Origin of the sequence: Rhizobium sp. AP16 (assembly GCF_000281735.1) — a bacterium.
GTDB classification, from domain to species: Bacteria; Pseudomonadota; Alphaproteobacteria; order Rhizobiales; family Rhizobiaceae; genus Rhizobium; species Rhizobium rhizogenes.
In genome coordinates this window covers 1-56013 of the sequence record NZ_AJVM01000013.1, presented here as the reverse complement: position 1 = coordinate 56013, position 56013 = coordinate 1, and the positions used below count along the sequence as shown (strand labels likewise).

The window sequence follows — 56013 nt, the reverse complement described above, 5'->3', positions numbered from 1 at the left end:
GATTTATCTCCTCTTGGCATGGTCTTTCTCCTCTTTGCTGATAAGGAGACCAACCCGTCGCCATGGAAAAAGTTCCGATCTTAGTGGGATGCAGATGATTGCTTCGGCACATCCGGAAGCGGCCGGCGATTGGCTACACGTCTTTCCTTGCCCGATGCGGGGAACATGATACCGACGGACCGGTCGATGATGATGATCACCACAAGTGCGGCCAGAAGATAGAGGGTTGCGAGAACGAGAAGAGATGTCATGGCGTCACATCGGCTCGGCCATGACATGGCAAGCCGCCGCGACAACAGTCGGAACAGCGATGTCCCATGTCATTCACACACCTATCGTTCATGGCGAAGCTCCCTCTTCACCTGATAGCATCGATATGTGACACCTGTTTGTGCCCAGTGGGCAATCGGCGGAAATTGCTGCGAATTTCGATGGTTGGGAGCGTCAAGCAAACGGCCCGGTGCTTGATGCCGGGCCGCTCATTTCATTGATTGATCATCAACAGCAAAACGCGCTTCAAACCTTCGCTTCAACGACTTTTTTCGATACCCGTTTCGGCGCAGCCTTGGCGTCGACGTCGCTGGTCGCTGCTGCCACGGTAGCCTTCACCTTAGGCGTTGCCTTGGGCTTGACGTCGATCTTCGCCTTGGGCTTGGCGGTGCTCTTCTTGTCCTTGCCGGTGCTTTTCTCAAGAGCGATGCGCTCCTGGCTTGCCTGCTCCCAGTGAACCGCATCGCGGCCGGAAGGGTAACCCTCGGCTTCCCATATGGCGTAGGCACGTTTCTCGATCCATTCATCCCGCGATTCCAACATTGCCGATCTCCGTTCGCATCATTGAACATTGGTTGATGAAAAATACCCGTTCTTGAAACGCGGGCTTGCATGCCTCCCCCGAGCACCCGAAACGCTGGCTCCGACAAGCCATGGAGAAATTCCTCGAGTCTCGACTCCCTAACCACGGCGGGCGCTTCGCACGAGAAAAACGACATACCGTATGCACGGTAGCGAAGCGGCCGAACAATCAATATGACGACAGCGCGACCATCGTTCAATTAAAAATATCTAATGCAAAACCTATCCACATCCCCACTGCCGCCGGTCGTGCGGCATAGATGGGGCGTACGGCTGATTGCAGCTTTCGTGCGCAAAGTTATACTCCGCGCATGTTCGATTTGCTGATCGCCCATTGGGGCCAATTCCTTGCCGTCCTGTCCATCGCCATGGGGACGGTGGCCGCCATCCATGCGGCGATGACGAAGGAGGATGTTCGCGCCGCGATTGGCTGGGTCGGCGTCATCATCCTGTCGCCCATCGTCGGGGCAGTGGTCTATGCCGTCGCCGGCATCAACCGCATTCGCCGGGCTTCGCTGAGCTCGCAGCGCAGTGTTCTCTTCCAGAAGGATGCGGCGGGCGAGCTCGCCAGTTTCGACGCGCAGGGCGACATCGTGCGCCGGACCTTTGGCGAGCGTTTTGGATCGATGAAGACGCTTGGTGACCGCGTGTCGCGCTATCCGATGAGCACCGGCAACACCATCGAGATGCTGGAAAGCGGCGATGCCGCCTACGCCGCGATGAAGGCCGCCATCGACGGTGCCGAACGCAGCATCCTGTTGGAGACCTATATCTTCGACCGTGATCCGATCGGCCTGCGCATCGCCGACGCTCTGATTGCAGCCGTCAAGCGCGGTGTCAGTGCGCGCGTACTGATTGACGCCGTCGGTGCCCGCTATTCGGTGCCGAGCATCATGGGCTATCTCAGCAAAGGCGGCGTTGAGGTCTATGTCTTCAACGGCAATGTCATCATCGGCCTGCGACTGCCCTATGCCAACCTGCGCACCCACCGCAAGATCCTGGTCGTCGACGGCCGCATCGCGCTGACCGGCGGCATGAATATCCGCCAGGGTTTTACCCGGGAATTTGCCGCCGATCATTACGCCCATGACACACATTTCTGCATCACCGGCCCGGCCGTGGCCGACCTTTTCAACACCGCGGCCGAAGACTGGCGCTTTGTGACCGGCGAAGTATTGAGCGGCGATCACTGGCGGATTGCGACGCCCGCGAACGAGCCAGGCGCGCCGGTCTTCATGCGCGTCATCGTCTCCGGACCTGACCGAAGCCTTGAGACCAACCACAAGATGCTCATCGGCGCTCTGTCGATCGCCCGCACCTCCATCCGTATCATGTCGCCCTATTTCCTGCCGGACCGCGAGCTGATCAGCGCCCTGGTGACGGCGGCAAGGCGTGGCGTCGAGGTGGATATCGTCGTGCCGGCCGCCAATAATCTTGTGCTGGTCGATCGCGCCATGACGGCGCAGTTCGACCAGATGCTGAAGGACTATTGCCGCATCTGGCGCGCTAGAGGCGCCTTCGACCATTCGAAGCTGATGGCAATCGATGGCACCTGGGCCTATGTCGGCTCCTCCAACCTGGACCCGCGCTCCCTGCGGCTGAACTTCGAGGTCGATCTGGAAGTGATTGACCACGGCTTTGCCCGCGCGATCGAAGCCCGCATCGGCACCGTCCTTGAAACGGCAAAACCGGTCGATCTCGCCAAGCTTCGGGCACGCCCTATCATCGTTCGGCTGATCGAAAAGGTCCTCTGGCTCGGTTCGCCCTATCTCTGACGAAAATGACGTAGCTGTGTTTGCGGCTACAAGCCTTTTCACATGACAAGCCCGGCAATCGGTTCATATACTCACGAAGACGTGGTGTGGGGGATTTTGAGAACGGAAACGGCCAGCGGACAGATGCGAAAAAACAACGAAAATCTTCGGACAAGCATCTTCGAGTCCCTAAAGAACCGAAAGAAGTCGCGGGCAAAGCAGGCTGACGACCGGACGCGTCCGGAAGGCACGTTGATCGCTTCCTACAATGTCCACAAATGTGTCGGTGCCGACCGTCGCTTCGATCCGGAGCGGATCAGCCGGGTCATCCATGAAATCGACGCCGATGTCATCGGCCTGCAGGAGGCCGACACCCGCTTCGGCGAGCGCACGGGCCTGCTCGATCTGCGCCGGCTGGAGCGCGAGACCGGGCTTATTCCCGTGCCGGTGGCGGGCGCCAGCAAGGCGCATGGCTGGCATGGCAATGTGGTGCTGTTCAAGCAGGGCACGGTGCGCGACGTGCATCAGATCAGCCTGCCGGGGCTCGAGCCGCGCGGTGCGCTGCTTGCCGAAATCGAACTGGCGCGCGGCGGGGTGCTCAGGATCATCGCCGCCCATCTCGGGCTGCTGCTTCGATCCCGCGCTCAGCAGGCGCGCCTGATCGTCGAGTTGATGAGCCGGGATAACGACACGCCGACCATCCTGCTCGGCGATCTCAACGAATGGCGGCTCGGCGACCGCTCGTCGCTCAACACCTTCCAGGCTGCCTTCGGTCCGCTGCCGCCAGCAGTTCCGAGTTTTCCCTCCACGCTGCCGTTGTTGGCACTCGACCGCATCATGGCCAACCGAAGCGGGCTGATCTCGACCGTCGAGGTGCATGATTCACCCTTGGCGCGTGTCGCCTCGGACCACCTGCCGATCAAGGCTGTGGTCAGCCTTGAGACGCTGAGGGCCGAAACAGAGGCGCGCGCCGCAACGGCCTGAAATGCGAAGGCTCACGAAATCATCTGGACGCAGGCGGGCTAACCCGTTGCACGCAATGCACTTCCCATCCATGATGGCCTCGAATCCTCATCCGACATTGCGGACTGCTGATGCGTATTTTTCTCGTTCGACACGGCGAATCCCTTGGCAACATCAGCGACCAGGCCTACCGGCAGTTCGGTGATCACAATGTTCCGTTGACGCAGTGGGGCTATCGGCAGGCGCTGGAGGCAGGGCGGGTGATCGCGTCCTACCTCGAGGGACTGCCGGTTACTGAGTTGCGGAAGCAGAGCATCTGGCACTCGCCCTATCTCAGGACGCGACAGAGCAAGGATGCCCTGCTGGAAGCCTTGCCGGACGCATTGGTCGAGGATATCCGCGAGGATTACCTGTTGCGGGAACAGGATTTCGGTCTCTTTACTGAGATCTACGATCATGCCGAACAGAAACGGAAGTTTCCCGAGGAGTTCGAAAAATGGGCGAGACTGCGCAATAATAGCGGGAAGTTCTACGCGCGGCCGCCGGACGGCGAGAGCCGGGCCGATGTGGCGCAGCGGGTCCGTCTGTTCCTTCAGACCGTCATGCACGACGCGAAGAACGGCAGGGACAATGTCATTATCGTCGGTCATGGCGTTACCAACAGGGCGTTCGAAATGAATTTCCTGCACCATTCCGTCGACTGGTTCGAACGCTCGGACAATCCCGGAAATGCCGATGTCACCTTGATCGAGGGAAACCTCAAGGACGGCTATACGTCAATCCTGCTCCATAAGGCGGTTGATCGGATCGCGGGGCAGAGGGAGCTGCGCGAAGCCTATGGGTCTGAGCTGACAGTGGCGCCGACGGCTGGGCAATAGACCTATCCGCCTCAATCTTTCAGTCGGTATTGCTCGAGCGCCTCGCGGCATCCCGCATCCCCAGATTTTCAGGCGCGGACGATACGGATAGTTGATGACGGACGAAAGCCCATCTTATAGGTTCCGCTTCGACGAGACCCATAAGGGAGGAAACCCATGCTGAAGACCCTGTTGATGACCGGAGCCGCTGGTGGCGTCGGTCAGGCGCTGAGACCGCTTCTTTCAGAGATCGCCGAAAACGTCGTGCTCTCCGACATTGTCGCGGTGGACGACCTGCGCCCGAACGAGCGCTTCGTTGGCTGCGATCTTGCCGACCGCAGCGGCGTCGATGCGCTGGTCCAGGGTGTCGACGGCATCATTCACCTCGGCGGTGTTTCCACCGAGAAAGCCTTCGATCTGATCCTGCAGGGCAATATCATCGGGCTCTACAATCTCTACGAGGCGGCCCGCCAAGCCGGCATGCCGCGTATCATCTTTGCCAGCTCCAACCATGCGATCGGCTACTACCGCCGCGACGAGCGCATCGACAGCACCGTGCCGACGCGCCCGGATTCGCTCTACGGCGTCTCGAAAGTCTATGGCGAAGCGGTGGCGAGCCTCTATTTCGATAAATTCGGACAGGAGACGCTATCGGTGCGGATCGGCTCGTGCTTTCCCGAGCCGCGCAATCCGCGCATGCTCGCGACATGGTTCAGCGTTCGCGATTTTCTGTCGCTCTGCGGCCGCGCCTTTGAGACATCCCGCCTCGGGCACACGATCGTCTATGGCGCCTCCAACAATGACGAGCAATGGTGGGACAACCGCAACGCCGCATTCCTCGGCTGGAAGCCGCAGGACAGCGCGGCGGCCTGGCGCGAGCAGATATTGGCAAACACCGCTCCTGAAGACCCGACCGATCCGGCCGTCATCTATCAGGGCGGCGGCTTTGCGGCAGCGGGGCATCCGGAGGATTGAGGGGCTAGAAAACCTCAATCAACGTTGCGGAACAATTTCCAGCGCGTCGGCTTGAAGGCGATGCGGTTGCGGTCAAGCGCGTCGGCCTTGTCCGGCGACAGCTCGATTTCGATGGTTTCGTGCTGCGCGCCGATGTTCATTTCGATATGGCGGGTGCCGGCAACGCGGCGGCTGGAGGTCAGCAGACCGGCGATACAGCCGCCGTCGCCCTCATGCAGCTCGATATCGTGCGGGCGGAAATAGAGATAGGCCTCGCCATCGGGCTCGTGCGGGGTGCTCAAGCCCAGCGGACGCTCCTCGAACCAGATCTCACCATTGGTGACGCGCACCTTCACACGGTTGGACTGGCCGATGAAGCCGTAGACGAAGGGCGAATTGGGCGTGTCATAGATCTCGTCCGGCGTGCCCACCTGCTCGATCGCGCCCTTGTTGAGCACGACGACGCGGTCGGCCAGTTCCAGCGCCTCTTCCTGATCGTGGGTCACGAAAACAGTGGTGTGCCCGGTCCGGTCGTGGATCTCGCGCAGCCATTTGCGCAGATCCTTGCGCACCTGCGCGTCGAGTGCGCCGAAAGGCTCGTCGAGAAGCAGCACGTTCGGTTCGACCGCCATGGCGCGGGCAAGCGCGACGCGCTGCCGCTGGCCGCCGGACAATTGCGCCGGATAGCGCTTCTCGAGGCCGTTGAGCTGCACCAGTTCCAGCAGCTCGACGGCGCGGCGATGGATTTCGGCGCGAGGAGGACGGCGCGATGCCGAACGGACCTTCAGACCGAAGCCGATATTGTCCAGCACCGTCATATGGCGGAACAGCGCATAGTGCTGAAACACGAAGCCGATATTGCGCTGCTGCACCGTCTTCCTCGATGCGTCTTCCTCGCCGAAGAAGATCTGGCCCTCGGTCGGCGATTCCAATCCGGCAATCAGACGCAAAAGCGTCGTCTTGCCCGAGCCGGAAGGGCCGAGCAGCGCGATCAGTTCACTAGAGCGGATATCCAGCGAGACATCATGCAGCGCCGGAAAGCGGCCGAATTCCTTGCGGAGGTTTTGAACGCGAACTTCCATTAACAATTCCCTCAGTGACGCCGGCTGCCTGCGATCTCATCGCTATAGCGCAATTCCAGCAGCGTCTTCAGTATAAGTGTGACAAGGGCGAGCAGGGCGAGAAGCGTGGCTACCGCGAAGGCCCCCGAGAAATTATATTCGTTATAGAGAATTTCGACCTGCAGCGGCATGGTGTTGGTTTCGCCGCGGATATGGCCGGAAACGACCGACACGGCGCCGAACTCACCCATGGCACGGGCATTACAGAGCAATACGCCGTAAAGCAGACCCCATTTGATGTTGGGCAGCGTCACATGCCAGAAGGTCTGCCAGCCATTGGCGCCGAGCGACAGGGCCGCTTCTTCGTCCGCATTTCCCTGTTCCTGCATCAGCGGGATCAATTCACGGGCAACGAAGGGGAAGGTGACGAACATCGTCGCCAGCACCAGACCGGGAACCGCAAACAGGATCTGGATGCCATGGCTCTGGAGCCAGGGGCCGAGCGTGCTGTTCGAGCTGAACAGCAGCACGAAGACCAGGCCCGAGATAACCGGCGACACGGAGAACGGCAGATCGATCAGCGTCGTCAGGAACGCCTTGCCCTTGAATTCGAACTTGGCGATCGCCCAGGCGGCGGCGACACCGCAGACCAGATTGAGCGGCACGCTGATGCCGGCGACGATCAAGGACAGCCGGATAGCGGCGAAGGTCTCTTCGTCCACCAGGGAGCTGAAGAATTGTTCGACCCCCTTGCGGAAGGCCTCGACGAAGACGGCGGCGAGCGGCATCAGCACCATCAGCGTCAGGAAGGCAAGCGTGATAGCAACGAAAATCCAGCGCGCGAACCGGCTCTCGGTGATGACCGAATGAACCGCGTCGGCAGAGGAGGGGGCGTCATGCGCCATAGCCGTATCTCCTTCTGCTCCAGGATTGAATGAGATTGATGATCAGCAACATGATGAAGGAAATGATCAGCATCATCGTCGCGATCGCTGTGGCCGCAGCGTAATTATACTCCTCGAGCTTGATGACGATGAGCAATGGTGCGATTTCCGAGACATAGGGTCTGTTGCCGGCGATGAAGATCACTGAGCCGTATTCGCCGGCCGCACGCGCAAAAGCGAGCGCAAAGCCGGTGAGGGCGGCCGGCGCGAGGCCCGGCAGCAGGACGCGGGTGATCGTCTGGAAGCGGCTGGCGCCGAGCGTTGCCGCGGCCTCTTCGACTTCGCGGTCGATCTCCTCCATAACCGGCTGCGCCGTCCGCACCACGAAGGGCAGGCCGACGAAGATCAGTGCGATGACGATGCCGATGGGTGTGAAGGCGATCTTGATGCCGAGTGGTGCCAAGAACTGCCCGATCCAGCCGTTCGGCGCATAAAGCGTCGTCAGCGCGATACCGGCAACGGCGGTCGGCAGCGCGAAGGGCAGGTCGACCATGGCGTCGATGATGCGCTTGCCGGGAAAGCGGTAGCGCACCAGGACCCATGCCATGATCAGCCCAAAGACGGCATTGACGATCGCCGCGATGAAGGCGCCGCCAAAGCTCATGCGCAAGGCATTGAGAGTGCGCTGATCAAGTGCAATGGCCCAGAATTGGGACCAGCCGAGAGAACTGCTCTTCCACAGCAATCCCGAGAGCGGGATGAGAACGATCAGGATGAGCCAAGTCAAGGTAACGCCGAGCGCCAATCCGAATCCCGGAATGACACTCGGCTGCCGAAACCGCCACCGTTTGCGGGTTATTGCATGCATTCAGAATTATTGTCCCGGCTTGTAAATCTGGTCGAAGACACCGCCATCGGCGAAGAACTTCGGCTGAGCTTGAGACCATCCACCAAAATCGTCAATGGTTGCAAGCTTCAAAGCGGGGAACCGTGCAATATCCTTGGGATCGGCTGCTTCCGGCTTGATCGGCCGGTAGTAATGCTTGGCCGCGATCTTCTGGCCCTCGTCGGAATAGAGGTAGTTGAGGTAAGCCTCGGCTTCCTTGCGGGTGCCCTTGGTATCGACATTGCCGTCAACGACGGCGACCGGCGGATCGGCACGGATCGAAACGGTGGGCGTCACGATCTCGAATTTATCGGGGCCGAGTTCTTCGAGCGACAGATAGGCCTCGTTTTCCCAGGCAAGCAGAACGTCGCCGAGGCCGCGCTGGACGAAGGTCGTGGTCGCGCCACGGGCACCGGTATCAAGCACCGGCACATGCTTCAGAAGCTGGGCGACATAGTCCTGCGCCTTGGCGTCATCGCCACCATTGGCCTGCTTGGCCCAGGCCCAGGCTGCCAGGATGTTCCAGCGGGCGCCGCCGGAGGTCTTCGGGTTCGGCGTGATGACTTCGACGCCGTCCTTGACTAGGTCAGACCAATCCTTGATGCCCTTCGGATTGCCCTTGCGCACCAGGAATACGATCGTCGACGTGTAGGGAACGCTGTTGTTCGGGAACTTGGTCTTCCAGTCGGCCGGGATCTTTTTCGTGGCCTTGGCGATGGCGTCGATGTCGCCCTCGAGCGCCAGCGTTACGACATCGGCATCAAGGCCGTCGATGACCGAGCGAGCCTGCGCGCCCGAGCCGCCATGCGACGCCTTGATATTGATGGTTTCACCCGTATCTTTCTTCCACTTGGCGGCGAAGGCTGCGTTGAAGTCCTTGTACAGTTCGCGCGTCGGATCGTACGAAACATTGAGAAGCGTCTTGTCCGCGGCCCATGTCGGCGCTACGGCGCCAGCCAGCGAGAAACTGCCAATGAGAACTGCGGTGGCGAGAAGCCGGGAAAGCTTTATCGTCTGCATGGGTGACCTCCTTCGTTGTTACTTAAACCCTATCAACTTGGTCGTATAAAGTAACGAAGATTGTTCCCGCTTAGCGCGCATACATAGAACGGAATCCCATATAATCAAGGAATGTGAAATCACATTCCTGCGCTTTGACTGCGGCTGACAGCTAGCAAGCTATCAAATCGAGTCAGGCATGAAAACCGAGTAGAGTTCGTCAGCGGTTTTTGCCTGTCGCATGGCCGGCAGCACACCTTCCGCTCTGAGCCGCCTGGCGATGGCAGCGAGCACGTTCAGATACTCGCTGCGGCCGTTTTCGCCAAAGAGCAGCACGAAGGCCAGATCCGTCGGCACATCATCGATCGCCTGGAAGTCGACCGGTTGACCGAAACGAACCATCAATCCGCGCGGGCGCGTCATTCCGGCAATCGCCGCATGCGGAACGGCGATGCCGTTGCCGATCCCGGTCGTTCCCAGATTTTCTCGTCCCTCCAATGCCTGCAGGACCGCGCCTTCGTCCAGGCCGAGGCAACGGGCCGCCTTCGACGACAGAAGCTGCAGCGCCCGCCATTTTGTCGGCGCGGAAAGACCGACAAAAACATGTTCGGGCAGGATGATGGTGGAAAGGTCCATGGTCACTCTCGGGCTCGGACATCGATAATTCGAACATGACTTGGCCTCGTCGGTCTCTACGACGAGGCGCTGCCTGGTGCGCAGCCACGGGATCATGGCGTCATTCCGGCTCACGCAGGCGGTAGCCGACGCCGGTCTCCGTGGTGATGTATTGCGGTTGATCCGGAATCTGTTCGATCTTCTGTCTGAGCTGGCGGACGTAGACGCGCAGATACTGCACATCCGCCGCCGGTCCCCAGACCTGTTTCAACAGGAACTGATGCGTCAGCACCTTGCCCGCATGCTGCGCCAGCACCCGCAGGATGTCGTATTCCTTCGGTGAGAGCTTTACCTCCTTGCCGTCGACCTTGACGATGCGCTTGACGAGATCAAGCGACAGGCCGCCGGTCTGGAAGATCGCCTTTTCGCCCTGCTGCTGCAGGCGGTGGCGGAGTGCAACGCGGATGCGCGCGGCGAGTTCATTCACGCCGAAAGGCTTGGTGACATAATCGTCGGCGCCGGTTTCAAGCGCCTTGACGATGCCGGCCTCGTCGGTTCTGCTTGAGAGAATAACGACCGGTATCTCCAGTCCATCCTCGCGCCATTCCTGCAACAGGTCGTGGCCGGGCTTGTCGGGCAGGCCGAGGTCGAGAATGATCAGGTCGGGCCGATCTTCTTCCACCGACAGTTTTGCTGCTGCGGCATTCGGGGCCTCATTGACCAGATAGCCCTGGGCGCTCAGGCCGACACGCAGCAATTTGCGGATCGGCGGCTCGTCATCGACAACGAGTATCTTGACGGCTGTCGTGTTCATTTCAATTCATCCAGCTTGGGGAGATCTGTTGGTTTCGGCAGGCGAATGGTGAAGACCGCGCCCTGGCGGTCCGTGCGGTTGCCCGCGGTAATCGTACCGGCCATGGCCTCGATGAAGCCGCGGCAGATGGAAAGGCCGAGGCCCGTGCCGGCCCGCACCTGATCGCCCTTGCGGACGCGATAGAAGGTGTCGAAGACGCGCTCGAGATCGGCGGGCGGAATACCGGGGCCTTCGTCCATGATCCGAAAGACGACATTGTCGACATCGGCCCAGGCCTCCAGGCGGATGGTGGACTCTTCGGGCGCGTATTTGGCGGCATTGTCGAGCAGGTTGAACAGCACCTGCTCAAAGAGCACGGGATCGACCTTCACCATCGGCAGATCGGCCGGCATCTGTGTCTCGACGCGATGTCGGGCAAGGATTTTCGCGCCACGCCGAAGCGCACTGCCGACGATATCGCCACCGTAGTGGAGAGCATAATTCGGCTCCATTGCGCCGGACTCAATCTTGGTCATGTCGAGCAGATTGGCGATGAAGCGGTTCAGCCGCTCGGACTCGTCGACCACCGTCGATAGCAGATCGACGCGGTCTTCATGCGACATGGTTTCTAGATAGTCGCGCAAGGTGCCGGCAGCCCCGAGAATGGCAGCAAGCGGCGTTTTCAGGTCATGCGAGATCGAGGTCAGCAAGGCCGAACGCAGCCGGTCGGCCTCGACGGCCAGCTTGGCGCGGTCGACATCGGCGACGAGCTGCACGCGCTCGATGGCAAGGGCGGCCTGATCGGCGAGGGCATCGAGAAGCCGCTGCTGCTCCGGCGTCAAAAGCGGCCCGTCACGGCGGTCGCTATCAAGGCCGATGACGCCGACGGCGGTGCGGCCGGTGCGCAACGGCACATAGAGGCGCTTGGCGCCCGGCAGCGTATCGGCTCCACGGCCGGCGGCATGATTATGCTCCCAGGCCCAGCGCGCGGCGGCGATATCGGCGTCATCGAGCGTATCATCGGGTGGATAGCCGGCCTTGACAGCAATCGTGCCGTCCTCCGGCAGCAACAGCACCACGCGCACCTTCAGCATCGAGGCGAGCTGGAAGGCTGTAGCCCAAAGCACGTCATCAAGCGTGCCGGTGCCGGCAAGCTTCTTCGAGAAAAGATAGAGATCTTCGGTCGTTCGCGCCCGCTGGCGCGCCGATGCCGCCTGACGTTGCACGGTTGCGGTCAGGTTGCTGGCGATGATGGCGACGCCGAGGAAGAAGAAGAAGGCTAGCACGCTTTCGGGATCGCTGATCGTCAGCGTGTAGCGCGGCGGCAGAAAGAAGAAGTTGAAGGCGAGCGCGCCTAGCAGGCAGGAATAGAGCGCCGGCCGCAAGCCTTGGGTGACGGCGGTCGCCAGCACCGCCATCAGGAATACCAGCGCCAGGTTTCGGACGTCGAGCACTTGATCGAGAATGACGCAGACACCGAGCGCGACGGCGACATAGAGTGTCGCAAGGATATAGCCACGCAACTGGAATGGGGTCGGCGCGGGCGCCGATTTGACGCCGCGGCTCGCCGGCGACGCCTCAGCATCGCTACCGGAGATGACATGAACGCTGATGTCGCCGGCCTTGCGGATCAATTCGTAGGAGACCGAAGCCCTGGACCAGTCCCGCCAGGTGCCGACCTTCGGCGAGCCGATGACGATATGGGTGACATTGTTGCTGGCGGAATGACGGAGCAGCTCCTCGGCGACTTCGCGGCCGGGAATGGTGATGGCCTCGCCACCAAGCTGCTCGGCAAGCCTGAGTGTCGCGGCAATGGTGTCGCGTTGCGCCTCGGTCAGGCTGATCGCCCGGTTGGTTTCGACATAGACGGCTGCCCAGGGCGCCCGCAGGCGCGAGGCCATGCGGGCGGCATAGCGCACCAGTGAAGCCGAGCGCGGATGATGATCGATGGAGACCAGTACGCGTTCGCCCGCAGCCCATGGGCCGGGGATCGCGTGTGCTTGCATGTGTGTCAGAAGCTGGTCGTCGACCCGCTGCGCCGTACGCCGCAGCGCCAGTTCGCGCAGCGCCGTCAGATTGCCGGGGGTGAAGTAGTTGGTCAGCGCCCGCTCGGCCGTCCGCGACACATAGACCTTGCCGTCGTGCAGGCGCTTGATCAGGTCGTCGGGGGTCAGGTCGATGATCTCGACATCGTCGGCTAGGTCGATGATCGAATCCGGCACGGTTTCACGGACGCGGACACGCGTGATCTGCGACACGACATCGTTCAGGCTTTCGACGTGCTGGATGTTCAGCGTCGTATAGACGTCGATGCCGCGATCGAGCAGCTCCTTGACGTCGAGATAGCGCTTCGGATGCCGACTGCCATGGGCGTTGGAGTGGGCGAGTTCATCGACGAGCACGAGGCCAGGCCGGCGTTTGAGAATGGCATCGAGGTCCATCTCGTCGAGTGCGCGGCCCTTGTAGTCGACATTGACGCGGGGAATGATCTCGTAGCCTTCGAGCAAGGCCTGCGTCTCGCGCCGGCCGTGGGTCTCGACTACGCCAACGACGACATCGACACCGTCGGCAATCTTGGCCTTGCCGGAAAGCAGCATTTCGTAGGTCTTGCCGACGCCGGGCGCTGCACCCAGAAAGATCTTTAGACGGCCGCGCGTTTCCTGCCGTGCCTTCTCCAGAAGCGCGTCGGGAGAGGGCCTGTTCAGCGTGTCGCGGCTATCATCTGGCATCGATCGGTCTTTCTCGACGGGCGATGGTTGAGGCAGTGATGGCCGCCTCAACCTCTTGGTCTTATTGAGTCATAGAAGCATCCAACGCCTGGTTCAATGCCAGGACGTTGACGACGGGCTCGCCGAAAACACCGAGTTCGCGAGGCTCGACGGCAGCGTCGACGATCGAACGGAGCTTGGCCTCATCCAGGCCGCGCGCCTTGGCGACGCGCGGGATCTGGAAATAGGCATCCTCCGGCGAGATATGCGGATCGAGGCCGCTGCCGGACGTCGTGACCAGATCGATCGGAACAGGGGCATTCGGGTTCTGCGCCTGCAACGTTGCGACATCGCCCTTGATACGGGTCATCAGGCTCGAACTGGTCGGACCGAGATTGGAGCCCATGGAATTGGAGGCGTTGTAGGGTGCGGCAACTGTTTTGGTTGCGTCGTTCGGGTCTGCACCTGTCGTCGCCGACGGACGGCCGTGGAAGTAGCGGTCGGCGGTGAAGCTCTGGCCGATGAGGCTGGAGCCGATCACCTTGCCGTCCTTCTCCACGAGGCTGCCGTTTGCCTGATGCGGGAAGAGCGCCTGGGCGATCCCTGTCATGGCAAGCGGATAGGCAAGGCCGGTGACGGCTGTGGTGACCACGATCATGACGATGGCCGGTCGGATTAGTTTCAGCATGGGAAAGACTCCTTAGACCAGGCCGATGGCGGTGATCGCCATATCGATGGCCTTGATGCCGATGAAGGGCACGATAATGCCGCCTAGGCCGTAGATCAGAAGATTGCGGCTGAGCAGGGCACCGGCGCCGATCGGACGATAGCGAACGCCCTTCAGCGACAGCGGGATCAGGGCAATGATGATCAGCGCGTTGAAGATGATGGCGGAAAGGATGGCGCTCTGCGGCGTCGCCAGCCCCATGACGTTCAGCATCTTCAACTGCGGATAGAACGCGATGAACATCGCCGGGATGATGGCGAAATACTTGGCGATGTCGTTGGCGATCGAGAAGGTGGTGAGCGCGCCGCGGGTCATCAGCAATTGCTTGCCGATCTCGACGATCTCAATGAGCTTGGTCGGGTCGCTGTCGAGGTCGACCATGTTGCCGGCCTCGCGGGCAGCGACCGTACCGGTATTCATGGCGACGCCAACGTCGGCCTGGGCAAGCGCCGGGGCGTCGTTGGTGCCGTCACCGCACATGGCGACGAGCTTGCCCTTGGCCTGCTCCTCGCGCATCAGCGCCAGCTTCATTTCCGGCGTTGCCTGGGCGAGGAAATCATCCACGCCGGCTTCCGCGGCGATGGCTGCGGCTGTCAGCGGGTTGTCGCCAGTGATCATCACCGTGCGGATGCCCATGCGGCGCAGTTCGGCGAAACGCTCGCGGATCCCGCCCTTGACGATGTCCTTGAGCTGGATGACGCCAAGCAGGCGACCGTCGCGGGCAACGGCAAGCGGCGTGCCGCCGGCCTTGGAGATTTCGTCCGAAATCGCTTGCAGTTCGCGGACGGTCTCGCTGCTGGTGCGTGAAATCACCGTCGCGCCGGTGCTGGAGGCAGTAGCGGCGCTGCCGTTGACATAGGCCAACACCGCGTCCACCGCGCCCTTGCGGATAGACGAGCCTTCGACATCGACGCCACTCATGCGGGTCTGGGCAGTGAAGGGCACGAAAGTGGCCTTCAGGCTGGTCATGTCGCGGCCACGGATCGCATATTTTTCCTTGGCGAGCACGACAATGGAGCGTCCCTCGGGCGTTTCGTCGGCGAGCGAGGCGAGCTGTGCCGCATCGGCCAGATCCTGCTCCGTCACGCCCTTGACCGGGCGGAAGGAGGTGGCCTGGCGGTTGCCGAGGGTAATCGTGCCGGTCTTGTCGAGCAGCAGCGTGTCGACGTCGCCGGCAGCTTCGACGGCACGGCCAGACATGGCGAGCACGTTGAAGCGCACCAGGCGGTCCATGCCGGCGATACCGATGGCCGACAGCAACGCGCCGATGGTGGTCGGGATCAGCGTTACGAATAGAGCGACGAGGACGACGGTCGGGATCGAGCCGCCGGCGTAAGCTGCAAAGCTCGGGATCGTCACCGTGGCGAGCACGAAGATCAGCGTCATGCCGGCGAGCAGGATGTTGAGCGCGATCTCGTTCGGGGTCTTCTGACGCTCCGCGCCTTCGACGAGCGCGATCATGCGGTCGATGAAGGTCGAGCCGGCAGCGGCCGTGATGCGAACGCGGATCTCATCGGAGAGCACCTGCGTGCCGCCGGTGACAGCCGAGCGGTCGCCGCCGGATTCGCGGATGACCGGGGCAGATTCACCGGTGATCGCCGCTTCGTTGACCGAGGCCACGCCTTCGATGACTTCGCCATCGGAGGGGATGATGTCGCCGGCCTCGACCAGCACGACATCGCCGACTTTCAGGCTGGTACCGGGCACCATCTTATAATCGGTGCGGCTATTGCCGGAGAGAAGCTTTGCCTGGGTCTCGGTGCGCGACTTGCGCAGCGACTCGGCTTGCGCCTTGCCGCGGCCCTCAGCAACGGCTTCGGCGAAGTTGGCAAACAGCACGGTGAACCAGAGCCAGATATTGATCTGGAGGGAGAAGCCGAGATTGCCGCCGCCGGTCAGGAGATCGCGCAGGAAGAGCACGGTGGTCAGCGCCGAGACGACGGCGACCACGAACATGACGGGGTTCTTGGCAAGCGTCCGCGGGTTCAGCTTTTGGAAAGCGGCGCCCACGGCCGGAACGAGGATGCGAGAATCCAAAATACTCGCGGATTTTAACTGGCTCATAAGAGACTCCAGCGTGAAGAGGGAAACGGCAGACCGGGATTGCCCGGTCAGCCAAGTAAGAAACCGAAGACCACAAGGCCGAGGAGCAGCGTGACCATCGCCACCAAAATGGCATCGGAAGCGCAGGCCGTTCGGGCCGGGCCACGCCCCCTGTCTGAGGGGCGTGGATCGATGAGCTTTCGAAGCCTGGGCATGAGTGGCTGCGTCATTGCTATGTTCCTCAGAAGGCCTGGCCGGCGATCATCGACAGATGCTCGACGATGGGGCCGAGCGCGAGCGCCGGGAAGAAGGTCAGGCCGCCGACGATCAGGATCGTGCCCACCAGCAGGCCGACGAACAGCGGACCATCCGTTGGGAAGGTGCCGGCCGAAGCGGGAACCGTCTTCTTGGCGATCAGCGAACCGGCAATGGCGAGCGCCGGAACGATGACCAGGAAGCGGCCGATCAGCATGACGACACCAAGCGTGATGTTGTACCAGGTCGTGTTGGCGGAGAGACCGGCGAAGGCCGAGCCGTTATTCGCCGCCGCTGAGCTGTAGGCGTAGAGGATTTCCGAGAAGCCATGCGGGCCTGGATTGCCAATCGAGGCAACTGCGCTGGGCAGAACAACGGAGATCGCCGTAAAGATCAACATGCCGGCCGGCAGGCAAAGTACGGCGAGCATCGCCATCTTCACTTCCTTGGCCTCGATCTTCTTGCCGAGATATTCCGGTGTACGTCCGACCATCAGGCCGGCGACGAAGATGGCAATGATAACGAACATCAGGATGCCGTAGAAACCGGCGCCGACACCGCCGACGATGACTTCGCCGAGCTGCAGGTTGATCAACGGGATCATGCCGCCAATCGCCGTGAAGCTGCCGAGCATGCCGTTGACCGCGCCGCAGGAGGCCGCCGTGGTGATGACCGCGAAGAGCGACGACATGGTGATGCCGAAGCGGACTTCCTTGCCTTCCATATTGCCGCCCTGGACGCCGAGCGCATGCACCAGCGGATTGCCGGCAGCTTCAGCCCAATAGGTGACGATGACACCGGCGATGAACAGCGTGCCCATCGCCGCGAGGATGGCCCAGCCCTGACGCTGGTTGCCGACCATGCGTCCGAAGACGTTGGTGAGCGCTGCGCCGATGGCAAAGATCGCCAGCATCTGGATCAGATTGGAGATCGCGTCCGGATTTTCGAAGGGGTGAGCGGAGTTAGCGTTGAAGAAGCCGCCGCCATTGGTGCCGAGCATTTTGATCGCAAGCTGCGAGGCAACCGGGCCGACGGCAATCGTCTGCTGCGCGCCTTCGAGCGTCGTGGCGTTGACATAGGGTCCGAGCGTCTGCGGTACGCCGAGATAGACGAAGACCAATGTCATGACGATGCAGGCAGGTAGCAGGACATAAAGTGTTGCCCGGGTCAGATCGACCCAGAAGTTGCCGATCGCCTTGCCGGAGGCACGCGAAAAGGCGCGGATCAGCGCAATGGCAAGCGCGATGCCTGTCGCGGCAGAGACGAAATTCTGGACGGTGAAACCGGCCATCTGCACGAGATAGGACATCGTGCTTTCGCCGCCGTAGCTCTGCCAGTTGGTGTTGGTCACGAAGCTGGCGGCGTTGTTGAACGAAAGCTCAGGGCCGATCGAGGACATGCCCGCGGGATTGTAGGGCAGGCTCGCCTGGAACCGCTGAAGGAAATAGAGCATTAGGAAGCCGGCGAGGCTGAACAGCAGCATGGAGATCGAATAGGTCGTCCAGTGCTGCTCCTCGCGCTCATCCGTTCCCGCAATGCGATAAATCCCCCGTTCGAGCGGACCGAGGACGTAGGAGAGAAGTGTGCGCTCGCCCGTGAAGACACGCGTCATGTAACCGCCGAGCGGTTTGACGAGCAAAAGAAGGATCCCGATATAGATCAGGATCTGAAGCCATCCATTGAAGGTCATGGGGGTAACTTTCCCTATCTGGCGCTAAAAATTAAAAGCGCTCAGGGCGAATGAGGGCGTAGATCAGGTAGGCGGTGAGGAAGATAGTCACGCCGCCGCCGAGAATATAATCCAGGAGCATTGGTGTCTCTCCGACTAGAGGCTGTCGCAGGCTTTGGTATAAGCGATGCACAGAATGAAAAATAAAACGCCGATCCCGATAAGAAGAATGTCCATCATCGATCGTTGATCCTTGATTGTTCTTGTGGAACACCGAAATGGACCGAAGGCACCTTCAAAGAAGGCGCCTTTCGTTTCTTCCCGGCATGGAGATCATCCTTTAGATATCTCTAATGTCAATATGCGCCCAAACCGCATTAAGGTTCGAGACGGCGGGAAGAGGAAAGATATAAAAATCTTATAAATGCCGGCCGTGCGGAGAGAGCTATCGCCGATAGCCGGCTTGGTTCTATCCATGGCCGCTCTCCTGCAAGCGACACCGTCATCCAGATTTCGCCATTCGAATCAGATCAATGCGCCGGATCGACAATAACGAGACGGAAAATTGATGACGTCGAACGAAAGCGACCGGAGCCTTATCGAAACGATGAGACGGTACTTTGTGGTGAAAGCCGATGTGAGCGAATTGAAAGCGCGCCTGGAAACGGCAAGGCGCGAGGCCGGTGAGGATATTGAGACCTTTTACAATCCACGCACCAACCCCAATCATGCGATTGATATCCTGCGATCGCATGTATTGAAAAAGGAAATGGTCTCCCTGATGAGCCAGGCGGAAGCCTGGGCGGGGGGAGCGGACGTGGCCCAGGACTTTGGCCAGAATTCTGACGCGATCCAGGACGCCGACATTGTGAACGCCGAGTAACTCGCAGTCAGCCGGGCCGCAGCAGCCACACGCAGGAGATTAGGCCGCCAGACGCGAAATCAATCTGTATCCATCGATGGTCTTGTTAAATCAAAAATGCTGATATAAATGAAGGTAATTGATGGGGCACGCAGGAAACGATGAAACGCGGCTTTCTAACGATCTATGCCGGTGAGAATGCTGCGGCGTTGCGAGCGCTCTCCGTGCCTGCGCGCGTGGATATGCTCAGGTTGCTATGCTCCAAAGGCCCGCTGAATGTGAATGAAATCGCGCGGGCCTTGGACTTGCCACAGTCGACGGTTGCGACCGGAATCATGATCCTGGAAGAGGCCGGCCTGGTCGAAACCAAGGCTGCAAAAGCCCGCAAGGGATACCAGAAGATCTGTTCCGCGCTTTATGACGAGATCCTTGTCAGTTTCGAGGATCCCGCCTTGAAGCACGACGAAGACGTGATCGAAGTGGCGATGCCGATCGGTCTCTATACGAGCTGCGAGACCCATGCGCCGTGTGGGCTTTGCTCCACCGAGGGTGTGATCGGTCTGCTCGATGTTCCCGACTATTTCCTTGATCCCCAGCGCATGCAGGCCGGTTTGCTGTGGTTCGGACGTGGGCATGTGGAATATAAATTCCCCAACAACGCCAAGATCTTGAACAAAAACGTCAACGCCATTGAGTTCTCGATGGAGCTGTCTTCCGAAGTTCCCGGAACCAATCCCGACTGGCCCTCCGACATCACCATCTGGGTCAACGGCGTTGCCGTCGGCATGTGGACGTCGCCGGGTGATTACGGCGACAAGCGTGGCGCCTTCACGCCGGGCTGGTGGAAGCTCGAAGGCTCCCAATACGGCAAGCTCAAGACCTGGCGGATCTCGAAAAAGGGCACATTCATCGACGGCATCGCCGCTTCGGATGTCACCATCGATGACCTTGCCATCAGCCAACATTCCTCGATCCGGCTTCGGATCGGCATTGCCGATGATGCCCGCCATACCGGCGGGGTGAACATATTCGGCCGCGGTTTTGGCAATTACGGCCGCGATATCCTGATGCGGATTGATCTCTCGTAAATTCAAATCATAAATTGTGATATATAGTCGGCATTCCTATGGAATGACGGTCTCGGGCAATTTTCGCATAATCAATTGAATTTGCTGAATTTTGTCTATATTTTTTGCAGTGCGGGACGATTTTTTAGCTTGGATGGCGTATAAATTGGCGTTGACGGCTTGCCAAAAGTGTATCAGCATCTAGGTATAAGAACGAAATATCTGATACATATACGGGAGGATAGCAGTGAAGGCGCAAGTGGTCATCCATCGCGATTTCCGGATTGCCGATATCGACGATCGGCTCTACAGCTCGTTTCTGGAGCATCTGGGCAGGGCGATCTACGGGGGCATCTATGAGCCCGGCCATCCGACTGCGGATGCGGACGGGTTTCGTCAGGACGTTATCGAACTGGTCCGCGAACTGAATTCACCTTACTGCCGCTATCCTGGCGGTAATTTCGTCTCCGCCTATAATTGGGAAGACGGGGTGGGGCCTCGTTCCGAGCGTCCCGTGCGCCTCGATCTTGCCTGGCGTACCCGCGAGAGCAACCAGATCGGCGTCAACGAGTTCGTCGATTGGTGCAAGAAGGCCAACACCAAGCCGATGCTTGCCGTCAATCTGGGTTCGCGCGGCCTTGATGACGCACGCAACTTCCTTGAATATTGCAATCATCCAAGCGGCACCTATTGGTCGGACCTGCGCCGCAAGCATGGCTGGGCCGATCCCCATGGCGTGAAGCTGTGGTGCCTCGGTAACGAGATGGACGGTCCGTGGCAGGTTGGTCACAAATCGGCTTACGAATATGGTCGGCTGGCCGACGAGACGGCCAAGGCCATGCGCGGCTTCGACAAGTCGCTGGAGCTGGTCGTCTGCGGTTCGTCCAATTCGGAAATGAAGACCTATCCGGATTGGGAAGCGCAGGTTCTGGAACAGTGCTACGACAGCGCCGACCATATCTCGCTGCACATGTACTTCGCCAATCGTGAGAAGAACACGCTCAACTATCTCGCCAAGGCGGAGAAGCTCGATCGCTATATCGGCACGATCGGTGGTGTGATCGACTATATCAAGGCGAAGAAACGCTCGAAGAAGACCATCGGCATTTCCTTCGACGAATGGAACGTCTGGTATCACTCGAACCAGCAGGACAAGGACATCCTTGCGCGCGACGAGTGGCCGGATGCGCCGCACCTCCTCGAAGACGTCTATAATTTCGAGGATGTTCTTCAGGTCGGCGGCATTCTGAACACGTTCATCCGCCGGTCCGATCGGGTCCGCATCGCCTGCATCGCCCAGCTCGTGAATGTGATCGCGCCGATTATGACGGAGGATGGCGGTCCCGCCTGGCGGCAGACCATCTATTATCCGCTCTATTTCGCCTCGAAATACGGCCGCGGCTTTGCGCTTCGGCCGGTCACCGACGGTCCGACCTACGACAGCGACGAGGCCGACGACGTGCCCTATCTCGATGTCTCCGCCGTTCACGACGCCTCGGGGAATACGGTCACCCTGTTTGCCGTGAACCGCCATCTGGACTCGGCACTCGATCTTGACACCCGGCTGGAAGGTTTCCCCGGCGCGCGCGTCATCGAGCAGTACGAGATGGTTCACGAGAAGCTTGAGGCGGTCAACACGGCGTCCCGGCCCAATGCGGTCGTTCCCGCCAAGACGGGTGACGCCAAGATCGAGGATGGCCGGCTTCGCGCTACGCTGAAGCCGCTGTCCTATAACGTGATCCGGCTGTCGGTGTGATAGCTGGTTGCCGGGACGCGGTTGAACGCGCCCCGGCCTGCAATGACGTCCGGCATGTCGCGAGGAGGCGATACATGTCGGTACGGTGGTCTGTTGCGAGCCGGTTTGGACATGAATTGCTCAAGGTCCGGCTAACGCAGGGAGTTTGAAAGTCACGGCTTGCCTCACCTTGTTTGGCTCGCCGTCCGATGGATAACTAGGGAGGAGATCATGCAGAAGTGGAAGAAGCTTGCTTTCGGTGTCGCGCTGGCCACGTTCGGTCTGGTCGCGGCGGCCAAGGCACAGGAATATACGACCTTGCCGCGCAAGGAGACCCTGATTGTCGAGAACCCGGAAGGGACGATCAAGAATCCCAGCTGGTTCAATGTCTGGGTCAATGGCGGCGGTGGTGTCTCGACTGGCCTGCAGCAATTGACGATGGATACGCTCTGGTACATCGACCCTGAACAGGGGCTCGGTGGTTCGGCCTGGGACAATTCTCTCGCCGCCGACAAGCCGCAATATAATGACGACTTTACCCAGATGACGGTGAAGCTGCGCAAGGGGCTCTACTGGAGCGACGGCGTCGAGTTCACCGCCGATGACGTGGTCTATACGGTCAAGACCCAGATGGACCATCCTGGCATGAACTGGAGCGCTGCCTTTTCGGTGCAGGTCGCCAGTGTCGAGGCTCCGGACCCCTATACCGTCGTCTTCAAGCTGAAGAAGCCGAATTCGCGGTTCCACGCCATCTTCACCGTACGGTGGAACGGCGCCTGGATCATGCCGAAACATGTCTTTGAAAAAGTCGCCGATCCGGTGCGCTACGATTTCGCCAATCCGGTCTCGCTCGGCGCCTACAAGCTGAAAAGTTTTGATCCACAGGGCAAATGGTACACCTGGGAAAAACGCGATGATTGGCAGCGCACCTCGCTTGCCCGCCTTGGCGAGCCGGGGCCGAAATATGTCACTTACGTGGATCCAGGCCCGCCGGATAAACGCACGATCGCCCAGCTGGAGCACAATCTCGATATTATTCACGATAACACGCCGGAAGGCATGTTCACGCTGAAGGAGAAATCCAAGACGAGTGAGAGCTGGTTCCCGGGCTTCCCCTTCGCCCATCCCGATCCGACGCTGCCGGCGGTGATCTTCAACACGCAGGATCCACTGTTTAAGAACCCCGATGTTCGCTGGGCACTTGCGCTGCTCATCGATATCAAGGCGGTCGACATGGCGAGCTATCGCGGTGCCGCCACGCTCTCAGCGCTTGGCGTTCCGCCGACAGCCATTGCCATGAAGGATTATCAGGCGCCGTTGCAGGATTGGCTTAAAGATTTTGAAGTTGATACCGGCAAGCGCAAGATCAAGCCCTATGACCCGACGATCGGCCAGCAGGTCGCCGATATGCTGCGCAAGCAGCCCAAGTACAAGGATCAGATTCCGACCGATCCGGCGGCCATCAGCACAGCCTTCGGCTATGGCTGGTGGAAGCCCGATCCGCAGGCAGCGGCCGAGCTTCTGGAAAAGGCCGGCTTCAAGAAGGTCGGCGGTAAATGGATGACGCCGGACGGCCAGCCTTTCAAGATCCGCCTGACGGTGGAAGGCGATACGCGCTCGGTCTTCACCCGCGCTGGCACTCTGATCGCCCAGCAATGGGCTGCCTTCGGCATCGACTCCAAGGCTGCTCCGTCCTCCGCCGTCTGGCAGGGGCTGGCAACAGGCGATTTCCAATGCGCGATCGCCTGGAGCGTTGAGACATGGGGCGGCGATCCGGACTTGTCGTTCTTCCTCGAGAGCTGGCATTCGGATTTCGTTGCCAAGAAAGGCGAGAACCAGTCGGCCCGCAACTGGCAGCGCTGGTCCAATCCGGAGCTCGACAAGATCATCGAGAGCATCCGTCGGGTGAGTGCTGACGATCCGAAGGGTATCGAGCTTGGCAAGGACTATCTGAAGCTTGTCGCTCGCGAAATGCCGACCATTCCGCTGATGTCCTACAACGTCTTCACGTCGATGGATACGACCTACTGGAAAGGCTACCCGACGATCGCCGACCCTTATACCGATCCGGTTCCCAATTGGGCGAATTCCCGGCTGATGATGGTCAAGCTGAAGCCGGCGCAGCCATAAATCCTCCCAACCCTGACGCGGCTCTGTCGCGTCAGGCACCTGTCGCCGGACATTAAGCGAGTCCGGCGACCCTTTTTTGAAGAGTGATGAAGCGCAAGCAGCAAGGAAAACGACGGCATGGCGTCCTATCCCATTTTCGTATTGAAGCGATTTGGCCAGTTCCTGCTCGTTGTCTTTCTCGGTATTTCCGCGACCTTCTTCATCACCCATATGACCCCGATCGATCCCGTCGAGCAGAGTATCGGCGCTATCCAGCAGATGGGGCAGTCCGATCCTCGCGCCGTCGACCTCATGCGCCAGTCGCTTCGCGAGCTCTACGGCATGGAGGGTTCGCTCTGGCAGCAATATGTGCATTTCTGGACGCGTCTCGCGACTGGCGATCTCGGACCTTCGCTCTCCGCCTTTCCGACGCCCGTCTCGACCATCATCCTGCGGTCCTTGCCGTGGACGATCGGCCTGATGACGGTTGCGACGCTGTTTACCTTCATCCTCGGCAACACAATCGGCGCGCTCGCGGGCTACTACCGCAAGAGCATGGTGCTGAAAGCTGTCAGCCTCGTCTTCATCGCGATGCAGCCGATCCCCTATTACATTCTCGCCTTCGTGCTGATCATCCTCTTCGGCTATCTCTGGCCGATCCTGCCGATCAACGGCGGCTATGAGATGAACACCAATCTGCAACTGTCCTTTGCGCTGGTTCTCGACATTCTGAAGCACTCCATCCTGCCGGCGCTCTCGCTGATCCTTGTCGGCACAGGTGGCTGGCTGATCGGCATGCGGGCGCTGGTCTCCAACATCATCACCGAGGACTATGTGACCTTCGCCGAACTTGGTGGCGTACCGAAGAACCGTATCCTGCGCTCGTACATCGCGCGCAATGCCATGGTGCCGCAGTTCACCGGGCTCGCCATGTCGCTGGGGGCGGTCTTCAACGGGACGATCATCACGGAGATCGTCTTTGGCTATCCCGGCATCGGAAATCTGCTGATTTCGGCGGTGCATGCCGGCGACTACAGCCTTGTGCTGGGGCTGAGCGCACTGTCCATCACCGGCGTCGCTGCCGCCGTGTTCATCATCGATATTCTGGGTCCGCTGATCGACCCGCGCATCAGGGTGGAATAAAGCATGTTCACGATCGTTCGCGACCTCGCCCGCCAGAATGCGGAATTCCTTTGCGGCCTGCTGCTTTTCGCAGTGATCGTCGGGCTTATAGTCCTGTCCTATTTTTCGCCCTACGGTCCCTCGGACATCTATGTCCTGCCGCCCGATATGCCGCCCGACGGCGATTACTGGCTCGGCACGACCTCGCGCGGGCAGGATGTCTTCTGGCAGCTTACGACAGCTCTCAGGAACACGCTCTATTTCGGCATCGGCGTGGCCTTTCTGTCGCGTATCATTTCGCTGGTGGTCGGTCTTGTGGCGGGTTACCTCGGTGGTGTGGTCGATCGGGTGCTGATGGCGATCAACGACAGCATCATGGTCATTCCGCAGTTTCCGCTGCTGATTCTGTTCTATTTCGTGCTCAAGGACGGAATGACCTGGACCGTCCTGATCGTGGTGATGGCCTCGCTTGGCTGGTCCTACGACGCGCGCCTGATCCGCTCGGTGGCGATCAGCCTCAAGAGCCGGCCATTTACGACCCAGAGCGTCTATTCCGGCATGAGTATGTACAAGATCCTCGTCCAGGAGCATCTGCCCTATGTCCTGCCGATCGTCTTTGCCACGACGATGAACAACATGATCTGGTCGATCGGCATGGAAATCACGCTGTCGGTGCTCGGTTTCACGGATATCGAAACCCCGACCATGGGCATGATGATCTACTGGGCGAACGCGCATTCGGCGCTGATCGCCGGGGTATGGTGGTGGGTCGCGGCACCGGTCGCAGCCATCGTCGTCCTGTTCACGGCGCTCTTCCTGCTGTCGATGTCGATGAACGAATACAATGATCCGCGCAGCCGGCTGAACCGGATGGGGGGCTAAGTCATGGACGCTGTGGTCGAAGTCAAGAACCTCAAAGCCTATTACAAAGCCTTCCTCTATGGCGTCGATCGCGAGGTGCGCGCCGTCGACGATATCAGCCTGACGATCGGTCGTGGGGAGATCTATGGCGTTGCCGGGGAATCGAGTAGTGGCAAGACGACGCTCATCAAGACCATCGCCGGCGCCATCCGTCCGCCGTTGAGGGTTGTCGAGGGCAGTGTCACCTTTCACTTCAACGGCGGCACGCAGGACATTTATGGCATGACGCCGGAGGCGAGGGCGGCGCTTCGGTGGCGGCATCTGTCCTACATCATGCAGGGCTCGATGAACGTGCTCAATCCGGTTCGGCGCATTCGCCACTCGTTCACGGATTTCGCCTTTCGCCACATGAAGGTCGACAGGGCTACTTTTCTCGACCGGGTCGGGAGCCACCTGCAGCGGCTGAAGCTCGACCCGCAGCTTCTCGATGCCTATCCCCACGAATTGTCCGGCGGCATGCGCCAGCGCATGACCATTGCACTTGCCACCATCCTGACGCCGGAATTCATCATCGCCGACGAGCCGACGACGGCCCTCGATGTTATCGTGCAGCGCGACGTCCTGACGATGATCCGCGAGATCCAGCGCGATATGGGCTCCTCCTTCCTGTTCGTCACTCATGACATGGGCGTTCATGCCGCCGTCTCCGACCGGATTGGCATCGTCTATGCCGGCCGCCTGGTCGAGGAGGCGCCGACCCGCAAGCTCTTCCATCTGCCGCTGCACCCCTACACGCAGCATCTGGTCGCGAGCCTTCCGCGCATCGGCGATGCAAGCTCCCGGCCCTCGCTGGAAGGGCGCCCGCCCAATCTCGCCATGCCGCCGGAGGGCTGTCGTTTTCATCCGAGATGTCCGAAGCGCATGGATATTTGCAGCCGCGAGGTGCCGCCGATGGTTACAGTCGAGCCGGACCGGCGCGTGGCCTGCTTTGCGGTGACGGGAGAACGGATTTGACGGATCTGCTTTCGCTTTCGCATGTCACCAAGATCTACCGGCAGGGCGGTCTGCTCGGCGGACGCCATATCACCGCCGTCAAGGACGTCAGCCTGACGCTAGGGGAGGAACCGGAGATCCTGTCGATTGTCGGCGAATCCGGTTCGGGGAAGTCGACCATTGCGGCGATGATCCTCGGCCAGACAGCGCCGAGTGAAGGACGCTTGGATTTCCGGGGCAGCCCCGTCGCTGTTCACGGCAGGGTCGAGCGGCGCGCCTTCATGCGGCAGGTCCAGCCGGTGCTGCAAAACCCGTTCGAGGCTTTCAACCCGTTGAAACGGGTGGACCGCTATCTCTTCGAGACGGCAAGGAGCTTCGCGCCGGATGGCAAGCGGCCGAGCCGCGAGGAAATCGAGCGCATGGCGGATACAGCGCTCTCGCATATCGGCCTGACCTTGGCCGAAGTGAAGGGCCGGTTCCCGCATGAATTGTCCGGCGGTCAACTGCAACGCACGGCGATCGCCCGCGCACTCATACCGCAACCGCGGCTTCTGGTCGCCGACGAGCCGGTCTCTATGGTCGACGCGTCGCTCCGTATGGCGATCGTCAATCTCTTCAGCCAGCTGAAGCGGGATCTGGGTCTATCGATCATCTACATCACGCATGATCTTGCGACCGCCTATTATATCAGCGACCGCATCGTCATCATGAAGAAGGGCGAGATTGTCGAGCAAGGGCAGGCGCGGGCTGTTCTGGACAATCCGCAGCATCCTTATTCCCAGGCGCTCAAGGAAGCAGTGTTGTCGACGACGCCGGAGATTTGATGTTTGATCTCAGACTTTAATGGTGCATTTCCGATGCGCCCTGTTTCAGGCGCATCGGAACGCGTCATGTGGGTCGGTGTTAGCTATGGGTTTCCGGCATCGCCGACGAGTGATGCGACGTGATCAGCCATTTTCCATGTTCGAACTTGTAGGTGAAGGTGTAGCGGGCCGGAACCTTCGTGCCGTCGGCAAGCGTGAAGGTATAGGTGCCGGTGTCGATCACCTTGTCGCAACCGATCTTGATCGTACGGCTGTCGATCTTGCCCTGCGGCTTCTTCTTCAGGAAGTCCGTGAAATAGGTCTTGCGCTCTTCCTGGGTCAGGCGTGGCTTGTTGGAGAGCGTCGGCAGGAGAACCGCGTCCGGGGCGTAGTTCTCGACGACCTTTTCCGGGCTTAGCGTTGCGAGCGACGTGTTCCAGCGGTCGAAGAGGCCTTCCACCTGCTTTTCGGTGATCGGCGTGCAGTCGGCGGCCATTGCCTGGCCAGCCAGGACAGTAGCGACAGCGGCGACCATGACAAGTTTATACATAAGGGGGTATCTCCAATTTTGACTGTTTTCTCCGGCCTCATCGCCGGTAGCCTGAAGATAAGTCCGCTCAAATGCTGAAACGATCTGCTGGTTGGCGGTGAAATGATATGCCGGTTGGCGTATGTTCATCGGCTTACGGAGTGTCTATCTAAGACGACACCGGGCATCAGGCGCCGGCTCATGCCAGAGACCAGAGACAGTGGAAAACCTAGAATCTCCCGTGAGAGAACTGCGCCGGCTCTACAGGGAGTCCGAAGCAAAAGCCGCACGCCTGAGGCTGATCGTCGAGGCACGAACCATTCTCGACACGATGGACTTCGAGATCGCCGCCCGGCAGGTGCTTGCCCTTGTTTGTTCCTTCTGCGGCGCATCCGCCGCGCGGATCGAGTTTCCCGGCGACCCGGCGGCTGAGGCCATTCGTTACGAACGCGCTGCGTCGAAACCGTCCTTGGGAATCGTTTTTACCGTCCACCTCGAGGGAGACGATCCCGAGATTTCTGTGTCCCTTACGCCTGAGATGCAGGCCCTGACGACTGATGACGACCAGCAAACGCTGAAAATCGTTGCCGACCTGCTTCTGGCGGCTCTCAACGACAAGAGGCGCCGGCAGGAGCGTGAAACCTTCACAGAGGCGCTGCGGAGCCGCGAGGCCATGCTTGCCCATCTGGTCGGCGAGATGATCGGCGCCCAGGAAAAAGAACGCGCCCGCGTTGCCTATGATCTTCATGACGGTGTCGCCCAGAGCCTTGTCAGCTTGCTGCTTCATCTGGAAGCAGCAACGGTCGGCCAGGATATTGACGTGCAGACCGCCCAGAAGCTGACCAACTGTATCGATCTTGCCCGTCGCTGTGTCGGCGATATCAGGCTTGCCATCGCCGATCTGCGGCCGGCCGAACTCGATGATCTCGGTCTTGCCGCGGCGATCCGGGCGAAACTGGATTCGATGCGGATCGAACATGTCTCCTTCTCGGATCAGCTTGGCGACACACGGCTCCCGCGCGCCGTCGAGATCGTCCTTTATCGCGTTGCCCAGGAGGCGCTCGCAAATGCTGAAAAACATGCGGCCTGCAAGCATGTTCGCATTGAGCTTGCCGAAAACGCGGAAGGGATCGTCACGCTGACGGTGTCCGACGATGGGCGTGGCTTTGCCGCTAGTGATCATCGGCCGGAGAGGGGACATGGGGTCGGCCTGCCGGCGATGCGCGAGCGCCTGGCGCTGGTCGGCGGAACCCTGTCGATCGATAGCGCGCCAGGCACTGGGACCCGCCTGCTGGCGGAAGTGCCAACTGACTTGAACCGGGAATCGTCTCCATGAAGACTGCATCGATCGTCATCGCCGACGACCATGATCTCGCGCGCTCGGGGATCGCCGCTGTCCTTACGACATCGGAGAGCCTGGACATCGTCGGACAGGCAAAGAATGGGCTGGAGGCGGTCGAGCTGTGCGATCGCTTACGCCCCGATCTCATTCTTCTCGATATTCGCATGACGCCGCTCGATGGTCTCGGGGCTGCCGCGGAGATCCGGAAAATCGCCCCGGACACCAAGATCGTGATGCTCACCATGCATGAGAGCATCGACTACCTCAGTGCGGCGATCAAGGTTGGGGCGAGCGGTTATCTCCTCAAGGATGTCAGCCGCGACGGCCTGCTGCGCACCATTGATATCGTGTTGGATGGACAGGCGTTTTTTGACGCGGATCTGATGCGCAAGATGCTGGCAAGGATAGACCGAGAATCACCGGCAGAGATGGTCATTGAGAGACTGACGAACCGGGAGCGCGAAATTCTCTGTAGCCTGACTACTGGCGAAACCAACAAGGGCATCGCGCGAGCGCTGTCGATTTCACCGGGAACGGTGAAAGTGCATGTCGAGCGCATCCTGAGCAAGCTCGGCGTCAATGATCGCACGCAGGCGGCGGTTCTGGCGATCCAGGCGGGTCTGCTGCGAAAGGACGAGCTTTGACGAGTGGCGACATGACCGACAAGACGGGCCTGTCCCTTCGCTTCCTCGATCAGCCCCTTGCCCGCAAGGGAGTGATCGTGATCGCTCTTCCATTGATCTGCCTGCTGATCGCTCTCGGATCCGTGTTCCTGGCCGATCGGGAAAGCCGCCGCGCCGAAGATTATGTGCGCGTGACCTTCGCCATCCAGTCCGACATTCTGGAGCTGCATGCACTTTTGGCCGAGGGCGCCTCGGGTGTTCGCGGCTACCTGCTGACCGGAGACGCCGCGTTTCTTCAGCCCTTCGAAAAGGCCAATGCCGAACTCCCCAGCGTCTTTGCCGCAATGCGGCCATTGATAACCGATGCCGAGCAGCGCGCCCGCCTCGACGGCATGGAGCCGCTTGTCTTCCAGAAACTCGCGGGTCTCAACGATCTGTTGGAAAAGGGCCGCGGGAGCAATCAGTCGATCAATGACGACATGCGCCGCACGTTGGTGGAAAACAAGGTGGTGCTGGATGAGCTGCGCGCCCGCATTCAGCAGATGCGCGAGCGCGAGGATGCTCTTCTTCAGGAGCGGACGAAGCAAGCCGATGCCATCCGAGACAGAGCCCAGTGGATCACGATCATCGGCGCGATCGTCGGTCTGGTCGGCTGTGTCGTGGCGATCATTCTGATGTCGAACGGCATCGTCCGGCGGGTTGCCTCGCTGCAAAAGACGGCTCGTCTTCTGGCGATGGGGCAGCCGGTGACATCGGGAGAACATGCGCGCGACGAACTCGGTGCGCTCTCGCGAGCGCTTCAGGAGGCAAGCCTTCTCCTCAAGCAACGCGAAAACGCGCTTCGCGAAAGCGAGGAACGCTTCCGTCTCCTCGTCGATGGCGTCCACGACTATGGAATTTTCGGGCTCGACCAGCAGGGGCGGGTGGTGAGCTGGAATGCGGGCGCCGAGCGGATCAAGGGATATACGGCCGACGAGATTATCGGCGAGCATTTCTCGCGATTTTATCCGCAAGAGGTTCGCGATACGCTGCCAAGCCAAGAGCTTGAGCGGGCGCAGGCCGATGGCCGCGTCGAAGACGAGGGGTGGCGAGTGCGCAAGGACGGCTCGCGTTTCTGGGCCAATGTCGTGGTCACCGCGCTGCACGACGAGAACGGCAATCCCCGGGGCTTTTCGAAGATCACCCGCGATATCACCGATCGCAAGCGCAATGAGGAAGAGCTGCTTGCGGCGCGGTATAAGGCCGAGCAGGCAAGCGAAGCCAGAAGCGCCTTTCACTCGCGCTTGAGTCACGAGTTCAGGACACCCCTCAATTCCATTCTCGGCTTTGCCCAGATTTTGGAAATGGATCTGGACGAACCTGATGCGCAAGCAAGCCTAGCCCAGATTCTGAGGGCCGGCCGGCATCTCCTCAGCCTACTTGACGATTTGCTCGACCTGGCCCGTATCGATGCCGGGCGGATGGAGCTCTATATCGAAACGCTGGATGCCGGCGAGATCGTCGGGGAGGCGGTCGACCTTGCCCGCCCGCTTGCCGCGCCTCGCAAGGTCGGCATTGTCGTCGAGGTCGATCATGCCGCCGGCGCCGCCGTCACCGTCGACCGTCGACGTTTCCTACAGGTGCTTCTGAACCTTCTGTCCAACGCGATAAAATTCAATCGCGAAGGAGGGGTGCTTCGTATCTCTACCCGGCTTGTGGACGGCGATATGCTTGCCATCGACATCAGCGATACCGGTTTCGGTATTGCTCCGAACAAGAAGGAGCGGCTATTCCAACCCTTCGAGCGTCTCGGCGCCGACAGCAACGCTACGTCGGGGACTGGGCTGGGGCTCGCACTGTCGCAGCATTTGATGCAGGCGATGGGCGGTAGACTGGAGCTTGGCTCTACCGGCACCGAGGGCACGACGTTCACCGTCTTTGCACCGTCAGCACCGTCGTCGCTGGTCGTACCGCGTCCCGCCGCCGAGTCTTCGGTTCCTCTTGCGGGCAAGCGTGAACTGGATGTCGTCCTCTGTGTCGAGGACAATCCCGCCAGCCTGAACCTGATCGAAAACGTGCTGTCGCGGTATTGCAGCGCCAAGGTCATTCCGGCCACGCTGGGCGGTGTCGGATTGACGCTTGCGCGCGAGCATCAACCGAATCTCATCCTGCTCGACATCAATCTGCCGGATATCAGTGGCCTGGAGGTATTGAAAAGTCTAAGGGCTGACGGCGATACGCACGCCGTACCGGTGATCGTCATCAGTGCCGATGCGACGGAAGCGACGCGGCAGCGCGCGCTGCAGGAGGGGGCGACGCGCTTTCTTGCGAAGCCGCTCGACATAAGACAGTTCCTTCAGACCCTCGACGAGGTTATGGCGCAATGAACCCGCAAATCGATATCGCCGCCGAAGCGAGCGTACTGGTCATCGACGACGAGGCCGCCAATGTCGCTCTTCTGGAGCGCCTGTTGCGCCGTGAAGGCTTCAATAGGGTGACGACGACGACCGATCCCAGGGATGCCGTCCGGCTTTTCAACGAGGTCAGCCCGGATATCATCCTGCTTGACCTGATGATGCCCCATATCGATGGTTTTGCGCTTCTGGACGCCTTTTCCCGCCTGACGGGACCGACATCCTTTATTCCTATCGTCGTGCTAACGGCCGATACTTCGATCGAAACCCGGCGCAGGGCTCTGTCGCTCGGCGCCAAGGACTTCCTGGTGAAACCGATCGACGCGGTGGAAACGCTTTTGAGAATATTCAATCTGCTCGAAACACGCTTCCTGTTTCGGGCTCTGACCGAGTTGACGGGGCAATCCCCGTTCGTCCGGCGCGGTGGCGATCCCACGAGCCGCTGAGGGGCGAGCGGCTGCAAGCGACAAAGGCGCCGATGGTGTCGGCGCCTCATGTTTAGACGTTAAGATTCGCGGTCTTTAATCGCAGACGCGCATCCGCTCGTAATGCCAGCCGTCGTCATATTCGTTTTGAACCGGACGGCTTTCACTCCAGCATCTCGGCGGAGGGGGAGGAGGAGCTGCATAACCATAGCCACCGCCGCCACCATTGACGATCGCGCCGCCGATCAAGCCGCCGATAAGCCCGGCTGCTACGCCGCCAGCGATGGCACCGCCATTATGGTGATGATGTCGGCGCGGGCCATCGTTCCAATCGCGGTACCGACCATACTCTTGGGCCTGGGCAAAGCCGGCTGGGGCCAACACGCTGCCGGCGACCGTAGCTGCGAGCAAAACCGTGAGAATTGTCTTCTTCATCATGATCACCTCCGACGCGATGCGTCTTGAAATGCAAATCTTCGACTCGGTTAATCGAGTGTTTCCACAATGACTCTTTGCAGGTGAACATGGCGTGAATAGGCCGTTCACCGAAATTCGGCTGGGAGGTTCTTTGTTCTCGGGGGCTGAAATCAGCTTGGAAAGGCCGCGTTGAGTTCGGCAATCTCTTCGAGAGAAAGGGGGGACGTCTTGCGGTCTCCCAATAGGAAGAAGAGCTTGGATGTCTCTTCCAGCTCCTCATAGGCGTAGATTGCTTCTTCCAATGTCTTGCCCGAAACGATCGGTCCGTGATTGGCAAGCAGCATGGCGCGATGGTCACGGGCGGCAAGACGCACCGCCTCCGCCAGGGCTCTGTCACCCGGCCGGAAATATTTCAGCAGCGGGAGCTTGCCGACCCGCATGACGTGATAAGCGGTCAGCGGCGGCAGCACATTGTCGGTATTGTCATGGCACAGGCAGGAGACGGCAACCGAATAGGTCGAATGGAGGTGTACCACGGCACGCGCGGCGGGCCGCTCTTCATAGACCGCTAGGTGGAAGAACGCTTCCTTCGAGGGTGGATCGCCCGCCAGAAGCTCGCCTGTGGGAGAAACCTTGGATATCCTGGCAGCGTCCAGAAATCCAAGGCTTGAATTGGTGGGCGTCACCAGGATCGAACCGTCGTCGAGGCGGACGGAGAGATTGCCGGCGCTGCCATGGGCCAGCTGACGATTGTAGAGCAGCGCGCCCATGCGGGCGATCTTGTCGCGCAGTTCCGCTTCTTCGGTCATGGTGTCCGTACCTCGATTGCCTAATGCATCATGGAAAGCGCGGCGGTGAAGAAGTCGTCGCCGCCGAAGTTTCCGGATTTCAGGGCGAGCAGCATGTTCCCCTTGATATGTCCGACCGTTTGGAGAACGGGCACGCCGGGTGCGATTTCCGGGCCGATCAGGAAAGCGGGAATGCCGAGCTTGTCGACGGCAGCGCCAGATGTCTCGCCACCGGCGACGATCAGGCGCCGCACGCCGCGAGACACCAGTTCGGCGGCGATCACCGATGTGGCATGTTCGATGGCATGGCCGGAGGCCTCGCGACCATAGCGCGCCTGCACGCGGCCAACGGCTTGCGGATCGGCGCTTGCGGCGATGACCACCGGCCCGGCCAATATCCTGTCGCCCGCCCAGGAGATGGCGGATGAAAGCTCGTCAGGTCCGGAGAGCAATTTTTCGGGGTCAAGCCGCAGAACGGGCATCGAACGCTCGGCTTCGGCAAGCTGGCGCAGAGTTGCCGTCGAACAGCTGCCGGCGACAATGGCGGCGAGACCGCCGACAGGGCCGATTGCATCCTCGGTTGCCTGCGCCGGATGCGGGATCCTGCCGGAGCGCACGAGCGCTCGCGCAAGGCCAAGGCCGAGCCCGGAAGCGCCTGTGGAGAGCGGCGTTTCCAGCGCAACGGTGCCCAGGGTCTCCAGATCGCTTTCAAATACTGCATCGGCGATGACGGCTGTCACGCCGGTGTCTCGAAGAGCGGCAAGCCTTGCGCTAACAGCGTCCGGACCACCGGCAACGGTTGCGAGATCGACGAGCCCGACGCTACCGGAGGATTGCCGGGCAAGAACCCGCACGAGATTGGCGTCGTGCATCGGATTGAGCGGATGATCCTTCAACGGGCTCTCGTTGAGCGGCACGCCGTTGACGAACAGATGACCGGCATAGACGGTGCGGCCGGTTTCCGGGAAGGCGGGGGTGACGATGACGAGGTCGCCGCCCGCCGACTTGTGCAGAGCGTCCGTCACCGGGCCGATATTGCCGGCGTCGGTGGAATCGAAGGTCGAGCAGATCTTGTAGAGGACATGGATCGCGCCGCGGGCGCGCAGCCAGGCTTCGGCCTTGCTCGCGGCGGAAACGGCATCCTGTGCTGCGACCGAGCGGATCTTGAGGGAGACGACGACTGCATCCACATCCGGTAGAGGCAGGTCGGGATCGGGGATGCCGATCGTCTGCACCGTGCGCAGGCCGTTCTTCGTGAACGTGTTGGCGAGATCCGACGCACCGGTGTAATCGTCGGCAATCGCTCCGAGCAAGAGTGTCATCCCTTTATCCTTTTGAACGGTGCAAACCAACCGAGACCGTCGAGCGTATGGTTTCGCGGAATATATTCGCAGCCGATGAAGCCCTCATAGCCGAGCCGGTCGATCTCGGCGAACAGAAAGGCGTCGTTGAGCTCCTCGCTACATGGTTCCTGCCTGGAGGGTACGCTCGCGGTTTGGATATGGCCGATGATCGGCATCATCACGCGCAAGGCGATCGCGACATCGCCATGCATGATCTGCCGATGGTAGATGTCGAACTGAAGCTTGAGATTGGGTCGGCCCAACTCCCCGATCAGCGCTCGTGCACGATTGAAATCATTGAGGAAGTAGCCCGGCATGTTGCGTCCGTTGATTGGCTCCAGCACCAGATCCAGCTCTTTTTCGGCAAGTCGTGCGGCACAATATTCGACGGAGCGGCGATAGGCGCGGATAGCTGTCTCGTCGTCGGGCTTGGCCAGACCTGCCATCAGATGCAGGCGCTTGACGCCGGTTGCCTCGGCATAGTCGAGCGCATTTTCCACATTCGACTTCATCTCCTCTAAGCGATCGGGAAGGGCCGCAAGTCCGCGCTCGCCGCCGTTCCAATCGCCGGGCGGCATGTTGAAGAGCGCCTGGGTCAATCCGTTGCGTTCTAGCCGTTCCGCGATTGCTTCCGGCGCGAATTCATAGGGAAAGAGGTATTCGACGGCGGTGAAGCCGGCTTCCGCCGCCGCGTCGAAACGGTCGAGAAACTGCCACTCGTTGAACATCATTGTCAGATTGGCCGCAAAGACGGGCATGCTGATTGTCTCCGTTTACTGCTTGCGCGTTTCGTCGCTCAGGTGTTCGGCAGAACCGTGCCCGAAAGCTGTGCATAGAGCCGGGCAAGCGAGGCGTCGTCGTCGCGTCCCATGCCAGCACCTGACGCGGCAAGATACATCTGCAGCGCGGCGGCGGCGAGCGGGGTTGGATAGCGTTCGGTGCGGGCCATGTCCTGCACGATACCGAGGTCCTTGACGAAAATCTCGATGGCGCTGCGCGGCGAGTAGTCTCCCTCAAGAACGTGCGGCACCCGGTTTTCGAACATCCAGGAATTCCCGGCCGAGGCGGTGATCACCTCATAGACCTTGTCGAGGTCGAGACCCTGTTTGGCCGCGAAGGTGATCGCCTCACAGGCGGCGGCGATATGCACGCCGGCCAGAAGCTGATTGATCATCTTGAAGGCCGCGCCGGTGCCGGCATCGTCGCCTAATTCGTAGACCTTGCCGGCCATAGCGTCGAGCGCGGGGCGGGCCGCATCGAAGGCTGTCTTGGTGCCTGATGCCATGATGGTCAGCTCGCCGCTGGCGGCCTTGACGGCGCCGCCGGAAATGGGTGCATCGAGATAATGCAGGCCAAGTGCCGTGCAACGCTCCGCCAGATCGCGGGCAACCGCGGGATCCATGGTCGCCGACGAGATGAACACCGCGCCGCGCTTCATGGTGCCTGCAACATTGCTTGCGCCGAAGAGGACATCCCTGGTCTGCGCGCCGTTGACGACGACGGAGACCACGATATCGGCATCCTTTGCCGCCGCTGCCGGGCTCGCGGCACCCCGCCCGCCCTCGCTGACGAAACGATCGATCGCGGCGGCCGATATGTCGTAGCCGACGACGTCGAGGCCGGCGCGCTTCATGGACTGCGCCATGCCGAGGCCCATGGATCCCAAACCAATCACGGCGGCGACAAGCGGGCGATGCAAGTTTTCAGCTAGGGATGACATGTCGATATCCTTGTGATGTCCTGTGGGTGTTCGGTCCCCCGGCGGCTGGCGCCGGAGGACCTTTCATTCTAGCGGTTGACGCTTTTTGCCGGAACGGTCAGCACGGCGATGGATCCGATGACGAGCGCCGCCGCCAGGAGATACATGCCTGCCGAGGTGCTGCCGGTGAAGTCCTTGAGATAGCCAACCAGAAACGGGCCGAGGAAGCCAGCGAGATTGCCGACCGAGTTGATCCAGGCAATGCCTGCCGCTGCCCCGGTACCGGCGAGAAAGGCCGTCGGGAGCGACCAGAACAGGGGTGCGCAGCTGATGGCGCCCGCCGCGGCAAGCGAAAGCGCGATGATCGAAAATGTCGTGCTGGTGCTGACGGTGGCGGCGATAAAGCCGACTGCGGCGATCAGGGCGGGGATGATCAGGTGCCAGCGGCGTTCGCGATGCCGGTCGGCGGAGCGGCCGAGCGCGATCATGACGACGAAGGTGCAGATATAGGGGATGGCCGAGACCAGGCCGATATTGAGGTTCCCGACAACGCCGCTCGCCTTGACGATGGTCGGCATCCAGAAGTTCAGGCCGTATTGCCCAAGGACGAAGCAGAAATAGATCAGGCACATCAACCAGACGCGGCCGTCGCGCAGGGTGCTTGCGACATCGCGCGGGCTGGACGATTTGGCGCGGTCTTCAGCCTCGATATTGGCCGTCAGGATGGCCTTCTCGTCCGCGGCCAGCCATTTGGCATCGCTGATCTTGTCATCGAGATAGAAGAAGACCAGCACGCCGAGCAATACGGCTGGAACGGCCTCGATCAGGAACATCCACTGCCAGCCGGAAAGACCATGCGTTCCGTGGAAGCTATCCATGAGGAAACCGGACAGCGGATTGCCGAAGATGGCGGATACGGGGATCGCCGACATGAAGGTCGTGATGATCTTGGCGCGGTGACGAGCCGGATACCAAGAGGTGAGATAGAAAATCAGGCCCGGGAAGAAGCCGGCTTCGGCAATGCCGAGCAGGAAGCGCAGAATATAGAAGACGGTTTCCGACGTGGTGAACATGAAGGCGGCGGAAACGATGCCCCAGGTCACCATGATGCGGGCGATCCATACCCGCGCCCCGACCTTGTTCATAATGACGTTGCTCGGGACTTCAAATAGGAAATAGCCGATGAAGAAGATGCCGGCACCGATCCCGTATGCAGCTTCCGACAGGCCGAGTTCGCTCGACATCTGCAGCTTGGCAAAGCCGACATTCACGCGGTCGAGATAGGCGACGATGTAGCAAAGCACCAGAAAGGGCACGATTCTCCAAAAGACTTTGCGGTATGCACGGTCTTCGACCAGGTTGGCGGCACGCTCGCCCTGGGCTGCGGCCTGCGCTTGAAATGTCATGATGTCCTCCTCCGAATGGAAAAGCCGGGGTCCCTCCAGAACCGTCTTCCGGCCGCGTGCCTTAAAATTGGCAGCGCTGCCATTTCTCGTTACTGTATTTTGGCAGCGCTGCCAATAGGAATTTGGCGGCGCTGCCAAAAATCTTGTGTTAAAGGAAGGGGACGTGGAAAGTAGCCACGGGAACACGAGCTTCCGCGCGACTATAATGCGGAACCGCATATGGATTTTTCAAGGAACATGAACGTCAAACCTCAGCCCACGGTCACGCTTGCAGAGGTTGCCGAAGCGGCCGGGGTGGGCGAAAGCACGGTCTCGCGCGTGCTTCGCAATCATGGCTCGTTTTCCCAGAAGACGCACGACCGTGTCATGGCGGCGGTCGAACGCCTCGGCTATGTGCCGAACCGTATTGCCGGAGCGCTCGCTTCGGCAGGATCGCGCCTCGTCGCTTTCGTCATCCCGTCGCTCTCCAATATCGTGTTTCCGGATGTGCTGCGGGGCGCGGGCGGCGTGCTTGAGGCAAGCCATTATCAATCGGTCTTCGCGGTGACCGACTATGATCCTGGCAGGGAAGAGGCGATGGTCGCGGCCATGCTCGCCTGGCGGCCGTCGGCCGTCATGCTGGCTGGCCTGGAGCATAGCGAGGGGACGGCGAAAATGCTGCGCGCGAGCGGTTGCCGCGTCGTGGAACTGCTCGACCTAGATGGTACGGCGCTCGATCTCGCGGTCGGATTCTCAAACGCCGCAGCGGCGCGCGCAAGCGCGGAATTCATGCTGCGACGCGGCTATCGTCGCATCGGTTATGTCGGCCATGATCTGGTGCGCGACACGCGTGCGGGCAAGCGTTTTGCGGCCTTCTGCGTTGCCCTTGAAGCCGAAGGCAAGCCGCTTGCGGGCCGCGAAATTCATGCGGGCGCTTCCTCGGTCGAAGCCGGCCGGCTCGGGCTCGAAAGGCTGCTCGCGCGTGTCCCGAATCTCGACGCTATCTATTTCTCCAACGACGACATGGCGTTGGGAGGTTATTTCCACTGTATGGCGCGGGGCATTTCCATTCCATCGCAACTGGCCATTTTCGGTTACAACGGCCTGGATATGGCCAGGGTGACGCCGCAGCCATTGTCGACCATCCGCACCCCGCGCGTGGCGGTAGGGCAGGCCGCCGCTCAGCTCGTGCTTGACGACGCGCCATCGCAAACCATCGACCTTGGTTTTGAGCTGATCGAAGGCGAGACCGCCTGACGGCAAGCGGATGCAATCCGCGTCGCCCGCAAACCACCTCTGACTATCGATTGAAGCCGGCGCGCTCCGTGCGTGTCTCGTGCTGTCGCCGACGGCGCTCATGGATGGGCGCCGGCGCGGTTGCATCAACGCGCGCAGATTCTGCTCCTCCCCACACTTGACAATTCTCAAATCGCGTTGCTCAATACATAAATCCAGTAAACTGGACATCTGTCCATAATATTGGACACCAGAAACAACCATCCGACAGGGGAACGTCATGACCATCTCACTCCGCGCCAGCCTGGTTTCGCTGGCCACAGCCTTCCTTATTTCCGCAATGCCCGCCGCCGCCCAGCAGGCCAAAAGCAAGCTCGACGAAGTGCTTGCTCGCGGCCATCTTGTCATGGGCACCGGCAGCACCAATGCGCCGTGGCACTTCAAGAGCGCCGATGACAAACTTCAGGGATTTGATATCGACATGGGCCGCATCGTCGCCAAGGCGCTGTTCGGCGATCCAGACAAGATCGAATTCGTCAACCAGTCTTCCGATGCACGCATCCCGAACATCACCACCGACAAGGTCGACCTGACCTGCCAGTTCATGACGGTCACCGGCGAACGCGCGCAGCAGATTGCCTTCACCATCCCTTATTATCGCGAGGGCGTCGGGCTGATGCTGAAGGCCGATGGCAAATATGCGGATTATGCCGCGCTCAAGGCCGCTGGGTCCTCCGTCACGATCTCCGTACTCCAGAACGTCTATGCCGAGGCGATGGTGCATGCCGCTCTGCCGGACGCAACCGTCGACCAGTATGAATCGGTGGATCTGATCTATCAGGCGCTAGAATCCGGTCGCGCCGACGCGGTTGCCACCGACCAGTCATCGCTTGCCTGGTACATGACGCAGAATCCCGGCCGCTACAAGGATGCCGGCTACGGCTGGAACCCGCAGACCTATGCCTGCGGCGTCAAGCGTGGTGACCAGGACTGGCTTAACTTCGTCAACACCGCCCTGCATGAGGCGATGACCGGCGTCGAGTTCGACTTCTATGCCGCCTCCTACAAGAAGTGGTTCGGCAAGGATCTGACGCCGCCGCAGATCGGCTTCCCGGTCGAATTCAAGTGATATCGTCGAGGACGGAAGGTTGTCTTCCGTCCTTTCCTCACCCTTGATTGCAGGATTGCGCCATGGGTTATACGCTCAATTTCGCCGCCGTCTGGCGCAGCTTCGACCAGCTTCTCGAAGGTCTGCTGCTCAGCCTCGGTCTGGCTTTCATTTCCATCCTGATCGGTGCCTTGATCGGTCTGCTCGTCGCCTTCGCCCTGACGGCGAAAAGCGGCTGGGTCCGGCGTCCCGCAGCACTTTACGTGACGATCATCCGCAATCTGCCGATCCTCGTGCTGGTGCTCTTTGCCTATTTCGCCTTGCCGCAGATGGGCTTCCGCATCGGTAAGGTCCAGAGTTTCATCGCGGTGCTGTCTATCTATTCGGGCGCCTATCTGGCGGAGGTCTTTCGTGCCGGCCTGCTGTCCATCCCGAAGGGATTGTCGGAGGCGGGGCTTGCCATCGGCCTGACGCCGATGCAGATCCGCGTCTCGATCATTGCACCGCTGATGTTCCGCAACGTACTGCCCTCGCTTTCATCGACGGTGATCTCGCTCTTCAAGGATACGTCTCTCGCAGCGGCGATTGCCGTGCCGGAGCTGACTTTCGAGGCGCGCAAGATCAATGTCGAAAGCTTTCGCGTCATCGAGACATGGCTCGTCACCTCCGGCCTCTACGTCTTCACCTGTGTCGTGCTGGCCGTGCTGATGCGCGTCGTCGAGCGCCGTCTTGCCGTTCCGAGGTAATGTCATGACCGATTTTACCGCTTTTCTCGATCAGCTCTGGATCGCGCGTCTCGCCATTCTCAAGGGGCTTGGCTTAACGGTGTCCATCTCGCTGCTGGCGATCGTTGTCGGCTCGCTGCTCGGTGTTCTCGTCGGGCTTTGCCTCGTCTATGGCAATCCGGTGCTGCGCTTTTTCGTGCGGGCCTATACGGACTTCATCCGGGGAACGCCGGTCCTGGTTCTGGTTCTGGCCAGCTACTATGTCCTGTCGACCATCGGAATCGACCTCGGCCCATTCCAGGCCGGTGTCTTTGCGCTCGCAGTCTTCTGCTCCTCGCATGTCGGCGAGATCGTGCGTGGCGGGTTGCAGGCGATCCCGAAGGGGCAGACCGAAGCGGCAAAGGCGGTCGGGCTCACCTTCCGCCAGACCTTTGCCTATGTGCTTTGGCCGCAGGCGCTGCGCCAGTTTCTGCCGGCCTGGGTGAACACCGCGGCCGAGATGGTCAAGGCCTCGACGCTGCTCTCCGTCATCGGCGTCGCCGAGCTGCTGCTGCGCATGCAGGAGATCATTTCTCGTAATTTCATGAGCCTCCAGTTCTATTTCTTCGCGGGGCTTTTGTACTTCGTCATCAATTACGGCATCGAGCGTCTTGGCAAATATGTCGAGCGCAAGACCGCCGTTCCGTCGTGAGGGCTCGATCATCATGAGCAAGATACTTCTCGAAATTCAGGGGCTGCGTAAGCAATACGGCCCGCTCGAGGTGCTGAAGGGCGTCGACTGCACCATGCAGGAGGGCGAGGTCATCTCGATCATCGGCTCCTCCGGCTCGGGCAAGACGACGATGCTCCGCTGCATCAACATGCTCGAGGAATTCCAGGGAGGGCGGATCCTGCTCGAGGGCGAGCCGATCGGCTACGACGATGCGGGCGGCGCGCGCCGACGCAAGAGCGAAAAGGACATCGCCCGCCAACGGGCTCTAACCGGCATGGCCTTCCAGCAGTTCAATCTCTTCCCGCATATGACGGCTGCCCGCAACGTCATGCTGGGGCTTATCAAGGTCAAGAAGATGCACCGCGACGAGGCGCGCGCGGTTGCCGAGAAATGGCTCGACCGCGTGGGTCTGGCATCCCGCGCCGATCACTATCCGGGCCAGCTTTCCGGTGGCCAGCAGCAGCGTGTGGCAATCGCCCGCGCCATCGCCATGACCCCGCGGCTGATGCTCTTCGACGAGGTGACCTCTGCGCTCGACCCCGAATTGGTCGGCGAGGTGCTGCAGGTGATCAAGGGACTTGCCGCCGATGGCATGAGCATGCTGCTCGTCACCCACGAGATGCGCTTTGCCTACGAAGTCTCATCGCGGGTCATCTTCATGAACCAGGGCCTTATCGGCGAGGAGGGTGATCCCAAGGAGATGTTCGTCAGGCCGAAGACCGAGCGGCTGGCCGAATTCCTGAAGACGTCCAGCTTCAACTGAACGACAGACGGCCTTGCGCCGCCTGCCGACACATAGAATCCAGAAGAAAAGAGAGAGGTCATATGACTATCAAGCGTTACGGTGCCGGCGAAACCGGAGCCGGCGGGCAAGCCCTGCCTTTTGCCCGCGCGGTCGAAGCCAATGGCTGGCTGCACGTTTCCGGCCAGGTTGCGATGGAAAAAGGCGAGATCGTCGGTGGCGGTATTATCGCGGAAACCCGCAAGGCCATTGAAAACCTGATCGCCATCCTGCATGAGGCCGGCTATGGCATCGAGGATGTGGTTCGCGTCGGCGTATGGCTTGACGATCCCCGCGACTTCTGGAGCTTCAACGGCGTCTATGCGGAGTATTTCGGTAAGAACCCGCCGGCACGCGCTTGTGTTCAGTCCCGGATGATGGTCGATTGCAAGGTGGAAGTCGATTGCGTCGCCTATCGCGCCGATAGAGGTTGAGTTGTTGGGGCGCGACTGTCACGGTCGCGCCTATTCCCCGAAAATGGAGCATGTTTGATGGCTGAAGGCCCAGACGATATCGTATCGCGACGGACGCGCGGCCTTGATCGTGCCTTTGAGATTCTTGAGTTTCTGCGCACCAGGCGCCAGCCGATGCGGCCGAACGAAATCGCAGTCGAGATCGGCGCACCGCGCTCGTCAATCTATGAACTCGTCAACCTTCTCCTGCGCCACGGCATGCTCGACTACCAGGGCGGTGACGGCCGGGTCTTTCTTGGCCGCAAGCTCTATTTTCTCGGGACCGCCTATGCGGATCAGTTCGACCTGATGCGCGAGTCCGATACCCTGTTGACCCGGCTTGCCGAGGAGACGCGCGAAACGGCGCAGATGTGCATGCTGGAAGGCAACAAATACACCGTCGCGATGATGCGCGAGGGCATCCGTCCGTTCCGCATTTCCTCGAATGTCGGTGAGCTCGTTTCAATTCCGTGGACGGCATCCGGCCGTCTGCTGGTTTCCCATCTCAGCGATGCCGAAATACTCGATTTCATCCCGCCGGAGGATTTCGTTCTGCCCAATGGCAAGCAGCTCGACCCGAGCCGTTTCATCGACGAAGTTCGCCAAGCCTCGATCGACGGCTATTTCACCTTCAATAGCGAAGTGGAAAACTTTACCCATTGCTTCGCCGCGCCGATCAAGCAGGAAGACGGGCGATGCATTGCCACGCTTTGTCTGGTGGCGCCGAAAGAGGACGGCTTGCGAAACCGGGAAAGCTATCTCGACAGCCTTCTTCGCGCCGTGGACGAGATTTCGGAGCGGCTGGGCTTCAGTGTTTCCGACCGCGCCAATATGAGGCAGGGCCGCTCGTCCTAAGCAAATGCGCCAGACCTAGGCGCGCCTACAACATTTCTTTGCAATTCGCCTGCTCTCGGCCACTTTTCGGCAAAAGGGGTGCCGCAATTGTGGTGTGAACTCTCACTTCAGACAAATGTCGAATGGAGAGAGCAATGAGCATGCAGCAAACCAAAGTGCCTGGTGCCGCAGGCGAGCTGGCCCGGAAAGTTGGCGTCGGCCTCTTCGTCTGCGGAGTGACGGTCGCAGGGCTTTATGCGGTTGCCCGCACAGAGGCGGAAGCGCCGCTGATGTCGTCGGTCGATGTCACCGGACGCGGCGCTATTGAAGTTGCCGACGCCAGGAACTTTGCAACAGCGAATGATCTTCAATCGGCCGTCGATGCGAGCCCGGCTGTGTTGCCAACGCCGATCTTCAGACCGGCTACCGCGAACAAGTCGGCGGCTGCGAAAGCCAGCACGCCGGTAAAGCGCGTTGCAGCCCATGCTAAAGTTACGAGTGTCAAAACTGTAGCCTCCTCGGATGTCACGCAGTTCGACCGTTGCATGCCGCAATGCGATACGCGCGATCCTATGATCGTCGGACTTTCCGAGGCGGATCAGCCCCCGCAGGATTTGCAGGAGCAGGCGCTTTATGTGCCTGAGCCGCCGAAAGATCACTCACCGGTACATGGCGTGCGTTATATCCTGAGCCGCGCCGCGGAAGCGCCGGCCTTTGCGATCCGGAAAGGGCGCGATGCGATTGACGGCGTGCGTCAATTGGAGTGGTAAGGCCGCCTGTAAGACGGCCTGATAATCTGGTTCGCTGAAAAGATCGGGACAGAGGCGGTCAGGCTTGCTTTGGCCGCGCGATGTCATTGACGCCGTCGAGATCCGGCGCCTGGCCATAACTCATATTCTTCATTTGCTGCAGCACGCGCGCCATCTCCTCGTCCGGCAGGACCGGCGGTTCGCCGAGCATCAGGGCCTGCACGTAGAGCCGCGAAAGCGTCTCGACCTCGATGGCGAGCGCCAATGCAGATGGCAGGGTCCTGCCCAGCGAGATCTGGCCGTGCTGGCCGAGCAGGCAGGCGAGGCGATCCTGAAGTGCTTCCAGCGCATTGTCGGACAGAGCCTGCGTGCCGAATGTCGCGTACTTCGCGCAGCGGATCGTGGTGCCACCCGCAACGCCCGTCATGTAGTGGAAGCTCGGGATCGTCTTGTGATGGCAGGCGAGCGTCGTCGCGTAGACGGAATGGCAATGCAGCACGACATCGATGTCATCGCGCGCGGCCAGGATATCGCGATGAAAGCGCCATTCGGACGACGGGCGACGGCGGCCTTCATAGGTGCCGTCAAAATTCATCTGCACGAGATCGTCGGGTTTCATCTCGTCATAGGGTAGTGAGGTCGGGGTGATCAGGAAGCCGGTGGGGTTGCGGATCGAGACATTTCCGGCAGTTCCCTGATTGATGCCGCTTGCGTTCATCTTGCGGCAGGTTTCAACCATGGCCTCCCTTTGGCGGCGATCATCATAGTCCATCATCTTGTCCTCCAGTTTGGGCCGCGCGCCGCCAGTGCTCGCGGTATTCATCAAGGGCGGGGTGAGAAAAGGGTATTGTAGCCTTCAGGGCCAAAGGGGCGGGCGCCTGCCGGGTCTCATGCGATGCCAGCAGGGCGGCACCCGTCGCCGTTCCATATTGATCGACGTTGACGAAGACGCGGCGGTCCGGATTGAGGGCAGTGATAAGCGCGCCGTAAAGCGGGTCGCGAACAAACGAACCGTCCAGAACCACTGTTGATGTGTGGGCGAGCTGAAGGCATCTATCCGTCAGAAGCGCGGCGTAGAGTAGGGCGAGCGCATGACGCAGGTCATGATGATCGGCAAGCGGGCCTGTGAGACGCCCCTTTCGCGACGTTCCCGGAAACAGGCCGTCATCGCTACCGAAGGAGGGGAGCACCATCGTGCGCGTCTCGATCAGGCGCGCGAGGTTTTCCTCAGTTGTTGGACGATCGTCTTCCCCCGCAACCATCGCGAATTCCCGGCCGCCCATGGTCAGCATGCCGGGAAGGGGTCGCGCCTCTACATCGGCATTGCAGCAAAGACCGGCGCGTTCGACATCGAAATCAGGCCCGGAGCAGTCGCTGATCGCCACGATCCAGGTGCCGGTTGAGACGACGGTGACATCGTGCAAGCCGGCTGCCTGGTACTGATAGAAATTCGCGGAGGAATCATGGATCCCGCACAGGATCACCGTTGTCGGCTTCAATCCCGTTCGTCTGGAAATCTCCGGCTTGATATCGGCAAGCCTTGACCATGCCGGTCGTAGCGGCGGTATCAGCCGCCTCCAGTTCCTCGCGTCGACCAGCCTCGCTGGTCTGCCATCCGCCGAGCACCACAGATGCGATTGTGCCGCCAGGCTGGTCACTTCAGAGGCCGCGACGCCCGACAGCCGCCACGCCCAGTATTGCGGAGTGGCCAGAAAATGCCGCGCTTGCGCAAAAACATCCGGCCAGCCACGCTCCAGCCAAAGCATCTGCCGCGCCAGATGGGCGGCGCCCAGCATGACCGCGCTGCCTCGCTCGCGAAACGATCCCGCGATCTCTCGATATTCCCGATCGATCTCCGCTGGGACCGCCTGCTCATAGTCGATCATCGGCATGGCCGGCCCTTCGTCATCGACCAGTACCCCACCGGAGCCGTGCGCGGTACAGACGATGGCGGCGATGTCGTGGCGGTCTGCCAATGTGGCGAGACCATCGAGCAGCCAGGCTTCGATGGCTGCAAGGTCATGATGGCGGTAGGGCTGGCCGTCATGGACGGCATTGGGTGTCGACAATGTCTCGATCAGACCGCCGGCCTCGTCGGTGACCGAGAGCTTGATGTTTGTCTTGCCGGTGTCGAAAACAGCAATTGTTTTCATGGGCGGTTCGCATGCCGGTTGCGTGGCCTGAAAAAGAAGGTGAGGTAGGGATAGGCGGTCTGCACTGCCATCACGAGAATGAGGATGAGGCCCCAGATGGCCGTCGTCAGATAAGGGCTGATACCGAGCTGGTTGAAGCCCGAGGAGATGATTTGCAGGATGGCGAGGGCAATCATCAGGCCGGAGACCTTGCCGAAGCCCCCGAAGGGATCGACGCCGCCAAGTACGGCCGCAAGGATAGTGACGAGCAGATAGGACTGCGAATAGTCGGCGCTTGCCGAGTTGAAGACGGCAAGCGTGACGGCTGCCGCGACGAAGCAGAGGACACTCGACATGGTATAGACGCCGACCAGAACCCGCCTTGTATCGATCGCCGAAAAACGGGCGGCTTCCATATTGGAGCCGATCATGGCGCAACTGATACCGAACGGCGTCTTGCGAAGAATGATGCCGACAATCACGGCGACGATGACCAAGAGGATGAATGTCACCGGTATCCCTGCGATCGCCGAATTGCCGACGATCGAATAGGACTGCGGAAAGCCGGAGAGAGCTTCGCCGCGTGTCATATAGATGCTGATCCCGTCGATCAGGGATTTCGTGCCGAGTGTAACGAGAATGGGATGGACGCCGGTATAGGCGACGATCGTGCCGGTCACGACGCCGATCACAAGCGCGAGAAGCAGGCCGGCCAGAAGAGCCAGAAGGATGACGCCGAGGACTTGCGCCGATGAGGAATCCACCGTCGTCATGCTGCGCATGATCCAGGCCATCAGCAGCGCGCATTGATTGGTCGTCGCGATGATCGCCAGATTGAGGCCGCCGGTGATGAGCGGCACGACCATGGCAAGAGAAAGAAGCCCGAGGATGGGTAGTTGCACCGCGAAGGAGTTCAGTGTTCCCCAACTGGCAAAGCCGGGGATCGTCAGCGAGAAGGCGATCACCAGAGCCAGCAGTAATCCGAGTAGGCCGGGCTTGCCGTCCTTTATCCTCCCGACGAGAGCGGACAGGTTATCGGTTGCGGAATGGGTCGAATCAGCCATGGGCCGTGTCTCCTATCGGATTGAGGCGGCGGCGCTTGCGCGCGCTGATCACCGTAATCGAGGTGGAGATCAGGATCGTCAGGCCGATGACGATCTGGAAGAAATAGGAGGAGATGCCGAGAAGGTTCAGGCCGTTCTGCAGGATGGCGAGCAGCACGATGCCCAGCAGCACGCCCGGCACAGTACCGATGCCGCCGGTCAGGCTGGCGCCGCCGAGCACGGCCGCCGACAGAACCGAAAGCTCGGTATTGTACATGGCATTGGGCACGCTTTCGCCGACGCGATGCGCCTGCAACAATCCGCCGACCGCGGCCATGAAGCCGAGGAACCCATAGGCGATGAATTGCAGCTTGGCGATATTGACGCCGATGCGCCGGGCGGCCTCCGGATTGCCTCCCATCGTATAGAGCTGCCGCCCGGTCTTCGTCCGGGTCATGAAGAACCAGGTAAACAGGGTTGCCGCCAGCATCACCACGATCGGCAGGGTAATGCGCGTCAGGTCACCATTCGGAGCCTCATGCTCCCAGAAGACGATGCGCTCGGTCCACCAATCGGGCAGGGTGTAGATGGATTTCCCTTGCGAGAAATACATCAGCAGCGAGAACGACACGCTCATCATGGCGATGGTCGCGATGATCGACGTGATGCGGATGAAGTGGATCAGCAGCGCGTTGATGCAGCCGAGCAGAATGCCGACCGATAGGCCGAGGCCGATGCAGATGAAGGGCGGAAGTCCCGACTGCGTCGCCAGAAGCGCGGTCACATATTGGGCAACGGACGCGGTTGCCGCAAAGGAGATGTCGATGCCGCCGGAGACCAGCACGACGAAAAGCCCCATCGCCATGATCGACTGGACGCTATAGGTCTCCAGCAGGTCGACGACGTTGGCCAGAGTGAGGAAACCCGGCGCCGTCGCGCTGAGCGCGATGATGGCGAGGATGATCACCAAAGCGAGCCAGACCTCGGGACGGCGCTGCAGCTTTCTGATGTCCGGCATCTCAGGCATAGATTTTCTCCTCGAACTCATGTTCGCTGGTCTGGCCGGGCACGACCTCGCCGACGATGCGGCCGGCGCGCATGTGCAGGACGCGATCGCAGGTCGCATAGACCTCCGCGACTTCGTCGGAAATGATCAGGATGCCGACGCCCTGCCGGGCGAGGTCGGCTACCACTTTGTAGATGCCTTGCTTGTTCTTGATGTCGACACCCACCGTCGGACTGTCGAGGATCAGGATCTTGGGCTTTGCCGCCAGCCATTTTGCCAGGACCACACGCTGCTGGTTGCCGCCGGACAAAGTTCCGACCGGCCTGTCGAGACCGGGTATCTTGATCGCCAGACGGCTCACCCAGTCGGCGGCGAGCGTTCGACGGCTGCGGTCCGGGATCAGGCCCAGCCGACCGCGCAGGCTCTTCAGCACCGCCAGTATGAGATTGTCGCCGATCGATTGGCGGAGAATGACGCCGAGGCTCAGCCGATCCTCAGAGACATAGGCAATGCCGGCGTTCACAGCGTCCCGGTTCGAGCGGAGCGACAGCTTGCGGCCTTCAAGCTTCATCGTGCCGCTGTCCGGCCGGGTCATGCCGAAGAGGCTGAGCGCAAGTTCGGTGCGACCGGCACCCAGCAGGCCGGTGATGCCGAGCACTTCTCCCTGGCGAATGGTGAAACTGATGTCCTTGTATTCGCCACCGCGGCTGAGCGAGGAGACCTCGAGCAGCGGCTTCTCGGCGGACATGTCGCGGGCGACGACGGATTGGAAAATATCGATCCCGGTCATTAGATGCCCGATACGGCGCTGATCGACCTCCGCGGCTGGATAAGTCCCCACCTTGCGTCCGTCGCGCATGACCGTAACGCGCTCGGCGATTTCGACGATCTCATCCAGCCGATGCGAGACGAAGACCACGGCGATGCCATCGGCCTTCAATCGGGCGACGATGGCGAGCAGCCGCTTGACCTCGCTGCGTGTCAGCGATGCCGTCGGTTCGTCCATGAAGATCAATCGTGCTTCAGCGGCAATGCCACGGCAGATAGCGACGATCTGCCTTTCGGCGACTGAGAGGTCAGCGACCGCGGCGTCGGGATCAAGATGAAAATCCAGCCGTTTCAATGCCGAAAGCGCGAGCTTTCTCATCTTGGTGTAAGAGACTGGCCGAAGATCGCTTTTCAGATGGCTTTCGATGGCGATGTTTTCAGCGACGGTAAGATTCGGAAAAAGCGAAAGGTCCTGGAATATGACCTGAATGCCGAGCGCACGCGCCGAAGACGGGGTGAGCGGCAGAACGGACTTGCCGGCAATCTCGATTTCGCCCGATGTCGGCGGATGCACGCCGGCCACCGTCTTGATCAGGGTGGACTTGCCGCAGCCGTTTTCGCCGACCAGGCAATGGATTTCGCCTGCCCGGACCTCCCAATCGATATCGTCGAGCGCCAACACGCCACCGAAGCGCTTGGTGATCTTGCTAAGACGCAAAAAAGGGTCCTGTGCACTCATCGGAATATCCCATGTTCGGCTTGGTCATCGCGAGAAGGACACCGGCCGGAAGGGCGTTGAAACCCCTCCGGCGGCGTCGCCTTCTTGGCAAGGCGGGGGCTTAAAGCCCCAGATCTGCCAATCGCTGGATGTTTTCCTTGTCCAGGGACTCGAGCTTTTGTGCCTGGATCAGGCGCTTATCGGGGAAGACCTTCACCGGTCCGACCTCGACGAGCTCCATGCCGTCGGTGATCTCCTTGCCGGCCGCGAGTAAGGTCGCGAGCTGCACGAAGACTTGGCCCGCGATCAGCGGATTCCAGATATAGCCACCGCGGATCACGCCGCTTTTGACATATTTGATCCCCTGGCCGGGCGAGAAGCCGCCGACGAGCACGATGGACTTCGCCTTGCCGCGATCGTCCAGCACCTTCGCGGCGCCGATCGGCCCTTGCGATCCGAAAGTCAGGATGCCCTTCAGATCGGGATGGGCACGTAGCTGATCCTGTGTCGTCTTGATCGAGTCATCGAGGCTTTCGGCAACGCCGAAGCGGTCGCCGAGCATCTCCATCTTCGGATATTTCTTCTTCTGGTAGGCAATTGCCGCATCGGCCCAGGCATTGTGCAGCGGCACGGTCAGGGAGCCGACATAGACGATGTACTTGCCTTCCTCCTTCATCTCCTTGGCGATCAGATCCATGTGCTGTTCGCCATAGGCTTCGACGGTGGTCAGCTCGAAGTCCCAATCATTGTTCTTCTGGTTGGGGCTTTCATGCGAGATCACCTTGATGCCGGCGGCCTTGGCCTTCCCGAGCACCGGCTCCAGGGCGGCTGCGTCGTTCGGTACCACGCCGATGACGTCCACCTTGCGGGCGATCAGATCCTCGATGGCGCGCACCTGCTGGGCGGCGTCGGCCTGTGTCGGGCCGATCATCCATGCATTCGCCTTGAGGGCCTGGGATTCCTTCTTGATGCCCATCTCCATGGCGTTGAACCAGGGGATGCCGCCGATCTTCACCACAATTCCGGCCTGAACCTGCTTCGCCTGCGCCAGCGTCAGGTTCGGCAAGCCGAAGACCCCTGCCACGGCTCCGCCGGTCAGCGTGCCGAGTAGACTGCGTCTTGTAATTTTCATGATGTTCTCCTCCTCCGTTTTATTTCAAGCAGCCGTGCTCGACCGCCCTCCTTCTCGCAGCGTCGAGCCGCGAACCTCCACCGAGCACGCCAGACGCAAAGTCTTGACGGGATCGGCATTCCCTCCCATTCGGCGGGAGAGCTGCTGCCAGGCGGCCGTTGCCATTTCCTCAATTGGCTGACGGACGGTGGTAATTGCGGGTCGAACGAGGCGCATCCATTCGGCCTCGTCGAAACAGGCGAATGCGAGATCGCTGGGCGCGGAAAGACCGAGATCGGTCATCGTCTGATAGGCGATCAGCGCGGTGATATGGTCGAGCGCGAAAAGCGCTTCCGGCCGCCGCTGCGTCAGCGTCTCGTGCAGCCGCTGGCGAATGCCTTTCGTCTCCAGTCCGACTTCAAGCATGGAGAGAGCCATGCCCCCGGCGGCTGAGGCAGCACCTTCCCAGCGTTCGCGAATGTTGCTGATCGACAGCATGCTGCCGGCAACCGTGCAGGATCGATAGCCTTGCTCCGAGAGATGGGCGCTGATCGCGGCGGCCGATTGCGCATTGTTGACGGCGATGAGGTCGAAATCCGGCTCGTCGGGCAGGCGGTCCACGACCACGATCGGCATATGCATGGACGAAGGTGTGCGCTGGCTGAGCGTGCCGTCGCAGGGAATGACGATCAGGCCGGCGGGCCGCCAGGAACGGATGGCGTGCAGGCGTTCCTTCTCCTGTTCCACGTCGTTTGCAGCGCTGACGACCAGAAGATCGAAGCCATCCTCTCTGGCGAGCGTTTCGAGGGTGGAAACGAACGTACCGAACATCGGGTTGGAAAGATCCGGCACTACGACGCCAGCGAGCGAGTGCTTGCCGGAGCGCAGGCGGGAGGCGTTGCTGTCGGTTACATAACCCAGCTCGGCCACCACGCTGCGCACACGTTCGATCAGTTCAGGCGCCACGCTCGGCTTTGCGTTCAAGACGTTCGAAACCGTGGCAGGGGAGACCCCCGCGCGCTCGGCAACTGTCTTGATCGAAACTGGCTGTCTGCGCTTCAACGTGCTTTCCCGGCGATGCCGAGCCTCCCGTAAAACGTTTTATGAAAAGCTAGACTTTCCGTTCGGGCGTGTCAATATTGCTCCGGTTAGCACTTTTTGGGGTGGCTGATCGTGCGGCGCGGAACCGGAGACGCCGTTGGAGATGGAGGAGGAGATATTCAATGAACAAGCTCGGTGTGCATGCATTCGTCTGGGAAAAAGGCTGGAACAGGGAGGAGAGCACGCGCGCGATCGCCCGATCGGCCGCGACCGGATACGACCTGATCGAAGTCTCGGCGATGGATATGAACGAGATTGATCCGGCCCATACGCGGGCGGAGCTCGACAAGTATGGATTGGGATGCACGTTCTCGTTCGGGATGGGCGCGGAGGAAGATATTTCGAGCAACGATCCCGATAAGATGAAGCGGGGCGAAGCCAAGCTGGAGCGCGCGGTGGCGCTCGCCCGGGATCTCGGCGCGACCCACATAGCCGGCATTCTCTATTCCGCTTTCCAGAAATATGCCGTGCCGCCGACCGCCGACGGCGTCAGCCATTCCGTTGATATCCTTCGCCGCGTCGCGGAGAAGGCGGCAGCCAGTAACGTCATTATGGGGCTGGAAGTGGTCAATCGCTACGAGACCAATGTCCTCAACACGGCGGCTCAAGGCGTTGAAATGTGCAAGCGCATCGGTGCGCCGAACGTGAAAGTCCATCTCGATGTCTACCACATGAACATCGAGGAATCGGATATCTCGCAGGCGATCATCGAGACGGGCGATTACCTCGGCTATTTCCACACCGGCGATTCCCATCGCGGCTATATGGGTTCGGGCTCGATCGATCTGGCGGGCGTATTTCGGGCGCTGGTGAAGGCGAACTACAAGGGGCCGATCACCTTTGAATCCTTCTCGTCACGGGTCGTCGGCCAGCCGCTCGAGGGGATACTCGGCATCTGGCGCAACCTTTGGGATGACAGTGAGGATCTGGCGGCCCATGCCCTCATGTATACCAAGGCGCAGCTGAAGTCGGCGCAGGAGGCGCAAAACCAGAAGGCACGAAGCCGCTTGCCGGCATAGGCCGGCGCAAGAGGCTTTTTCGTTTATCCCGAGGCCGCGTGTGGATCGCGCGGCCCCTAATGCTTAGCCATGGCGATAGGCCCATTCGGATAGCGCGCTCATGCCCAATCGTTGCATGAGTTCGTAGGCAACCCGGCGGTTGATGGGATTGTGCAGCCGGATGACCTTGGAGCCCAGAAAATCCATCTCGGCCTGCTCGAACGGCTTGAGATGCGGGGCCTCCCTGACTGCCGTCTGATAGAGATCGTGAAACTCCCGGCGGCAGACATAGGTCTTGTATTTCGTCATGCAGAAGGCCGCGAACGTATCGCTGTTCCTGCGCAGGAAATCCGATACGCCGATGGTGACTTCCGGCCAGGCGGGATTGAAGGTGTCATCGAAAGCGATGATGCCGTGATCGGCGAGAACGTTTTTCGCCAGGCGGCTGTCGGCGACTACATGATGGAGCAGATGCCCTCCGTCGATGCTGAAGAAGCGAACCGGGCCGATCTTGCCGGTGATCGCCTGCGGATCGAGCCTGGTACTGTCACCGGATATGACCAGCTCCTCGTCGACGGGGATTCCCAACGATTTGCCATTGTCGAGGAAGCGCTGGTACTGCGCGTCATCCTCCTCGATATCGAAAAGGTCGATGGCCAGAACGTTGTTGTCCGGCGCGCTGAGCTTGCGCAGCAGAAAATAGGAGCGGCCATAATAGACGCCGATCTCGGCAAGACCGCCGGACAGGTTCTCTTCCCTTTGTTTCTCTATCAGCGACAAAAAGACCAGAGCGTCTGGCGGATCAATGTAGCCATCGATTTTCTGCAGATCGTGAAACACAAATTTCCGAACGTTCGACTTCAAAATCCAAAACCTCACTGATTTTCATCATGCATCGCGCAGATCGTTGCCTGCCTTTCGGCCCGCACGCGGATCGGATGTGAAATGCAGATCTTCTCCGAAACATTTCTGAAGTGTTGCTGGATATCTCCTGTTTGTTGCAAACCTCGCGAAATTGGGGCGTGCATGCGCCAATGCGAGCGCGGTCAGGTTAGAATCCGGTTTTTCTGGCGCGTTGCGTATCGCAGTTGCGCAGGTTGGATATTGTCGTCGGAGGGTTGCGCCGGGCGCTGACGGCAATTCGAATATGAACGTTGGCGCGATTATCTGGTTGGTTCCAGACATTATTAGCGCATCCCCGGAATGGAGGGATGCGCCATGGGCAACGTTTTACGTGGGCGTACTGCGATGCAGACTAGCTGGATGCGAAGGTGCTTTCAGGATGTATTATGCTGTCAGCCCTCACATCTGCCCGATGCCGCTCAGGCCTATGAGCGCACCGGCGGCCAGTACGATCAGCGGATGAATGCGGGTCATCGTTGTTGCCAAGGCAGCGATGACGACGATGAGCGCCAAGATCCATTCCTGGGCCGATGCCTCGGTGATGACGGATGCGCTGGCGGTAACGAGGCCTGCCGTCATGGGAACAAGCCCGGCCTGCGCGATGCGCCGCCAGGGGCGGTCCTTGAAGCGTTCCCAGACATGTAGGGCGATCCCGGTCAGAATCGAGGACGGCCCGAATTTCGCCAGCGACGTCACCAGTACGCCGGCGCCGCCTGCCACATGCCAGCCGACGAGCGGCACGATCATCATGTTCGGACCAGGGGCTGCCTGGGCGAGGGCGAACATTGCGCCGAATTGTTGGGCCGACATCCAGTGATGGATATCGACGACCTGCCGCTGCATTTCGGGAAGGATGGTGTTGCCGCCGCCAAAAGCCAGCAGTGAGAGCTGCGTGAAGATCACGGTCAGGGCAAGAAGCGTCGCCATCACGATTGCAGCCTCCAGGTGAGCAGGATGCTGAGCGGCGCAAGCACCAGCATGGTCGGCAACAGGGGCAGCCGCAGCACCGCGATGGCTAGGAAACAGAGGGCGGCAATGGCGATGGCAACGGGCTTGCGGTGCAAGGGCAGCACGATCTTGATCGCCATGGACACCAGGAGACCGGCGGCAGCGGCAGCCA

At 60.5% G+C, this 56013-nt stretch carries 56 protein-coding genes and 1 pseudogene (1 of these 57 only partly in view); 25 read left to right on the top strand and 32 right to left on the bottom strand.

Annotation, left to right across the window (positions count from 1 at the left end):
• The 3 genes from PMI03_RS08040 to PMI03_RS08035 all read right to left on the bottom strand — a co-directional run.
• Positions 1-20, bottom strand: the start of a protein-coding gene (locus tag PMI03_RS08040; RefSeq protein WP_007691797.1) for a hypothetical protein. 295 nt of this gene lie to the left of the window's left edge; only the first 20 of its 315 coding nucleotides appear in the window; it begins with the start codon at positions 18-20; its stop codon lies off the left edge, out of view.
• A gap of 60 nt (positions 21-80) precedes the next feature.
• Positions 81-251 (bottom strand): hypothetical protein, encoded by a 171-nt coding sequence (locus PMI03_RS31570; RefSeq protein WP_158008725.1) that lies wholly within the window; start codon positions 249-251, stop codon positions 81-83.
• A gap of 265 nt (positions 252-516) precedes the next feature.
• Positions 517-813, bottom strand: coding sequence for a DUF2934 domain-containing protein (locus PMI03_RS08035; RefSeq protein ID WP_007691795.1), 297 nt, complete (start codon positions 811-813; stop codon positions 517-519).
• A 350-nt stretch (positions 814-1163) separates the two neighbouring features.
• Between PMI03_RS08035 and PMI03_RS08030 the strand changes: the two genes are divergently transcribed.
• The 4 genes from PMI03_RS08030 to PMI03_RS08015 all read left to right on the top strand — a co-directional run bounded on the left by PMI03_RS08030 (position 1164) and on the right by PMI03_RS08015 (position 5401).
• Positions 1164-2627 carry a phosphatidylserine/phosphatidylglycerophosphate/cardiolipin synthase family protein gene (locus PMI03_RS08030; protein ID WP_007691794.1) on the top strand — a complete coding sequence of 488 codons (1464 nt, stop codon included), beginning with the start codon at positions 1164-1166 and terminating at the stop codon, positions 2625-2627.
• Positions 2628-2750: 123 nt separating this feature from the next.
• Positions 2751-3590 carry an endonuclease/exonuclease/phosphatase family protein gene (locus PMI03_RS08025; RefSeq protein ID WP_039973695.1) on the top strand — a complete coding sequence of 280 codons (840 nt, stop codon included), beginning with the start codon at positions 2751-2753 and terminating at the stop codon, positions 3588-3590.
• Positions 3591-3700: 110 nt separating this feature from the next.
• The gene (locus PMI03_RS08020; RefSeq protein ID WP_007691792.1) at positions 3701-4447 is read left to right on the top strand and encodes a histidine phosphatase family protein; all 747 of its coding nucleotides are present in this window, start codon (positions 3701-3703) and stop codon (positions 4445-4447) included.
• A gap of 156 nt (positions 4448-4603) precedes the next feature.
• Positions 4604-5401: an NAD(P)-dependent oxidoreductase gene (locus PMI03_RS08015; RefSeq protein WP_007691791.1), complete on the top strand. Its 798-nt coding sequence runs from the start codon at positions 4604-4606 to the stop codon at positions 5399-5401.
• A gap of 14 nt (positions 5402-5415) precedes the next feature.
• Here PMI03_RS08015 and PMI03_RS08010 read toward each other — a convergent pair whose 3' ends face one another.
• The 12 genes from PMI03_RS08010 to kdpF form a co-directional block, all read right to left on the bottom strand.
• Positions 5416-6462, bottom strand: coding sequence for a sulfate/molybdate ABC transporter ATP-binding protein (locus PMI03_RS08010; RefSeq protein ID WP_007691790.1), 1047 nt, complete (start codon positions 6460-6462; stop codon positions 5416-5418).
• A gap of 11 nt (positions 6463-6473) precedes the next feature.
• Positions 6474-7346 (bottom strand): sulfate ABC transporter permease subunit CysW, encoded by an 873-nt coding sequence (gene cysW, locus PMI03_RS08005; protein ID WP_007691789.1) that lies wholly within the window; start codon positions 7344-7346, stop codon positions 6474-6476.
• Positions 7336-8193, bottom strand: coding sequence for a sulfate ABC transporter permease subunit CysT (gene cysT / locus PMI03_RS08000; RefSeq protein ID WP_007691788.1), 858 nt, complete (start codon positions 8191-8193; stop codon positions 7336-7338). The genes cysW and cysT overlap by 11 nt, the downstream gene beginning before the upstream one ends.
• Positions 8194-8199: 6 nt before the next feature.
• Positions 8200-9231, bottom strand: coding sequence for a sulfate ABC transporter substrate-binding protein (locus PMI03_RS07995; protein ID WP_007691787.1), 1032 nt, complete (start codon positions 9229-9231; stop codon positions 8200-8202).
• A 162-nt stretch (positions 9232-9393) separates the two neighbouring features.
• Positions 9394-9846, bottom strand: a complete 453-nt coding sequence (locus PMI03_RS07990) for a PTS sugar transporter subunit IIA (protein ID WP_007691786.1) — start codon at positions 9844-9846, stop codon at positions 9394-9396.
• A gap of 100 nt (positions 9847-9946) precedes the next feature.
• Entirely contained in the window at positions 9947-10639 is a 693-nt protein-coding gene (locus PMI03_RS07985) for a response regulator transcription factor (RefSeq protein WP_007691784.1), read from the bottom strand.
• A complete protein-coding gene (locus PMI03_RS07980) occupies positions 10636-13347 on the bottom strand; it encodes a sensor histidine kinase KdpD (protein WP_007691782.1) in 2712 nt (903 codons plus the stop codon). The genes PMI03_RS07985 and PMI03_RS07980 overlap by 4 nt, the downstream gene beginning before the upstream one ends.
• 61 nt (positions 13348-13408) lie before the next feature.
• Positions 13409-14014, bottom strand: a complete 606-nt coding sequence (locus PMI03_RS07975; RefSeq protein ID WP_007691780.1) for a K(+)-transporting ATPase subunit C — start codon at positions 14012-14014, stop codon at positions 13409-13411.
• A 12-nt stretch (positions 14015-14026) separates the two neighbouring features.
• Positions 14027-16117 carry a potassium-transporting ATPase subunit KdpB gene (kdpB, locus tag PMI03_RS07970; RefSeq protein ID WP_007691778.1) on the bottom strand — a complete coding sequence of 697 codons (2091 nt, stop codon included), beginning with the start codon at positions 16115-16117 and terminating at the stop codon, positions 14027-14029.
• 47 nt (positions 16118-16164) lie between these two features.
• Positions 16165-16326: a hypothetical protein gene (locus tag PMI03_RS31565; RefSeq protein ID WP_007691775.1), complete on the bottom strand. Its 162-nt coding sequence runs from the start codon at positions 16324-16326 to the stop codon at positions 16165-16167.
• 11 nt (positions 16327-16337) lie between these two features.
• The gene (gene kdpA / locus PMI03_RS07965) at positions 16338-18041 is read right to left on the bottom strand and encodes a potassium-transporting ATPase subunit KdpA (protein WP_007691773.1); all 1704 of its coding nucleotides are present in this window, start codon (positions 18039-18041) and stop codon (positions 16338-16340) included.
• A 31-nt stretch (positions 18042-18072) separates the two neighbouring features.
• Positions 18073-18162, bottom strand: coding sequence for a K(+)-transporting ATPase subunit F (kdpF, locus tag PMI03_RS07960; RefSeq protein ID WP_007691771.1), 90 nt, complete (start codon positions 18160-18162; stop codon positions 18073-18075).
• 426 nt (positions 18163-18588) lie between these two features.
• Between kdpF and PMI03_RS07955 the strand changes: the two genes are divergently transcribed.
• The 8 genes from PMI03_RS07955 (at position 18589) to PMI03_RS07920 (ending at position 27593) form a co-directional block, all read left to right on the top strand.
• Positions 18589-18903 (top strand): hypothetical protein, encoded by a 315-nt coding sequence (locus PMI03_RS07955; RefSeq protein ID WP_007691769.1) that lies wholly within the window; start codon positions 18589-18591, stop codon positions 18901-18903.
• A 140-nt stretch (positions 18904-19043) separates the two neighbouring features.
• Positions 19044-19970 (top strand): transcriptional regulator, encoded by a 927-nt coding sequence (locus tag PMI03_RS07950; protein ID WP_007691767.1) that lies wholly within the window; start codon positions 19044-19046, stop codon positions 19968-19970.
• A 226-nt stretch (positions 19971-20196) separates the two neighbouring features.
• Positions 20197-21705: an alpha-N-arabinofuranosidase gene (locus PMI03_RS07945; protein ID WP_007691765.1), complete on the top strand. Its 1509-nt coding sequence runs from the start codon at positions 20197-20199 to the stop codon at positions 21703-21705.
• A 210-nt stretch (positions 21706-21915) separates the two neighbouring features.
• The gene (locus PMI03_RS07940; RefSeq protein ID WP_007691763.1) at positions 21916-23814 is read left to right on the top strand and encodes an ABC transporter substrate-binding protein; all 1899 of its coding nucleotides are present in this window, start codon (positions 21916-21918) and stop codon (positions 23812-23814) included.
• Between the two features lie 117 nt (positions 23815-23931).
• Positions 23932-24936 carry an ABC transporter permease gene (locus PMI03_RS07935; protein WP_007691761.1) on the top strand — a complete coding sequence of 335 codons (1005 nt, stop codon included), beginning with the start codon at positions 23932-23934 and terminating at the stop codon, positions 24934-24936.
• A 3-nt stretch (positions 24937-24939) separates the two neighbouring features.
• Complete coding sequence (locus tag PMI03_RS07930; protein ID WP_007691759.1) at positions 24940-25797, top strand: ABC transporter permease; 858 nt, start codon at positions 24940-24942, stop codon at positions 25795-25797.
• Positions 25798-25800: 3 nt separating this feature from the next.
• Complete coding sequence (locus tag PMI03_RS07925; protein ID WP_007691757.1) at positions 25801-26790, top strand: ABC transporter ATP-binding protein; 990 nt, start codon at positions 25801-25803, stop codon at positions 26788-26790.
• Positions 26787-27593, top strand: a complete 807-nt coding sequence (locus PMI03_RS07920; RefSeq protein ID WP_007691755.1) for an ABC transporter ATP-binding protein — start codon at positions 26787-26789, stop codon at positions 27591-27593. Before PMI03_RS07925 ends, PMI03_RS07920 begins: the two co-directional genes overlap by 4 nt.
• A 79-nt stretch (positions 27594-27672) precedes the next feature.
• Here PMI03_RS07920 and PMI03_RS07915 read toward each other — a convergent pair whose 3' ends face one another.
• Positions 27673-28068: an SgcJ/EcaC family oxidoreductase gene (locus PMI03_RS07915; RefSeq protein WP_309574341.1), complete on the bottom strand. Its 396-nt coding sequence runs from the start codon at positions 28066-28068 to the stop codon at positions 27673-27675.
• A 274-nt stretch (positions 28069-28342) separates the two neighbouring features.
• On the opposite strand from PMI03_RS07915, the gene PMI03_RS07910 reads away from it, so the two are divergent.
• Genes PMI03_RS07910 through PMI03_RS07895 form a run of 4 tightly spaced genes read left to right on the top strand, consistent with a single transcriptional unit; the run spans position 28343 to position 32905 of the window.
• The gene (locus PMI03_RS07910) at positions 28343-29437 is read left to right on the top strand and encodes a sensor histidine kinase (RefSeq protein WP_309574337.1); all 1095 of its coding nucleotides are present in this window, start codon (positions 28343-28345) and stop codon (positions 29435-29437) included.
• Positions 29434-30087 (top strand): response regulator transcription factor, encoded by a 654-nt coding sequence (locus tag PMI03_RS07905; RefSeq protein WP_007691749.1) that lies wholly within the window; start codon positions 29434-29436, stop codon positions 30085-30087. Before PMI03_RS07910 ends, PMI03_RS07905 begins: the two co-directional genes overlap by 4 nt.
• Before the next feature lie 11 nt (positions 30088-30098).
• Positions 30099-32432 carry a PAS domain S-box protein gene (locus PMI03_RS07900; RefSeq protein ID WP_007691746.1) on the top strand — a complete coding sequence of 778 codons (2334 nt, stop codon included), beginning with the start codon at positions 30099-30101 and terminating at the stop codon, positions 32430-32432.
• The gene (locus PMI03_RS07895) at positions 32429-32905 is read left to right on the top strand and encodes a response regulator (protein ID WP_007691744.1); all 477 of its coding nucleotides are present in this window, start codon (positions 32429-32431) and stop codon (positions 32903-32905) included. The genes PMI03_RS07900 and PMI03_RS07895 overlap by 4 nt, the downstream gene beginning before the upstream one ends.
• A gap of 75 nt (positions 32906-32980) precedes the next feature.
• Here PMI03_RS07895 and PMI03_RS07890 read toward each other — a convergent pair whose 3' ends face one another.
• The 6 genes from PMI03_RS07890 to PMI03_RS07865 form a co-directional block, all read right to left on the bottom strand.
• Positions 32981-33319, bottom strand: coding sequence for a hypothetical protein (locus PMI03_RS07890; RefSeq protein ID WP_034516770.1), 339 nt, complete (start codon positions 33317-33319; stop codon positions 32981-32983).
• A gap of 152 nt (positions 33320-33471) precedes the next feature.
• Positions 33472-34110, bottom strand: coding sequence for a 3-oxo-tetronate 4-phosphate decarboxylase (gene otnC / locus PMI03_RS07885; RefSeq protein WP_007691739.1), 639 nt, complete (start codon positions 34108-34110; stop codon positions 33472-33474).
• 20 nt (positions 34111-34130) lie between these two features.
• Positions 34131-35411, bottom strand: a complete 1281-nt coding sequence (gene otnK / locus PMI03_RS07880; RefSeq protein WP_007691737.1) for a 3-oxo-tetronate kinase — start codon at positions 35409-35411, stop codon at positions 34131-34133.
• Positions 35408-36190, bottom strand: coding sequence for a 2-oxo-tetronate isomerase (gene otnI / locus PMI03_RS07875; RefSeq protein ID WP_007691734.1), 783 nt, complete (start codon positions 36188-36190; stop codon positions 35408-35410). Before otnI ends, otnK begins: the two co-directional genes overlap by 4 nt.
• Before the next feature lie 38 nt (positions 36191-36228).
• Positions 36229-37152 carry an L-threonate dehydrogenase gene (gene ltnD / locus PMI03_RS07870; RefSeq protein ID WP_007691732.1) on the bottom strand — a complete coding sequence of 308 codons (924 nt, stop codon included), beginning with the start codon at positions 37150-37152 and terminating at the stop codon, positions 36229-36231.
• Positions 37153-37220: 68 nt separating this feature from the next.
• On the bottom strand, positions 37221-38537 hold the full coding sequence (locus tag PMI03_RS07865; protein WP_007691729.1) for an MFS transporter: 1317 nt from the start codon (positions 38535-38537) through the stop codon (positions 37221-37223).
• A 237-nt stretch (positions 38538-38774) separates the two neighbouring features.
• Between PMI03_RS07865 and PMI03_RS07860 the strand changes: the two genes are divergently transcribed.
• From PMI03_RS07860 to PMI03_RS07825, 8 genes are all read left to right on the top strand, one after another.
• Positions 38775-39773, top strand: a complete 999-nt coding sequence (locus PMI03_RS07860; protein ID WP_039973699.1) for a LacI family DNA-binding transcriptional regulator — start codon at positions 38775-38777, stop codon at positions 39771-39773.
• A 259-nt stretch (positions 39774-40032) separates the two neighbouring features.
• Positions 40033-40881 carry a transporter substrate-binding domain-containing protein gene (locus PMI03_RS07855; protein ID WP_007691725.1) on the top strand — a complete coding sequence of 283 codons (849 nt, stop codon included), beginning with the start codon at positions 40033-40035 and terminating at the stop codon, positions 40879-40881.
• Positions 40882-40943: 62 nt separating this feature from the next.
• A complete protein-coding gene (locus PMI03_RS07850; RefSeq protein WP_007691723.1) occupies positions 40944-41606 on the top strand; it encodes an amino acid ABC transporter permease in 663 nt (220 codons plus the stop codon).
• 4 nt (positions 41607-41610) lie between these two features.
• Entirely contained in the window at positions 41611-42276 is a 666-nt protein-coding gene (locus PMI03_RS07845; protein WP_007691720.1) for an amino acid ABC transporter permease, read from the top strand.
• A 13-nt stretch (positions 42277-42289) separates the two neighbouring features.
• A complete protein-coding gene (locus tag PMI03_RS07840; protein WP_007691718.1) occupies positions 42290-43060 on the top strand; it encodes an amino acid ABC transporter ATP-binding protein in 771 nt (256 codons plus the stop codon).
• Positions 43061-43122: 62 nt separating this feature from the next.
• The gene (locus PMI03_RS07835) at positions 43123-43512 is read left to right on the top strand and encodes a RidA family protein (protein WP_007691716.1); all 390 of its coding nucleotides are present in this window, start codon (positions 43123-43125) and stop codon (positions 43510-43512) included.
• A 57-nt stretch (positions 43513-43569) separates the two neighbouring features.
• Positions 43570-44385 (top strand): IclR family transcriptional regulator, encoded by an 816-nt coding sequence (locus PMI03_RS07830; protein ID WP_007691714.1) that lies wholly within the window; start codon positions 43570-43572, stop codon positions 44383-44385.
• Between the two features lie 134 nt (positions 44386-44519).
• Positions 44520-45134: a hypothetical protein gene (locus PMI03_RS07825; RefSeq protein WP_007691713.1), complete on the top strand. Its 615-nt coding sequence runs from the start codon at positions 44520-44522 to the stop codon at positions 45132-45134.
• Positions 45135-45192: 58 nt separating this feature from the next.
• Here PMI03_RS07825 and PMI03_RS07820 read toward each other — a convergent pair whose 3' ends face one another.
• From PMI03_RS07820 to PMI03_RS07790, 7 genes are all read right to left on the bottom strand, one after another.
• On the bottom strand, positions 45193-45885 hold the full coding sequence (locus PMI03_RS07820) for a class II aldolase/adducin family protein (protein ID WP_007691712.1): 693 nt from the start codon (positions 45883-45885) through the stop codon (positions 45193-45195).
• On the bottom strand, positions 45875-47266 hold the full coding sequence (locus tag PMI03_RS07815; protein ID WP_007691711.1) for an FGGY-family carbohydrate kinase: 1392 nt from the start codon (positions 47264-47266) through the stop codon (positions 45875-45877). The genes PMI03_RS07820 and PMI03_RS07815 overlap by 11 nt, the downstream gene beginning before the upstream one ends.
• Complete coding sequence (locus tag PMI03_RS07810) at positions 47263-48309, bottom strand: ABC transporter permease (protein ID WP_007691709.1); 1047 nt, start codon at positions 48307-48309, stop codon at positions 47263-47265. Before PMI03_RS07810 ends, PMI03_RS07815 begins: the two co-directional genes overlap by 4 nt.
• Positions 48302-49315, bottom strand: coding sequence for an ABC transporter permease (locus PMI03_RS07805; RefSeq protein WP_007691707.1), 1014 nt, complete (start codon positions 49313-49315; stop codon positions 48302-48304). The genes PMI03_RS07810 and PMI03_RS07805 overlap by 8 nt, the downstream gene beginning before the upstream one ends.
• Positions 49308-50801, bottom strand: coding sequence for a sugar ABC transporter ATP-binding protein (locus tag PMI03_RS07800; RefSeq protein ID WP_007691705.1), 1494 nt, complete (start codon positions 50799-50801; stop codon positions 49308-49310). The genes PMI03_RS07805 and PMI03_RS07800 overlap by 8 nt, the downstream gene beginning before the upstream one ends.
• Positions 50802-50901: 100 nt before the next feature.
• Positions 50902-51912 carry a substrate-binding domain-containing protein gene (locus PMI03_RS07795; RefSeq protein WP_007691703.1) on the bottom strand — a complete coding sequence of 337 codons (1011 nt, stop codon included), beginning with the start codon at positions 51910-51912 and terminating at the stop codon, positions 50902-50904.
• A gap of 24 nt (positions 51913-51936) precedes the next feature.
• Positions 51937-52953, bottom strand: coding sequence for a LacI family DNA-binding transcriptional regulator (locus PMI03_RS07790; RefSeq protein ID WP_007691701.1), 1017 nt, complete (start codon positions 52951-52953; stop codon positions 51937-51939).
• A gap of 161 nt (positions 52954-53114) precedes the next feature.
• Here PMI03_RS07790 and PMI03_RS07785 point away from each other — a divergent pair, with 161 nt between their 5' ends.
• Positions 53115-54011, top strand: coding sequence for a sugar phosphate isomerase/epimerase (locus PMI03_RS07785; RefSeq protein ID WP_007691699.1), 897 nt, complete (start codon positions 53115-53117; stop codon positions 54009-54011).
• A 63-nt stretch (positions 54012-54074) separates the two neighbouring features.
• Here the strand turns inward: PMI03_RS07785 and PMI03_RS07780 are convergent, their stop codons facing one another.
• The 3 genes and pseudogenes from PMI03_RS07780 to PMI03_RS07770 all read right to left on the bottom strand — a co-directional run.
• Entirely contained in the window at positions 54075-54854 is a 780-nt protein-coding gene (locus PMI03_RS07780; RefSeq protein WP_007691697.1) for a class I SAM-dependent methyltransferase, read from the bottom strand.
• Positions 54855-55292: 438 nt separating this feature from the next.
• Positions 55293-55823: a chromate transporter gene (locus PMI03_RS07775; protein ID WP_007691690.1), complete on the bottom strand. Its 531-nt coding sequence runs from the start codon at positions 55821-55823 to the stop codon at positions 55293-55295.
• A pseudogene (locus PMI03_RS07770) lies at positions 55820-56013 on the bottom strand (chromate transporter); the annotation flags it as partial. The gene PMI03_RS07775 and the pseudogene PMI03_RS07770, both read right to left, overlap by 4 nt.

Excerpts from the sequence above, each read along its gene's own strand:
- PMI03_RS31570 (WP_158008725.1), bottom strand. The coding sequence starts at position 251 with ATGACATCTCTTCTCGTTCTCGCAACCCTCTATCTTCTGGCCGCACTT.
- PMI03_RS08035 (WP_007691795.1), bottom strand. The coding sequence starts at position 813 with ATGTTGGAATCGCGGGATGAATGGATCGAGAAACGTGCCTACGCCATA.
- PMI03_RS08030 (WP_007691794.1), top strand. The coding sequence starts at position 1,164 with ATGTTCGATTTGCTGATCGCCCATTGGGGCCAATTCCTTGCCGTCCTG.
- PMI03_RS08025 (WP_039973695.1), top strand. The coding sequence starts at position 2,751 with ATGCGAAAAAACAACGAAAATCTTCGGACAAGCATCTTCGAGTCCCTA.
- PMI03_RS08020 (WP_007691792.1), top strand. The coding sequence starts at position 3,701 with ATGCGTATTTTTCTCGTTCGACACGGCGAATCCCTTGGCAACATCAGC.
- PMI03_RS08015 (WP_007691791.1), top strand. The coding sequence starts at position 4,604 with ATGCTGAAGACCCTGTTGATGACCGGAGCCGCTGGTGGCGTCGGTCAG.
- PMI03_RS08010 (WP_007691790.1), bottom strand. The coding sequence starts at position 6,462 with ATGGAAGTTCGCGTTCAAAACCTCCGCAAGGAATTCGGCCGCTTTCCG.
- cysW (WP_007691789.1), bottom strand. The coding sequence starts at position 7,346 with ATGGCGCATGACGCCCCCTCCTCTGCCGACGCGGTTCATTCGGTCATC.
- cysT (WP_007691788.1), bottom strand. The coding sequence starts at position 8,193 with ATGCATGCAATAACCCGCAAACGGTGGCGGTTTCGGCAGCCGAGTGTC.
- PMI03_RS07995 (WP_007691787.1), bottom strand. The coding sequence starts at position 9,231 with ATGCAGACGATAAAGCTTTCCCGGCTTCTCGCCACCGCAGTTCTCATT.
- PMI03_RS07990 (WP_007691786.1), bottom strand. The coding sequence starts at position 9,846 with ATGGACCTTTCCACCATCATCCTGCCCGAACATGTTTTTGTCGGTCTT.
- PMI03_RS07985 (WP_007691784.1), bottom strand. The coding sequence starts at position 10,639 with ATGAACACGACAGCCGTCAAGATACTCGTTGTCGATGACGAGCCGCCG.
- PMI03_RS07980 (WP_007691782.1), bottom strand. The coding sequence starts at position 13,347 with ATGCCAGATGATAGCCGCGACACGCTGAACAGGCCCTCTCCCGACGCG.
- PMI03_RS07975 (WP_007691780.1), bottom strand. The coding sequence starts at position 14,014 with ATGCTGAAACTAATCCGACCGGCCATCGTCATGATCGTGGTCACCACA.
- kdpB (WP_007691778.1), bottom strand. The coding sequence starts at position 16,117 with ATGAGCCAGTTAAAATCCGCGAGTATTTTGGATTCTCGCATCCTCGTT.
- PMI03_RS31565 (WP_007691775.1), bottom strand. The coding sequence starts at position 16,326 with ATGACGCAGCCACTCATGCCCAGGCTTCGAAAGCTCATCGATCCACGC.
- kdpA (WP_007691773.1), bottom strand. The coding sequence starts at position 18,041 with ATGACCTTCAATGGATGGCTTCAGATCCTGATCTATATCGGGATCCTT.
- kdpF (WP_007691771.1), bottom strand. The coding sequence starts at position 18,162 with ATGCTCCTGGATTATATTCTCGGCGGCGGCGTGACTATCTTCCTCACC.
- PMI03_RS07955 (WP_007691769.1), top strand. The coding sequence starts at position 18,589 with ATGACGTCGAACGAAAGCGACCGGAGCCTTATCGAAACGATGAGACGG.
- PMI03_RS07950 (WP_007691767.1), top strand. The coding sequence starts at position 19,044 with ATGAAACGCGGCTTTCTAACGATCTATGCCGGTGAGAATGCTGCGGCG.
- PMI03_RS07940 (WP_007691763.1), top strand. The coding sequence starts at position 21,916 with ATGCAGAAGTGGAAGAAGCTTGCTTTCGGTGTCGCGCTGGCCACGTTC.
- PMI03_RS07935 (WP_007691761.1), top strand. The coding sequence starts at position 23,932 with ATGGCGTCCTATCCCATTTTCGTATTGAAGCGATTTGGCCAGTTCCTG.
- PMI03_RS07930 (WP_007691759.1), top strand. The coding sequence starts at position 24,940 with ATGTTCACGATCGTTCGCGACCTCGCCCGCCAGAATGCGGAATTCCTT.
- PMI03_RS07925 (WP_007691757.1), top strand. The coding sequence starts at position 25,801 with ATGGACGCTGTGGTCGAAGTCAAGAACCTCAAAGCCTATTACAAAGCC.
- PMI03_RS07915 (WP_309574341.1), bottom strand. The coding sequence starts at position 28,068 with ATGGCCGCCGACTGCACGCCGATCACCGAAAAGCAGGTGGAAGGCCTC.
- PMI03_RS07905 (WP_007691749.1), top strand. The coding sequence starts at position 29,434 with ATGAAGACTGCATCGATCGTCATCGCCGACGACCATGATCTCGCGCGC.
- PMI03_RS07900 (WP_007691746.1), top strand. The coding sequence starts at position 30,099 with ATGACCGACAAGACGGGCCTGTCCCTTCGCTTCCTCGATCAGCCCCTT.
- PMI03_RS07895 (WP_007691744.1), top strand. The coding sequence starts at position 32,429 with ATGAACCCGCAAATCGATATCGCCGCCGAAGCGAGCGTACTGGTCATC.
- PMI03_RS07890 (WP_034516770.1), bottom strand. The coding sequence starts at position 33,319 with ATGAAGAAGACAATTCTCACGGTTTTGCTCGCAGCTACGGTCGCCGGC.
- otnC (WP_007691739.1), bottom strand. The coding sequence starts at position 34,110 with ATGACCGAAGAAGCGGAACTGCGCGACAAGATCGCCCGCATGGGCGCG.
- otnK (WP_007691737.1), bottom strand. The coding sequence starts at position 35,411 with ATGACACTCTTGCTCGGAGCGATTGCCGACGATTACACCGGTGCGTCG.
- otnI (WP_007691734.1), bottom strand. The coding sequence starts at position 36,190 with ATGCCCGTCTTTGCGGCCAATCTGACAATGATGTTCAACGAGTGGCAG.
- ltnD (WP_007691732.1), bottom strand. The coding sequence starts at position 37,152 with ATGTCATCCCTAGCTGAAAACTTGCATCGCCCGCTTGTCGCCGCCGTG.
- PMI03_RS07865 (WP_007691729.1), bottom strand. The coding sequence starts at position 38,537 with ATGACATTTCAAGCGCAGGCCGCAGCCCAGGGCGAGCGTGCCGCCAAC.
- PMI03_RS07860 (WP_039973699.1), top strand. The coding sequence starts at position 38,775 with ATGAACGTCAAACCTCAGCCCACGGTCACGCTTGCAGAGGTTGCCGAA.
- PMI03_RS07855 (WP_007691725.1), top strand. The coding sequence starts at position 40,033 with ATGACCATCTCACTCCGCGCCAGCCTGGTTTCGCTGGCCACAGCCTTC.
- PMI03_RS07850 (WP_007691723.1), top strand. The coding sequence starts at position 40,944 with ATGGGTTATACGCTCAATTTCGCCGCCGTCTGGCGCAGCTTCGACCAG.
- PMI03_RS07845 (WP_007691720.1), top strand. The coding sequence starts at position 41,611 with ATGACCGATTTTACCGCTTTTCTCGATCAGCTCTGGATCGCGCGTCTC.
- PMI03_RS07840 (WP_007691718.1), top strand. The coding sequence starts at position 42,290 with ATGAGCAAGATACTTCTCGAAATTCAGGGGCTGCGTAAGCAATACGGC.
- PMI03_RS07835 (WP_007691716.1), top strand. The coding sequence starts at position 43,123 with ATGACTATCAAGCGTTACGGTGCCGGCGAAACCGGAGCCGGCGGGCAA.
- PMI03_RS07830 (WP_007691714.1), top strand. The coding sequence starts at position 43,570 with ATGGCTGAAGGCCCAGACGATATCGTATCGCGACGGACGCGCGGCCTT.
- PMI03_RS07825 (WP_007691713.1), top strand. The coding sequence starts at position 44,520 with ATGAGCATGCAGCAAACCAAAGTGCCTGGTGCCGCAGGCGAGCTGGCC.
- PMI03_RS07820 (WP_007691712.1), bottom strand. The coding sequence starts at position 45,885 with ATGGACTATGATGATCGCCGCCAAAGGGAGGCCATGGTTGAAACCTGC.
- PMI03_RS07815 (WP_007691711.1), bottom strand. The coding sequence starts at position 47,266 with ATGAAAACAATTGCTGTTTTCGACACCGGCAAGACAAACATCAAGCTC.
- PMI03_RS07810 (WP_007691709.1), bottom strand. The coding sequence starts at position 48,309 with ATGGCTGATTCGACCCATTCCGCAACCGATAACCTGTCCGCTCTCGTC.
- PMI03_RS07805 (WP_007691707.1), bottom strand. The coding sequence starts at position 49,315 with ATGCCTGAGATGCCGGACATCAGAAAGCTGCAGCGCCGTCCCGAGGTC.
- PMI03_RS07800 (WP_007691705.1), bottom strand. The coding sequence starts at position 50,801 with ATGAGTGCACAGGACCCTTTTTTGCGTCTTAGCAAGATCACCAAGCGC.
- PMI03_RS07795 (WP_007691703.1), bottom strand. The coding sequence starts at position 51,912 with ATGAAAATTACAAGACGCAGTCTACTCGGCACGCTGACCGGCGGAGCC.
- PMI03_RS07785 (WP_007691699.1), top strand. The coding sequence starts at position 53,115 with ATGAACAAGCTCGGTGTGCATGCATTCGTCTGGGAAAAAGGCTGGAAC.